The sequence below is a fragment of the Mycobacterium shimoidei genome, assembly GCF_900417275.1.
GTDB lineage: Bacteria > Actinomycetota > Actinomycetes > Mycobacteriales > Mycobacteriaceae > Mycobacterium > Mycobacterium shimoidei.
The window spans coordinates 455249-512223 of record NZ_UEGW01000001.1 but is presented as its reverse complement, the minus strand read 5'-3'; the positions used below and the strand labels follow the sequence as shown (position 1 = coordinate 512223).

Here is a 56975-nt window from a genome sequence, read left to right as displayed (position 1 = left end):
CTTCGGAGCTGCTCGGCGGCTCCGGCCAACTGGAGTCCACCGTCAGCGACGAGGCGGTGCTCGCCGCGGCCCGGCGGTTGCGGCTGGTGCCCGCGAATCGAACCGGCGCCGGCATCGGCGACCTGCTCAAGGCGGCCCGCGGCGGCAACCAGCAGGCCAAGGAGCTGCTGGCCGAGCGGGCGCGGGTGCTCGGCGAAGCGGTCGCGCTGCTGCGCGACATGCTCAACCCCGACGACCTGGTGGTCGGCGGGCAAGCGTTCACCGAGTACCCCGACGGCATGGCCGACGTGGAAGCCGCGTTCGCCGCACGCTCGGTGCTGGCACCGCGGGAGATCCGGGTCACCGCTTTCGGTAACCGGGTCCAGGAAGCCGGGGCCGGCATCGTGTCGCTGGGCGGGCTCTACGCCGACCCGCTCGGAGCCATGCGGCGCGCCGCGCCGTCGGGGGTGGGCCGGCGCGTTGTCGGCGACGAGTCGTCGGCCTGACGTAGCCGAGCCGACGCTCCTGCAAAGATGGCGGTGTGCAACCCAACGCGCTTTCCCGGCCGGACGCCTCGGAACTGACCGATCCCCGCCGGGTGGCGGTGTTGTCGGTGCATACCTCGCCGCTGGCTCAGCCCGGTACCGGCGATGCCGGCGGGATGAACGTCTACGTGCTGCAAAGCGCCCTGCATATGGCGCGCCGGGGCGTGCAGGTGGAGATCTTCACTCGCGCGACGGCGTCCACCGATCCGCCGATCGTGCCGGTGGCGCCCGGCGTCCTGGTGCGCAATGTGGTGGCCGGGCCGTTCGAGGGTCTGGACAAATACGACCTGCCGACCCAGCTGTGCGCGTTCGCCGCCGGAGTGCTGCGCGCCGAGGCGGCCCATGAGCCGGGCTACTACGACATCGTGCACTCGCACTACTGGCTGTCCGGTCAGGTCGGCTGGCTGGCGCGGGACCGCTGGGCAGTGCCGCTGGTGCACACCGCGCACACGCTGGCCGCGGTGAAGAACGCCGCACTCGCCGACGGCGACGCACCCGAGCCGCCGCTGCGCACGGTCGGCGAGCAACAGGTGGTCGACGAGGCCGACCGGCTCATCGTCAACACCGAAGATGAAGCCGCACAACTGGTTTCGCTGCACCAGGCCGATCCGGCCCGCATCGACGTCGCCCACCCTGGTGTCGACCTTGACGTGTTTAGGCCCGGTGATCGCCGCGCGGCGCGCGCTGCGCTGAATCTGCCGCTCGACGAACACGTGGTGGCGTTCGTGGGGCGGATCCAGCCACTGAAGGCGCCCGACATCCTGCTGCGTGCCGCAGCCAAGCTGCAGCGGGTGCGCATCGTGGTGGCCGGCGGGCCGTCGGGCAGCGGTCTGGCGGCCCCGGACGGGCTGGTTCGCCTCGCCGAGGAACTGGGTATCACTGGCCGGGTGACGTTCTTGCCGCCGCAGTCCCGTACGGATCTGGCTCGGCTGTTCCAGGCCGCCGACGTGGTGGCGGTGCCCAGCTATTCGGAGTCGTTCGGCCTGGTCGCGGTGGAAGCTCAGGCCTGCGGGACGCCCGTGGTGGCGGCCGCGGTGGGCGGGCTGCCGGTCGCGGTGCGCGACGGGGTCAGCGGCACCCTGGTGGCCGGCCATGACGTCGACCGGTGGGCGGATGCCATCGACGACGTGCTGCGGCAAGACGGTGCGATGAGCCGCTCGGCGGTCAAGAATGCCGCGACGTTCTCGTGGGACAACACCGTCGATGCGTTGCTGGCCAGTTATCGCCGCGCGATCGGCGAGTTCGCCCTGCGCCATCCACTGCGTGAGCTGGTGCGCGCATGACAGAGTCGGTACAGCAGGTCATCGAGGACGCGCTGAACGCGAGCAAGCTGACGTACTCGCGGCACGAGGGTGCGCACGGCGGCCTGCCGGGGCTGATCGTCGAGCTGCCCGGGGAGCGCAAGCTCAAGACGAACACCATGCTGACCATCGGTGAGCATGGCGTGCGCGTCGAGGCGTTCGTGTGCCGCAAACCCGACGAGAACCATGAGGGCGTCTACCGGTTTCTGCTCAAGCGCAACCGTCGCTTGTACGGGGTGGCCTACACGCTCGACAACGTCGGCGACATCTACCTGGTGGGCCGGATGTCGTTGGCGTCGGTGAGTGCTGCCGAGATCGACCGGGTACTCGGGCAGGTGCTCGAAGCGGTCGATTCGGACTTTAATACGTTGCTGGAGTTAGGTTTTCGCTCGTCGATTCAGAAAGAGTGGGAGTGGCGGGTGTCTCGCGGGGAGTCGCTGAAGAACCTGCAGGCGTTCGCCCATCTGATCGACGACGAGGACGGCGACGATGCAGAGCGCGAAGCGCGATGAGGAGGAGTCGTCCAATTTGGTCAGCGATAAGCGCGGCGGAGCGCGCGTGAGAGACTTGCCGGCATGGCAGAGACTTCCAAGCTGGTATTACTCCGCCACGGCGAGAGCGAATGGAACGCGCTCAACCTGTTCACCGGTTGGGTCGACGTCGACCTGACCGACAAGGGCCGCGCCGAGGCGATTCGCGGCGGTGAGTTGTTGGTCGAACACGACCTGCTGCCCGACGTGCTCTACACCTCGCTGCTGCGGCGAGCGATCACCACCGCGAATCTGGCACTGGACGTCGCAGACCGGCACTGGATCCCGGTGCGACGCAGTTGGCGGCTCAACGAGCGCCACTACGGCGCGCTGCAAGGGCTGGACAAGGCCGAGACCAAGCAGCGCTACGGCGAGGAACAATTCATGGCCTGGCGGCGCAGCTACGACACCCCGCCCCCGCCGATCGAGCGGGGCAGCGAATTCAGCCAGGACGCCGACCCGCGTTACGCCAATATCGGCGGCGGCCCGCTGACCGAATGCCTTGCCGACGTGGTGGCGCGGTTTTTGCCGTATTTCACCGATGTCATCGTGCCCGACCTGCGGGCCGGCAAGACGGTGCTGCTCGCCGCGCACGGCAACTCGCTGCGTGCGCTGGTCAAGTACCTCGACGGCATGTCCGACGAGGAGGTCGTCGGGCTGAACATCCCGACCGGCATCCCGTTGTGCTACGACCTGGATGCCGACCTGCGGCCCACGGTCGCCGGCGGCACCTATCTGGACCCCGAAGCTGCCGCGGCCGGGGCGGCCGCGGTGGCCAGCCAAGGCGCCCGCTGACCGGCCCGGTCATCTGGGCAAACACCGCGTGAACAGCAGCCGAACACATCGGCCGCAACGTGTGACATGTACGATTTTGGCCTCGCGCTGGTGGGGCGAAGTTCACCAGTATTTGTAGGATTTTTATGTGACTGTGTTCTCGGCGCTGTCGCTCGCCGGGGTGTCGGTTCTGTTAGCACTCGCCGTCGGGATCAGCATCGGCACCCGATTGGCGCCGATGGTCGTCGAGCGACGCCAGCGGGCGGCCGCCGAATGGGGCGGCATCACCGTCGCGCAGATGCTGCAACGCATCGCCGAGCTCTCTCCGCTGGGTATCGCGGTGGTGGACGCCCACCGCGACGTGGTGTACCTCAACGACCGAGCTACGCATCTCGGTCTGGTGCGGGACCGCCAGCTCGACGAGAACGCATGGACGGCGGCGCAAACGGCGCTGGGGGGCGGTTCAGCTATCGAATTCGATCTGACGCCGCGTAAACCCACGGTGGTTGACGGGTCGGAACTGGTGGTGCGCGGCCAGGCCAGCCTGCTCAGCGAAGAAGATCGCCGGTTTGCGGTCGTCTTCGTCTATGACCAGTCCGAGTACGCCCGGATGGAGGCGACCCGCCGCGACTTCGTGGCCAACGTCAGCCACGAGCTCAAAACCCCGGTCGGTGCGATGGCCGTGCTCGCCGAGGCACTGCTGTCCTCGGCGGACGACCCGGAAACGGTACGCCGGTTCGGGGAGAAGGTGCTCGTCGAGGCCAACAGGCTGGGAGACATGATCGGAGAGCTGATCGAGCTATCTCGTCTACAGGGAGCAGAACGACTGCCCGACCTCTCCGAGGTTGACGTGGACACCGTTGTGGCCGAAGCGATTTCACGCCACAAGGTGGCCGCTGACAGTGCCGATATTCAGATACGCACCGACACGCCGTGCGGCCTGCGGGTATTGGGTGAGCAGACGCTGCTCATCACCGCGCTGGCCAATCTGGTGTCCAATGCGATCGCGTATTCGCCGCGCGGTTCGCTGGTGTCGATCAGTTGTCGCCGCCGCGGTGACTTCGCCGAGATTGCGGTCACCGACCGGGGTATCGGTATCGCGCGCAAGGACCAGGAACGCGTTTTCGAGCGGTTCTTCCGGGGCGACAAGGCGCGGTCGCGATCCACCGGCGGGAGCGGTCTGGGACTGGCGATCGTCAAGCACATCGCGGCCAACCACAACGGCAGCATCAAGCTGTGGAGCCAACCGGGAACCGGCTCCACGTTCACGTTGTCGATCCCGATCTACCAGAACAACAACGACGAGCCCCGCCAATCGGAGGAGCCTTCGCTTCGTCCCATGAAGCCGCAACGGCTCCGAGGAAAGGAAGAGCTACGCAGATGACTCGCACTGTGCGAGGAGAAGGAGTGTGGCGCCATGACTAGCGTGCTGATCGTGGAAGACGAGGAGTCGCTGGCCGATCCGCTGGCGTTCCTCTTACGCAAAGAAGGATTCGAGGCCACCGTGGTGACCGACGGCGCTTCGGCGCTGGCCGAATTCGACCGGGCCGGAGCCGATATCGTGCTCCTGGACTTGATGCTGCCGGGCATGTCCGGCACCGATGTGTGCAAGCAGCTGCGGGCCCGCTCGAGTGTGCCGGTCATCATGGTCACCGCCCGCGACAGTGAGATCGACAAGGTGGTCGGTCTGGAGCTGGGTGCCGACGACTATGTGACCAAGCCGTATTCCGCGCGGGAGTTGATCGCCCGGATCCGGGCGGTGCTGCGCCGCGGAGGCGACGACGACTCCGAGGCCGCCGACGGAGTGCTGGAGGCCGGGCCGGTACGGATGGACGTCCAGCGCCACATCGTTTCGGTCAACGGCGAACAGATCACGTTGCCGCTCAAGGAATTTGATCTGCTCGAGTATTTGATGCGCAATACCGGCCGGGTGTTGACCCGCGGCCAGCTGATCGACCGGGTGTGGGGCTCCGATTACGTCGGCGACACCAAGACCCTCGATGTGCATGTCAAGCGGCTGCGGTCGAAGATCGAGGAAGACCCGGCCAATCCGGTGCACCTGGTGACGGTGCGCGGGCTGGGCTACAAGCTGGAGGGCTGAGTTCGCGCCCTGCCGGCGAAACTGCGCTGCGCGCGGCCCGTTGACAGCGCTTGTTGTCAACAGTATCTTCAGCTCATCCGATCAGTTCGCACGAGGCCCGGCGCGATGATGCATGGGCGAAAAGATTCCCAAGTCGACGGCCGGGTAAATCTTGGACCCGACTCGCTGATCTGGCGCTGGGCCGGGGATATGCGCATCGCGTTCGAGGGCGGCACCGCAGGCCTGTTGCAGACCATGCACCCTGCGATCGGGTACGCGCTGATCGAGCACTCCAACTTCTTCGATGATCCAGTTGATCGTGTATTCCGTTCGCTACCAGGTATTCTCGGCACCGTCTATGACGGACAGGGTGAAAGCACCGGCAGGCGGGTCCGTGACTACCACCGGGATATCAAGGGCACCCAGCCGGATGGAACGCGCTATCACGCGCTGAACCCAGAGACCTATTGGTGGGCGCATGCCACCTTCCAGCGGATGGTGGAGCGCGTCGCCGAGCATTGGGATACCCACCGGCTCAGCGATGCCGAGCGGGATCGGCTCTACAGCGAAGGGTGTGAGTGGTATCGCCGTTACGGGATGACCAAATCCGTGCTGCCGGCCGATCGTGGCGAGTTCGACGCGCAGTGGAATCGTTACTGCGCCGAGGTTCTCGAGCCGAATCCGGCGGCTGATTACCTGATCGACTTCATCAACCGCAGCACGATTCCCGACATGAGCACCTCGCCGTTCTTTCCCGCGCCGCCCGCGTTGAAGCCGATCGCCAACCGATTGCTGCCGACCTGGCCGGTGCGGGCCGCCCTAGCGCCGCCGATGCGACTGGTCATCTTCGGTGGATTACCTGCCCAGGTGCGGAAACGTTTCGCGATCTACTGGACGGAATATGACCAACGTGCTTACAGCGCCGTGCGCGCCGCCATTCGCACGGCGTGGCCGTATGTTCCCGCGTCGCTGAAGTGGCACTACACCGCGCGGAAGGGCTGGCTGCGTGAAATCGGGAAGCTGCCGCGCCGGTTCTAGCGCGGGCCGTCAAACGCGAGCGATGTTACCGCGAAACGCGCCGCAGTGCCCTCAGTGCGCTGGTAATCCGCGCCGTCAGAACACGAATTGAAGGCGAGCTTTCACTTGCGTCATGCTGACAGCGTCCTCAGACGAAAGGCCAAAGTCATGGCGATTCTGCAAACCCCGATAGCGGCACTTTTCGACAGGATTTTCGCGCAAGCGGTGCGCAGCCGCTTCTTTCATGGTCTCGACTTCGCCGAACCAAAGGGAGATCAAGGATGGTTCGGTCCCGACAGCGCGGTGTGGTACGTGCACTCACATCTGCCACTGGTCACGCTGGGTTTGGTCTCCTCGGTGACCATGGAACAGCTTGACCCGTCCACGGTTTCGGGCGGTTACCACCACTCACGCGCGCTCAAACGTGACAGTGAGGGCAATCCGACCTTGGGCATCGACCCGGAGGGAGCTGCGGTTCGGTTCGGCCACTCGCTGGCCTTCTTTCTCGGTGTCGCCTACGGTCCGACGGAGACCGCGGAAAAGTGCGCGCGGATCGTACGCGCCATGCACGGGACGGTGCACGGGGTGAGCGCGCTGACAGGTATGCGCTACGACGCACGCGATCCCGATCTGCTGCGGTGGAACTACGCCAATGTGGTGTGGGGGTTGGCCACGGCGCACGAGCGCTACCACTACGCGCCGCTGCGTGGCGCCGATCTGGACCGCTACTACCGCGAGTTCACCCGGGTGGGTTACGCCCTCGGCGGGAGCGATCTACCCGCCAGCAAGGCCGAGGTGCTCGAGGTCCTCGACAGTTGGGTACCGCAGCTGGCGATGTTGCCGGCGGTATCGGAAACGCTGTGGCCCAACAACCGCCACGCGATCCCGATCTGGCTCTGGCCGCCTCAGGCGCTGTTGAACTGGATCGTTCGCGACATGCAACCCCGGTGGGCGCGCAACCTGTATATGCACACCCGGCCTGATCCGCTGACCCTGTGGTCGATCCGGCAATGGTTGAAGGTGACGCTGAACAGCGCGCACCTGTTGCCGGGGCCGCTACCCGAATTCCGGCAAGCCCAAGAGCGAGTCCGCGGCGTGCCACTGCAACCGATTCGCTTCGATCCCGACAAGATCGCCGCCACATCCAAGTTGAGTCGCGATGCCGTCGAGCGTCTGGCAGACGACAGCGTCGCCGTGCTCAGCTGACGATCCCGTCGGCCACCGCCAACGCCAGTGCCATGATCGACACCTGCGGGTTGACCTCCGGGCAGCTCGGCAGGATCGACGCGTCGGTGACCCACAACCGGTCCACCCCACGCAGCCGGCCGGTTTCGTCCACCGGGCAGCGCTGCTCGTCGACGCCCGCCGCCGCGGTGCCGGTCGGATGAAATGCCGCCAGGTGCAAGCTTCTCGGATTGGTCCGGGCCAGTACCTCCTGCAGCTCAGGCAGCGACGCAACCGTGTTCGCGCCAGGCAGGCCGGTCAGCAGCTCGACCGCGCCTGCGGCGAACAGCAGCCGCCCCATGGCTTCTAGCGCCGTCATCAGCTTCGTCGCGTCGGCACGGGCGAGGTCGTAGCGCATCAGCGTCTGGCCACCCACCGAAAACACCCGGCCCACACCGCTATCGGCCACCATCGCTCCGAACGTCGCGACATGGGTCGCCCGGTCCAGCCAACTAAGCAGCTCGGTGCCGAACCCGGGGTACAACATCGAGCCCATGCCGGGCGGGGTCGACGTCGCCTCGATCAACACGCCGTGTGAGGCGTGCAACTCGTCGACCGCCGCGCTCTGCAGTACGCCGTGCCAGGCAACGATGTCTTCCTCGAAGCGACCGGCCAGCATCGCCGCCGGATGCAGCGCGAGATTGCGGCCGAGCCGCGGGTGCCTGCCAAGACCGCTGCGCCGCAACAGCCCCGGCGTCTCGGTGGCGCCGGCGGCGATCACCACGGTGTCGGCCAGCACGTCGACGGCGGTGCCGTCGGGCCGTCGTGCCCGCACCCCGTATGCGCGACCACCGGTGTGCAGCACCCGTTCGACGCGGGCGTTTGAAATGATTCGCGCGCCGGCCGCACATGCCTGCGGCAGCGCGTTGAGGTGCACGCCGAACTTGGCGTTGCGCGGACAGCCGAGCGCGCATTGGCAGCACCCCTCACAGCCGGGTGCATTGCGGGGGATGGGCGCGGCCTGCCAGCCCAACGCGGCCGCGCCCTCGAGCAGCAGCCGCCCGTTGCGGCCCATGATGTCCAGCGGCACCGGCGCCACCTGCAGCGTCTCTGCGACGTCGTCGAGATGACCGACCAGCCGGTCCGGATCGGCCAGCGCCAAACCGAATTCGTCGCGCCAGCGCTGCTGCACGGCCAACGGTGGTCGATAACAGGTGCCGGAGTTGACGACCGTGGTGCCGCCGACGGCCCGGCCGATCGGCAGCACCACCGCGGGGCGGCCGAGCGCCACGGTGGCTCCCGCGCCGCGGTACAGCCCGGCGTAGCGCTCCAGCGGATGCCTGCTGCGGAACTCCTCGACGGTCCAGCGTCGGCCCTCCTCGAGCACGACGGTGTCCATCCCGGCTCGGGCCAGGGTGCGGGCCGCCATCGCGCCGCCGGCGCCCGAGCCGACCACCACCGCATCGGCGCGGACCACCGACGGGCTGTCCACCGAGGAGGTGAGGTTCAATTCGGCGTCGGGGCGGGCCGGCTCATGTTTTTGGGCGCGCTCGAGCAGCTCGGCCGCATAGGTCTCGGCGCCGTTGGCCAGCAGCACAACGGCTTTGAGCCCCTCCATCGCCGCGCCGGCTTCGGGGCTGAGTCCGGCGATGCGGCGCAGCACCGCTTCGCGTTCCTGTGGGGTCAACCGCGACATCGACCGCCCGGTGGTGAGATAGCTTGCCGCCGCGAGCGATAGCAGGCCGGCGCGCGTCGCCAGTCGCGACGGTGTCGGAAGCCGGCGCAGGTAGCGGTCGACGCGTTGGGCCACTTGGTCCGGCGACGGTCCGCCGCACTCCTCGGGAAGCAGTGCCGCACCGAACGAGGCGGCGGCGCGGTCGCCGAGCGTCACAGCAGACGCCCGAGCCGGCGACCGAGCTTGAGGAAGAACGGATAGGTCGCGAAAATCGCGCCTGCCAAGGCATGCATCCGCACACCGACGTCGTCGGTCTTCAGTCCGAAAACACCACTGTTCCACATGAAGTCGCGTCCGTTGCGCGCACGGAACGGGCGCCACAGCAGCCCGAGGCCGGGCACGTTGTTGTACAGGCCGAACGAGCCGCCGAAGAACACGCCGAGCGTGGCGGCCTCGGCGACATCACGCTGCTCAGCGGGCAGACCACGTTCGATGAGCACGCCAGAAGCAACCAGCATTGGAGGGTCGAACAGAAAGCTCACGACGAAATCCCTTCTCTGACAACAGGTGCCTCAGATCCACGCAAGCCGACTTCGGCATGCCCAGTGCCCAGCACCGACCAGCGCCGCTCGCCAAGCTCGACGTAGACGTCGGCCCGCTCGGTGTTGGTGCATACCGCGGTGGCGCCGTCGGGGTCGGTGTACTGGAGGCTAACGCAGCGCTCGGCGGGCATGTCAACCCGGATGAGCGTGTCGCGGCGCCCGATACGGCCCTCCAGCTGCCAGTGCCGCAGACCGAGTGTGGTGCGCATCCGCAACGACGGCAAAACCCCTGTCGACCAATCGGCTCCGTCGATACGGAACCGAATGAACGCCATCGGCGGGAGCCGACGCAAGCCCGGGGTGTGAGACACCGCGGTGACCACCTCGAGCACGTCCGAATCGCCGAGGTCGGCGTGAATCCACCCCCACCGCTTGGCGTTGCCGCGCCCGTAGATGTGGGCCACCCCGCCGCGCCATCCGTCGAGTTGGTGCACCGTGTCGCCGAGCGTGATCGACCCGGTGAAGACCGCGGTGGGCGCCAGCACCACCTGCGCCCCGGGCAACAGCTGGCGCTCCCACGCCGCCCGCGGAAACGTCCACAATGGTCTGCCGGTGTCCTTCCAGCGCAGGTCCCAGCCCAGCGACCCGGCCCGCCCGCAAAATTCCCCCGGGCCGACACGGGCGTCGCCGACCCGCAGCCAATCCGGTCCGGCACCGGGCGCGACCGGTTCGGGACCGAAGCGCTGGGTCTGCGGCGGACCGTCGGTGGGAAACCAGCTCACCCAGCCGTGCCCGTAAGCGGCGCCGACCGTCGGCGCCACCGTTTCGTAATGGACCCACAGGCCGGCACCGGTTGCCGGATCGGACAGCGTGGCGTACCAGACCTCCAGGCGCCCGGCGTCACCGCGCCAGCGCGGCATCGCTGCCGATCGCATCTCGGTGTCCATCAAGCTCCTCCGCCCGCGACGCGCTGCCCGTGGGTAGCACACTAGATTGACATGTCAATCAATAGCAACCTACGGTGCGATCATGCCGGATGACAGGGTGGCGCGGGCATTGGTCTTGGAAGCGCCGCGTCGGCTGGTTGAGCGGCAGCTGCCGGTCCCCGAAGTGGGCGAGGATGACGGCCTGGTGCGCGTCGAGGCCTGTGGGCTGTGCGGCACCGATCACGAGCAGTACACCGGTGCGCTGTCGGGCGGGTTCGCGTTCGTTCCCGGTCACGAAACCGTCGGGACGGTCGAGGCGATCGGGTCGCGGGCAGCGCAGCGCTGGGGTGTGGCCGTCGGCGATCGGGTGGCCGTCGAGGTGTTCCAGTCCTGCCGGGACTGCTCGGCTTGCCGGGCGGGGGAGTATCGGCGGTGCGAAAAGCACGGCCTGGCCGATATGTACGGCTTCATCCCGGTCGATCGCGAACCCGGCCTGTGGGGCGGCTACGCCGAATACCAATATTTGTCCCCCGATTCGATGGTGTTACCGGTGCCGGAACACCTAGAACCCGTAGTCGCGACACTGTTCAACCCGTTGGGTGCTGGAATTCGTTGGGGCACAACAGTTCCCGATATCAAGTCCGGCGACGTCTTGGCTGTGTTGGGGCCGGGAGTCCGCGGGCTGTGCGCCGCTGCGGCCGCCAAAGAAGCCGGTGCGGGGTTCGTGATGGTGACCGGTTTAGGCGCTCGTGACGCCAACCGGCTGGCGCTGGCGCCGCAATTCGGCGCCGACCTGGCCGTCGACGTCGGCGTCGACGACCCGGTCGCCGCGCTCAAGAAGGCCACCGGTGGGTTGGCCGACGTCGTGCTGGACGTCACCGCCGGAGCGCCGGCGGCCTTTGCGCAGGCGATCGCGCTGGCCCGGCCCAACGGCACCGTCGTCGTCGCCGGTACCCGGGGCTTCGACAGCGGTGCGCCGGGCTTTTCGCCGGACATGGTGGTGTTCAAGGAGCTGCGGGTGCTCGGCGCGCTGGGCGTCGACGTCACCGCCTACCGCGCGGCGCTGGACCTGTTGGGCTCCGGCCGCTACCCGTTTGCCGGCCTGCCGCGCCGCTGCGTCGGTCTGGACGGGGCCGACGAGCTGCTGGCCACCATGGCGGGCGAACGTGACGGCACCCCACCGGTACACGGGGTGCTGACACCGTGACCGGCGCGGTGGCGTCCGTCGACGACGTGCTCGGGTGCCGCACCGACGGTGAGGGCCTGTCGTTCGAGCTGGGCCGCAACATGCACGGTGCCTTCGGCGGGGCGTTCGGTGGCGCGGTCGCGGCGTGCGCGCTGCGTGCCGCGCGCCGGGTGGCTCCCGGCCGCACGCCCGCCTCGCTGGACGTGCGGTTTTTGCGCGGCTTGCCGGCGGGCACCGCCCACGCCGCGGCGACCGTGCTGCACGCGGGCCGGTCGCTCACCACCGTCAGCGTCGACATCGCCGACAGCACCGGACGGGCGGCCGCGCGGGCGACTGTCGGGCTGGCCGATCCCGCCGCGCTGCACCCCTCGGACACACCCAGCGCCGAAAAGGCTGGGCTCACCGGATATTCCGGCGGCAGTGACTGGACCACTCCCGACGGCGTGGAGATCCCGATCGTGGCGACGCTGCGCCCGCGGGTGCTGGGCGCCGGGCCGTCGTGGGTCGCCACCGGGCTGCGGGCGCCCTGGGACGTGGCGGCCGGCGCCGAGGCCGCATGCCTGGCCGCCGACATGTGCGTCGGCCCACCGGTGGCGGCCGCGTGCGCCGGCAAGTGGATACCGCATCCCAATCCTGATTTGTCGCTGCGCTTCGTCGGCGAGGTGGCCGAGCCCGACCTGGTCGGGGTGGGCCGGCTGCAGCGGATCAGCGGCGGATTGGCCGCGGTCGGCATCACCGTGTGGTCCGGCGACGACGTCGTCGCGGTGGGGGTCTGTTCGTCGATGCTGCTGGCGCGGCGATGACGGCATACAGCGGGCCGCCGCTGATCGGCGTGCGGGTGCTCGACCTTGCCAGCGGCGAGGCCGACGCGATCAGCCGGCTGATCGCCGACCTCGGCGCTGACGTCCTCAAGATCGAGCCGCCGGGCGGTAGCCCGGGACGCGCGGCGCTGCCCGCGGTCGCCGGGCGCAGCATCCGGTTCGCCCTGCACAACGCGAACAAGCGCAGCGCGGTACTCGACCCCGACGCCGATGCGGACCGGCAGCGGTTCCTCGAGCTGGTCGCCGGCGCGGACATCCTGATCGACAGCGGAATCCCCGGCCTGGCAACAGCATTCGGTAACTCCTGCGCACAGCTGGCCGACCGCTTCCAGCGACTGGTCGCGATGCACGTCACCGATTTCGGTGCCGACGGGCCGCACGCATCCTGGCAGGCCACCGATCCGGTGATGTATGCGCTCTCGACCGCGCTGTCGCGGTCGGGCCTGCCGACCGGCACACCGGTCCTGCCGCCGGAGGGCATCGCGTCGGCGACCGCCGCCGTGCAGGCGGCATGGGCGGTGCTGGTAGCGTATTTTCACCGGCTACGTTGCGGCATAGGCGATTACATCGACTTCTCGCGATTCGAAGCCGTCGTCCAGGCGCTCGATCCGCCGTTCGGCGCAATGGGGCAGGGCGCGTTGGCCCAGCGCGATGCCGGCGCCTGGCGCGGGCGCCCGCGATATCAGGACGTCTACCCGATATTCGCCTGCAAGGACGGCTACGTGCGGACCTGCGTGATGGCGCCGCGGCAGTGGCACGGCATGCGCGCATGGTTGGGGGAGCCCGAGGAGTTCCAAGATCCCAAGTACGACACGGTCGGAGCCCGGTTCTTGGCCATCCGCGAGATCGGTGCGCTGACCGCCGCGCTGTTCGCCGACCAGACAATGGCCGAGCTGGTCGCGACCGGAAAAACGCACGGGGTTCCGATCGCCCCGGTATTGAGCTGTGCCGAAGTGCTGACGTCGGATCACTTCCGCGCGGTCGGTGCCTTCACCGCAGTGCAGTTGACCTCCGCTGACCACGTCGCCGCCCCGGTCGGGCCGTTCGTGATCGACGGGCGCCGTGCGGGTCTGCGCCATCTCGCACCGTCGGCCGGCCGGCACCATCCCCGCTGGCTTGACCGGGAGCCGGCGTCGCACCCGGCGGGGCACCACGACTGCGGGCACCGGCCCTTCGACGGGATACGCGTCGTCGACCTGGGCATCATCGTGGCCGGCGGCGAGCTCGGCCGGTTGTTCGCCGACATGGGCGCCGAGGTCATTAAGGTGGAAAGTGCGCAGTTTCCCGACGGACTGCGCCAGACCCGCGCCGGTCAACCGATGAGCCAAGCCATCGCCTGGACCAACCGCAACAAGTACGGGCTCGGCCTGGATATGCGTAATCCAGAAGGCGCGGACCTGTTTGCTCGCCTGGTGGCCGACGCCGACATCATCTCCGCCAACTTCAAGCCGGGAACGCTTGCCGCGCTGGGCTTTCCATACGAGAAATTGCGGTCGCTCAACCCGGGCATCATCCTGGCGGAAAGCAGCGCGTTCGGCGACCGGGGCCCGTGGAGTGTCCAGCTAGGGTACGGCCCGCTGGTGCGCGCGGCCACCGGAATCACCCGGCTGTGGACCGGCCCCGCCAGCGACGACGGTCGGCCGCCGTTCCTGGATGCGGTCACGGTCTTCCCCGATCACATCGCGGCGCGGGTCACCGCCATTGCCGCGTTGGCGGCCCTGATCGGCAGGCACCGCACCGGACGTGGTGCGCACGTGCACATCTCGCAGGCCGAGGTGGCCATCAACCAACTCGACACGACGTACGTCACCCAAGCGGCTCGCGCCGCAACTCTGCCGGTCGTTGACGACCCGAGCTGCCACGGCGTCTATCCCTGCGCCGGAGACGACGAGTGGTGCGTCATCTCGCTGCGCGACGAACGTGACTGGTGCGCGCTCGCCGGGGTGATCGGCTGTCGCGACCTTGATCGCAACCGCAGCGACGCCACCGCCGAGATAGCGCGATGGACGCGGAATCTCGACAAGCAGACGGTGACCGAACTGTTGCAGCAGGCCGGTGTGCCGGCCGGCCCGATGAACCGGCCCGCCGACGTTCTTGCTGATCCGCAAGTGTCGCATCGAAAGATGTTGTCCGACATGGTGCATCCGTTATTCGAGGCGCCGCTGCCCGCCGAGTCGGGGGTGGCGCCGTACCGCAACATTCCGCCTGCCGAGCTGCGGCCCGCGCCGACGCTCGGCGAACACACCCGCGAGGTCTGCGGAAAGCTGCTCGGCCTTGCCGACGCCGAGATCGACCGCCTGATCAACGCCGGTGTGCTATTCACCGACGGGAGGACGCCCTGATGCCAATCGATCCACGGACTCCGGTGCTCGTCGGCGCCGGACAGATCAACCAGTACGACGGTGATGTCGACCCGGTCGGGTTGATGGCGCTGGCCGCCCGGCGGGCCGCCGACCAGCGCACGCTGGAGGCGGTTGATTCGATTCGCGTGGTGAACTTGCTGTCGTGGCGGTATCGCGACCCGGGGCTGCTGCTCGGTCAGCAGATCGGCGCCAAGAACTTCTCGACCCGCTACAGCGGCGTGGGCGGCAACGTCCCGCAGTCCCTGGTGAACCAGGCCTGCATCGATATCCAGCAGGGAAGAGCCGATGTGGTAATGATCGCCGGCGCCGAATGCTGGCGCACCCGATCACGGTTGCGCGCTGAAGGCGCCAAGCCGTCATGGCCGCAGCAGGACGACTCAGTGCCGATGGCCCAGGACGACGGCGACAGCGTTCCGATGGCCGGTCCGGCCGAATTGCGCATCGAGCTCATCCAGCCGGCGCACGTGTATCCGCTGTTCGAGCAGGCGTTGCGGATCGCCGCCGGCGAGTCAGTGGACACACACCGCCGGCGGATCGGTGAGTTGTGGTCGCAGTTCAGTGCGGTCGCGGCCGGCAATCCGAACGCCTGGAGCCCCAAAGCCCTGTCTGCTGAGCAGATTTGGCAGCCCGGCCCGGACAACCGGATGATCAGTTGGCCCTACACCAAGTTGATGAACTCCAACAACATGGTCGACCAGGGCGCGGTCGTTGTCCTCGCCTCCGCCGAAACGGCCGAGCGGCTGCAGATCTCGTCGGATCGCTGGGTTTTTCCGTATGCCGGAACCGATTCGCACGACACCTACGGACTCGGCGAGCGCCTGGACTATCACCGGTCCCCGGCGATCCGGATCGCGGGCAAGCGCGCGCTCGAGCTTGCCGGGCGCGGCATCGACGACGTCCAGTTCGTCGACATCTACTCGTGTTTTCCGTCCGCGGTTCAAGTCGCCGCGAATGAACTGAACCTTCCCGTCGGCGATCCGCAGCGTCCGCTGACGGTGACCGGCGGCCTGACGTTCGCCGGGGGACCGTGGAACAACTACGTCACGCATTCCATCGGCACCATGGCCGGCTTGCTGATCGAGAACCCCGGCAGCGTCGGGCTGATCACCGCTAACGGCGGCTATCTGACCAAACACGCCATCGCCGTCTACGGCACCGAGCCGCCCGCCACCGAATTCCGTTGGGAGGACGTCCAACCCGAGGTCGACCGAGAGCCGACCAGCACGTCCGTCGACCAGTGGGAAGGGATCGGCACGATCGAAACGTGGACCACCCCATTCGACCGTGACGGGAATCCGGAGAAAACCTACATCGCCGTGCGCACGCCCGATGACGCGCGCACGCTGGCGGTGCTCACCGCCCCGGCCGATGTGCAGGCAAGCGTGCACGACGACATCGCCGGCGCCAAGGTCTCCGTTCACGACGACGGCACCGCGACGTTGGGGTAGTGCCCGACAGCGTCAGGAAGGCTTCACGAGTGAGCTGACGCCGACAGGCCCAACGTGTCGGCGAGGACCCGCCGATGATAGACGGCGTCACCGAACATCGACTGTGCGCACTTGGCGCGCTTGAGATACAGGTGCGCGGGGTGCTCCCAGGTGAAGCCCATGCCGCCATGGATCTGAATGTTCTCGGCGGCCGCTCGCGCATAGACGTCGCCGACGTAGGCTTTGGCCATCGCCGCTTCCACGCCGAAGTCGTCGGGATTCTCGTCGACGGTCGCCGCGGCGTGGTAGGCCACCGACTTGGCCTGTTCGAGGGCCACCAACATGTCGGCGCACTTGTGTTTGATCGCCTGGAACGAGCCGATGGGGCGGCCGAACTGGTAGCGCGCCTTGGCATGATTCACGGATTGGTTGAGCACCGCCTGCGCGCCGCCGACGCTCTCGTTGGCCAAGGCAACACACGCGAGATTGGCCACGTCCGAGCGGATTTGCGCAGCGCCACGCTCGGTGCGAATGATCCGTGCCGCAGCGTTGTCGAAGCTGACGGTGGCGTGTTTTCGTGTCGCATCCATGCTCGGCGCTCCGGTGATCTGCACACCGACGGCGTCGGTGTTGACCGCGAAGAGCCCGAGTTCACCTGCGCGGGCGAACACGAAAATGACGTCGGCACTCAGGGCATCGAGGACGAATCCGGCCGTGCCGGAGACGACATAGCCGTCGGCGGTGGATGTCGCCGTCAACCGGGTGTCTGTGGATGGGTCGTCACCGCTGGGGAAGGCGACGGTCGCGATGGTTTCGCCGGTGGCGATCTTCGGCAGGAAATCGGCCATCGCCGCGCTATCGTTCGATCGCAGCACGACTTCGGCTGCCAATACCGCCGAGGCCAAGAATGGCCCGCCGAACAGGTGCCCGCCCATTTCTTCGAGCGCGATGCACACCTCGACGTAGCCCAATCCCGCTCCGCCGAACTCCTCTGGGATGTGGATGCCGGGCAGTCCGATCTGCGCTGCCATCTGTTGCCAGACGGCGGCGTCGAAACCGGTCGGGGTTTCGATCAGGCGGCGCACCTCGGATTCGGGCGACTTCTTGTCGAGGAATTCGCGCACAGTGCGCCGCAACTCATGTTGTTCGGTGGAGAAGGCCACAGTCGTCACGCCTTTCCTCTAGCGCGGGACATCGCGCCAGGCGATGTTCTTGTCGACGCGGGGCTCGGCGGGAAGACCCAGGACCCGTTCCCCGAGGATGTTGCGCATGATCTCCGAGGTGCCGCCCTCGATGGTGTTGGCGCGCGCCCGCAGATAGCCATGAACCGTCTCGGCGGAGCTGCCCAGGCTCTCGAGGTCGAGCAGATACTCGGTGACCCGTTGGTTGTGTTCGGCGGCAGCAAGTTTGAGCGCCGAGCCCAGTGGGCCGGGCTGTCGGGCTTCGGCCGCCATCCGCTTGCCGGTGAGCGCGACGGCGTTGGCTTCGATCCACAGCTGCACCGCCCGATCTCCTCGCACCGGGTCGGGGCGCCCAGCCGCGCGGTAGGCGTCGAGAATCCGTGTCCCCGGACGCTCGCCGCCCGCCGAGAACGCGCCCCCGAGTGCGACCCGCTCGTTCATCAGCATGGTGGTCGCCACCTGCCAACCCTGGCCGACTTCGCCGATCCGGTCATGGTCGGGGATCCGCACGTCGGTGAGGTAAACCTCGTTGAACTCGGCGTCGCCGGTGATCTGCCGCAGCGGACGTGCCTCGACGCCCGGCGTGCTCATGTCGACCACGAACGCGGTCAGTCCAGCGTGCTTGGGGACGTCAGGATCGGTGCGCGCGATGAGCAGTCCGCGACGGGCTATGTGCGCGACGGATGTCCAGACCTTCTGGCCGTTGACGATCCAGCTGTCACCGTCGGATCGAGCGCGGGTGGACAACCCGGCGACGTCCGAGCCGGCCGATGGTTCGCTGAACAGCTGACACCAGATCTCCTCGCCGGTGAACAGCGCACGCAGGTACCTGCTGCGCTGCTTGGGTTCGCCGTGGGCGAACAGTGCCGGCGCCACCATACCCAGTCCAATGGGGTTGTACCGGAACGGAACTGGCGCACCAGCGGCAGCGAGTCGCCGCTCCACTCGTGACTGCAGCGATCGGTCGGCCTGCACGCCGCCGTCCTCCGGCGCGGCCCATACCCACGCCAGACCGGCGTCGAAGCGGGCGCCGAGAAACGTCTGATGGTCGCAATCGGTGGGAGGGCAGCGGCGCACCAGGGCGTCGACCCGCGCGTCGAGCTCGGCGGCGTCGGGCTGGGCCGGTTGTTCTGGCATGTGCACCCGCTCCTAGGAGTCAGACGATGCGGTACGTCTGCACCGCGTGCGCGACCACGTTGCCGTCGTTGTCGGTGGCCGTGATCTCGGTAAAGGTGAGTTCTTTGCGCCGCCGCACGGTGCGCGCATGGCAGAGCAGGTCCGAGCGCTTGGCGGCGCCGGTGTACTGGATGCTCATCGCCACCGTGGAGGCACGCGTGCCCTTTTCAAAGTCGTGATTCGACCAGGCCGCGGCGGCCCCGGCGGTGTCCACCACCGACGCGATGACGCCGCCGTGGAAGTAGACGCCGTCGTTGGTCAGGTCCTCGCGGTAGGGCAGCCGGATGGTGACCTGGTCGGGTTCGTAGCGCTCGAAGACGATGCCGAGGCCGGCCAGAAACGGTGTGGTCGGCATGAAGTCGCGCACCGCCTGCCGGTGCTTGTGCTGCTGTTCGTCGGTCAACGGTTCGGCCATAGCGGGCACATTACCCCACTAGATTGACACGTCAATCAATAACTCGTAGCGTCGTGAAAATGCGAACCAGAGTCGCCGAAATGCTCGGTGTGGAATTCCCGATCTGCGCGTTCAGTCACTGCCGCGACGTGGTGGCGGCCGTGTCGAAAGCCGGCGGGCTGGGGATCCTTGGCGCGGTGGCGCACAGCCCGGCCCGGCTGGAGTCCGAGCTGACTTGGATCGAGGAACAGACCGGCGGCCTTCCCTACGGGGTGGACCTGCTGTTGCCGCCCAAATATGTGGGCGCCGAATCGGGCGGGATCGACGCCGACCAGATCCGAGACCTGCTGCCCGAAGAGCATCGTGCGTTCCTCGACGACCTGCTGGCCCGCTACGGAGTTCCGGTGCCGGACAACGGACAACGGCTGTCCCTCGGCGCCGGGCTCAACGTGTCGCCGAAGGGCTACGAGCCACTGCTCGACGTCGCCTTCGCCCACAACATCAAGTTGATCGCCAGCGCCCTCGGCCCGCCGCCGGCCGACCTGGTCGCCCGGGCTCACGCCAACGACGTCGTCGTCGCGGCGCTCGCCGGTACCACCGAGCACGCGAAACGGCACGCCGCCGCGGGTGTCGACCTGATCGTCGCGCAGGGCACCGAGGCCGGTGGGCACACCGGGGAGGTGTCAACGATGGTGTTGGTCCCCGAGGTGGTGGACGCGGTCGCGCCGGTCCCGGTGCTCGCCGCCGGCGGCATCGCCCGCGGCCGGCAGGTCGCCGCCGCGCTGGCGCTCGGCGCCGAGGGCGTCTGGTGCGGGTCGGTGTGGCTCACCACCGAGGAGGCCGAGACACCGCCGGTGGTCAAGGACAAGTTCCTGGCCGCCACGTCGTCGGACACGGTGCGGTCGCGGTCGATGACCGGCAAGCCGGCCCGCATGCTGCGCACTGCCTGGACCGACGAGTGGGCCCGGCCCGACACCCCCGAGCCGCTGGGCATGCCGCTGCAGAGCGCGCTGATCGGCGATCCGCAGCTGCGGATCCATCAGGCGTCCAGCAAGCCGGACTCGCGGGCGCGCGATCTGGCGACTTACTTCGTCGGGCAGGTCGTCGGCTCCCTGAACAAGGTGCGGCCGACGCGCTCGGTGGTGCTCGAGATGGTCGACGAATTCATCGACACGGTGCAACGCCTCGACGAGCTAGTAGAGCGATGACTGCCACCACGCGCCGACGACGCGCGGTCAGCGATGAGGACAAGTCCCTGCGCCGCGACCAGATTCTGGCCGCGGCTAAGAAAGTGTTCGCCCGCAAAGGTTTTCATGCCACCACCATCGCCGACGTCGCCAAGGAATCCCGTCTGGCGTATGGGTCCATCTACTGGTACTTCGACTCCAAGGAAAAGCTGTTCCACGAGTTGATGGCCGCCGAGGAGCAGGCTTTACGCGCGCACCTGTCCGCGGCCGTCGCCGGGCGCGGCGACGACGGCGAGGAGGCGTTTCGCGACGCCGTGCAAGTGACGCTGGAGTTTTTCGAGGCCGACAAGGCCACCGTCCGATTGCTGTTCCGCGACGCCCCTGCGCTCGGTGGCCGGTTCGAAAAACACCTCGGCAGCATCTATGAGCGGTTCATCGACGACATCGAAACCTTCATCGTCGCCGGCCAGAAGCGCGGCGAAGTGGTGGCCGCACCGCCCCGGATGGTCGCCTACACGCTGGCGGCGCTGATCGGCCAGCTGGCGCACCGGCGCCTGTCCACCGACGACGGCGTCACCGCGGCCGAGGTCGCCGACTTCGTCGTATCGCTCGTGCTGCACGGGCTGCGACCCAGGGATGGCTGACGATGCGAGTGGTCGTTGTCGGTGCCGGAATGGCAGGGGTGCTGGCCGCCATCAAGCTGCGCGACGCCGGATTTACCGATGTCACGGTGTATGAGAAGGCCGACCGGCTCGGCGGAACGTGGCGAGAAAACACCTACCCCGGCATCGCATGCGATGTGCCGGCCCACTTATACAGCTACACGTTTGCGCCTAACCCGGAGTGGAGCCACATGTTTGCGCCGGGCGCGGAGATTCTTGCCTACTTCGAGAATGTCGCGCGCCGCTACGGCGTCGCCGGGCTGATTCGTTACGGACACGAAGTGCGTCGCCTGCAATACGACGGAAATCGTTGGTGCATCCAGACTTCCACTAGCGAACGCGACGAAGCCGACGTTGTGATCGCCGCCACCGGTGTGTTGCACCACCCCCGCTACCCGGACATTGATGGACTCAAGGAGTTTGCTGGCCGGGTATTCCACAGCGCCCGTTGGGATCATGGTGCGGCGCTGGCAGGTGCCCGCCTTGGGGTAGTGGGTACCGGATCGTCGGCGGTCCAGATCGTCGGCGCCGTTGTCGACACGGTCGCCGAGCTAGACCTCTTCCAGCGCACCCCGCAGTGGATCCTGCCCGTAGACAACCCGCCAATCTCCGAGGAGGACCGAGCTCGCTACCGCGAAAATACCTCGATGCTAAAGGCTTTGCGGAACGCGCTAAATACCAACTTCGTGCAGAACTTCGCCGATGTCGTCGTCGACGCTGACTCGCCGCAACTAAAAGTGCTGCAGAAGATGTGCCGTGCCAACCTCGAAGACAATGTGAAAGACCCGCTGCTACGCGAGAAGCTGCGGCCCGACTACCGGGTCGGCTGTAAGCGGCTGGTCGTCTCTCCCAACTTCTATACCGCCATCCAGCGGCCCAACGCACACCTGATCGCTGAGCACATCGATCGTGTCGAGGCCGCAGGGGTACGTACCAAAGACGGTGTGCTGCACCGGCTTGACGTGCTGGTGCTGGCCACCGGCTTCCGGGTGGACCGCTTCCTGCGCCCGATCGAGGTGGTCGGCCGTGGAGGCGTGCGGCTCGACGATGCTTGGGCGGAGCGGCCAGTAGCTTATCTGTCGGTGTCGGTGCCGGACTTTCCTAACCTGTTCATGCTCAACGGGCCCAACGGGCCGGTGGGAAATTTCTCGCTGATCGACGCCGCCGAGGCCCAGATCGGCTATCTCATCCAACTCATCGAGCTGCTGCGCGACGGTACGCGGCGCCAGATCAGCGCCAGCCACCAGGCCACGGCCCGCTTCGAAGCCGAGCGGGTGCAGGCCGCCAAGCAGACGGTGTGGATGTCCGGCTGCCGCAGCTGGTACCTCGACGACCGGGGCATACCCGCCGCTTGGCCGTGGAGATTTAGTCGTTTCCGAGAAGTGATGCAGCGGCCTGTCCTAGCCGACTACGAACTGATCTAGTACCAGGACACTGATCGATTCGGTCAAGCCATTGGCCGAGCGGATCATGGAATTTGATGCCCGCGATTCATACCGTCGAGCCATGTCAGTACCACCGGAGACGGGCCGCCGCCGAGATCCCAGGATAGTTGTGATCGGTGCCGGGATGTCGGGCATCTGCATGGCCGCCAAGCTGAAGTTAGCCGGAATTCACAGCTTTACGGTGCTAGAGAAAGCCACCGAAGTCGGTGGCACCTGGCGTGACAACCGCTACCCCGGCCTGCATTGCGATGTTCCGTCAGTGTTCTATCAATACTCCTTTCACCACAAACCAGACTGGTCATACTGGTTAGCGCCGGGCAGGGAGATCCAGGATTACTTCGACGCCGCGGTGGATCACTACGGCCTGCGGCAACACATTGAATTCGGCACCGAAGCGACCCGCGCCGAGTTCGTCAATGGAGCCTGGCGAGTGCACGATTCGACCGGAACCGTTCGCGAGGCTGATTTTTTGATCGCCGCGACCGGGGTGCTGCATCATCCGGTCCGGCCGAACATCCCAGGCCTGGATGATTTCGCGGGCAACATGTTTCACTCCGCGCGATGGGACGATGCGGTGTCGCTGGCCGATAAGCGGGTCACGGTTATCGGCACCGGCTCCACCGGCGCGCAGATTGTCGTAGCGCTGGCCGGTCGGGTGGCCCACCTCGATCTGTTCCAGCGCACTGCACAGTGGGTGCTGCCGTTGCCTAACTGGCCAACGGACCCGTTCACCAAGTTGCTGCGAGCCAAGGTGCCGGGCTGGATGACGGCTGAATACGCGCTGATCAAGGCGGCATTCGCGATGTTCGCCAAGGCGTTGATCGCGCCCGGCTGGCAGCGCCGACTCGTCGACACACTGTGCCGATTGCACTTGCGTACTGTGCGCAACTGCGAACTGCGCCGCAAACTGACCCCGGACTATCAGGTGGGCTGCAAGCGCCTGGTGATGTCCGGCGGGTTCTACCGTGCGGTGCAGCACCCAACCGTCGACGTTGTCACCACGCCGATCGACCATGTCGAAGCCCGCGGAATCGTTACCGCCGACGGTCAACTCCACGAGACCGACGTCCTGATACTCGCTACCGGGTTCGACGCGCACGCCTATATGCGCCCGATCGAGCTGATCGGCCCCGACGGTCACACGCTGAGCGAGGCATGGACCAATGGCCCGCACGCATACCGCACCATCGCACTACCGGGGTTCCCCAACTTCTTCATGCTCATGGGTCCACACAGCCCGATCGGTAACTTTTCCCTGGTTGCAGTCGCCGAAACTCAGTCCGACCACATCCTGCGGTGGATCTCCGCATGGCAGCACGGGTGTTTCACCACCGCGGCACCGACCGCGGAGGCCACTGCCGTCTACAACGCCGCGCTGCGTCAGGCGCTGCCGGGCACGGTATGGGCATCGGGCTGCTCCAGCTGGTACCTGGGCAAAGACGGTACGCCGGAGGTGTGGCCATGGACCCCCAAACACCACGCACGGATGCTATCGGCTCTGCACTTCGATGAGTTCTGCCTCGACGGCGACCCCGTTGGCGCAGCAGCAGCGGATCGAAAGGAATAGCAATGCAGCTGAACGGCAAACGTATCCTGATCACCGGCGCCGGCCGCGGGATCGGCGCTGCCACGGCCCGCCGGCTTGCCGAGGCTGGTGCGAGCGTGGCTTTAGTGGACATCGAGCAGGATCGGGTCGCGCGCACCGCTGCGGCACTCGGGCCCGGTCACCTCGGGCTTGCTGCCGATGTGACCGACACCTCGTCACTGGATGCAGCCGTACGGGCCACGGTCGATGCATTCGGCGGGCTCGACGTGGTCGTCGCCAACGCGGGTATCGCCAGTTGGCAAACGGTGCCCACTACCGACATCGATGCTTGGGTGCGTACCGTCGACGTCAACTTGACCGGGGTGTTTCGTACGGTCCGCGCGGCGATCCCATATGTGATCGACAGCAAGGGATACATACTCGTGGTGTCGTCGCTGGCATCTATCGTGCCGATACCGGGCGGAAGCGCATACGGCGCCAGCAAGTCTGGTGTGGAGGGTTTTGCCAACGCACTACGCCTGGAGATGCATCCGCACGGTGTAACCGTCGGATCCGCCCATATGAGCGTGATTAACACCGACCTCGTCAGTGACCTCACCAAGGACTCCGCCGCGCTGAAGTCGCTCAAGACAATCATCGCTCGCGCAGGCGCCACACGGACGGCCGACGAGTGCGCCGCGTTGTTCGTACGTGGCATCGAAAAGCGCAGTCGCCGGATCTATGTGCCTCGCGGTACGGCGGTGTTGCAGTGGCTGCGGCCGCTGATGTACTCATCGCCGCTGGATCGACTCATCGCCAGGGTCGGTCGGTCCCGCCTCAGCCGCGGGATGTCGGTCATCGACGGACTCGGTACATCGGCGCCCGAGCGCGCATTTGCCCGCACCACAACGCCACTTATGGTGCCGGCGATCCGGCCAGAACCTGCTGGCGAAGCAGCTTTGGATGGCTGAACCATCCGATCACCCGTCCGCCGTTGCCTTTTCGTCGTTCATCCCGCCCCAGCCGATCAAACATCGTTGAAATGCCCAACTATCCGCGGACACAGCCCAAGACGCAGGTACGGCGCCATCGTCATAGATTTCGCCGACTAGGGGTCAATGGAGAAATCACATTGGGGCGGTCGTCGATCGTCGCGGATTTGGATGTGTGCGGCGCGCCTTGGCGGCTTGTCGGTGCCGTCAGCCGGCAATACCCCTCGATCGCGCCAAAACTGGCGGCGTCGGAGAGCGGTGAGATGCGACCGAAGCAGTTACCGCACTGGCGGATTGCCGGGTTCCAGATGAGGCAGGCTATCGGCTTGCCGGGTCAGTGCCTCGGCTGGTTCCCGCGACGCCGCGCGGGAGGTACGAACTCGGGTTGGAGCCGGTCCATCGCCGAAACGCCCGGGTGAACGCACTTGGCTCGGAGAAACCCAGTCGTCTCGCGAGCGCGGTCACGGTTTCTTCACCGCGCACCAGGCTAGCGATTGCCGTATCGCGCAAGATCGACTCGCGGATCTGCCGGATCGAAGTGTGCTCATCGCGAAGTCTGCGACGCAGCGTTTGGGTACTGATCGAAAGCCGAGCAGCGACCTGGTCGGCGGTTGCCCAGTCTCCCTTGAGGCCTGCTTCGGCGAGGATCCGTCGGACCTGGTCGCTCGTTGAGGAACTGTAGTCGCGCCGGAGCAAGAGTCCTGCGGGTGCGCGACGCAGGAAGTCGTCGAGATCGGCTTCCGTGCGGATGCACGGCGCAGAGAGCACGTCCGGATCGAACACCAGCGCCGCAGCAGGCGCTGAGAACACCACCGGCGCACCGAAAATCAAGTCGTAGTCATCGACCTCGTCGGGTTGCGGATAGGGCATCTCGACCCGCCGAAGGGGTAGCTCTCTTCCGATCGCCCACGACGCGAACCGGTGACCGGCGGCCAACAGCGCATCGATAACGAGCGTGTCGGCCTGCTCGGTTGTGGTCAACTCCGTCGATACCCTGACCTCTTTGCGGCCGGCGGTGACGACGATCGACGGGAAGCCGGGGACGGCCTTGGCGAGCTCGACGTAGCGCTGTAAGACCGATCCGAAATCTGGTGTCCCGACAAGGGCGTAGGAAATGAGCCGCATCGTGCCGCGCGGCACCGGCGCGGTTCCGAGCCCCATGAGTTCGTCGTCGGTCATGCGCCACAGCCCGCGCACCAGTTCGCCGAACTGCTCTGTGGAGATGCGAGCTCGCCCCTGCGCAACGAGCACAGGCGAGATCCCTGCTTCTTCAAGGACTTTCTCGATGTCCCACTTTTGGCGCATGGCCAACGCGATGCAGGCCTGCGCTCGACGCATCGAAATCGTGTATTCGGTCACTGGCAATTAGGCTCCTCGAGGCCGTCGACCCGAGACTTACCGTAGCCACGTGAGCGGTTCGGTCAAGCGATCGAAACGTTTGGTCAGCGGAATCGGCGGTCTGCTGTTCTAGCGTGTGAGCTCACTACTCAGAACACGCGAGGAGCATGCATGACCGTCAGCCACCGGTTCAACCTTTCCCGCCTCGGGGTGTGGGGCGATGAGCGGGAGTTCAAGGTCGAAGCCGAACGCACCATCGCCTATGCCGAGGCCACTAACGACCCGATAAGCGTGCATCTCGACGGAACCTTCGCGCCTCCGGTCTTCGCGGTGGTACCGGTTTTCGAGATCATTGGCGAGGCGACGATGTCGGTCGTGCCGGACAGGTTGATGGCCAGGCTCTTGCACGGGGAGCACGACTTTCGGCTGTTCCGGCCGATTGAACCCAATGAGGTGCTGACTGTTCGCGCCAAACCGCTCGGCGTATCCGGCAAGCGCTCCGGCGTCGTCGTGACCATCTTCGCCGAAACTCGCGGTAGCCGGGGCGATCTGGTCAACGAGCAATATTTCACCGGATTCCTCCGCGGCGGGGTGTTCAACGGCACCTTGGGTGTTGAAAGCCCCCGGCATGGGTTCGATGAGTCGCTGCGCGACACCGAGCCGAAATTCACGGTGGTGCAGCGCTTTGACGAGGACCAAACCTTCCGCTATTCAGGCCCGGCGGGTGACCGCATGCCGATCCACCTCGATGAGGATTTCGCCAAGTCTGTAGGCTTACCCGGCATCATCATCCACGGACTGTGCACCATTGCTTTCGTGTCGCATGCACTGATCACGAACGTCAGCGCGGACGACCCCGCGCGGTTGAAGCGGCTGGCGGTGCGTCTCAGCAAGCCGGCCCGGCCCGCCGAAACGATCACGACACGGGTGTGGCCCACCGGCCGCGGAAGATACGCTTTCGAAACCGCGGGCGAGGAACCTGGCAAGGTCGTGATCAGTGACGGGTTCGCCATGTTTTCGCAATAGCTGACTCAAACATGCTCGGGTGGTTTCGCGCGAACCCGGTAAGGAATAGTAATTACATGGATGCTGGATATCCGTTTACCCCGCGATCTCTAGTCGGGTACTGCTGACATGACCCAGACGGTGGCGGACCGCCGGCGACCCATCGACCGAGCGCGGCTGGTCGCCGCGGCCCGCGCCGGCAACATGCCGACGCTGATCATGGTGCTCTATCAGCTGACCGGCGACGAACGCTGGTTGCGCCCGCCGTACGCGCCGTCGCGCAACTACGGCCTGGACCCCAACGACACCGGCGGCCTACCCGAGGAGGTGCGCGAGGAGATCGCCGAAGCCGTCGCGGATGCGGTCACCGCGTGGGCCCAGGGAGCTCCGGCGAAGATCGACTGCCCGTCGCCGCAGCAGGCGGCCCGGATGTTGAGCGTCGCGATGGGCGAGGACGTTCCGCTGGAGTACGGTCAGCTGGCCGCCGCAGAACTCGGCGCGCAACAGCCGCAGCCGCAACCCAACCCGCCGGCCGACGCGCGACCGTCGGTGATCATCGTCGGCGCCGGGGTGTCCGGGCTGGCGCTGGCCATAGCGCTGCAACAGGCCGGCATCGCGCACGTCATCGTCGAGCGCAACCAGGATGTGGGCGGAACCTGGCTGCGCAACGCGTATCCCGGCTGCGGGGTGGACATCCCCAGTTACCTGTACTCCTTCTCGTTTTTCCCGCGGACCTGGTCGGCACACTTCGGCAAACGCGATGAGCTGGTGGAGTATCTGCGCGACGTCGCCGACCACTTCGGGCTGCGGAAGAACATCCGGTTCGGCACCGAGGCGCTCGGCGCCGACTACGACGAGCGCGCGCACCGCTGGACGGTGCGGGTGCGCGACCCCGACGGCGACGAGCAGCAGATCGTAGGCGACGTGCTGGTCACCGCCGTCGGGCTGTTCGGCCTGCAGGCTGTGGACATTGCGGGTCAGGACAAGTTCGGCGGCACCGTCGTGCATTCGGCGTCCTGGCCTGCCGACCTCGACGTGCGTGACCGACGTGTCGCGGTGGTCGGCTCCGGGGCCAGCGCGATGCAAATCGTGCCGGCCATCGTCGACAAGGTCGCCGCCTTGACGGTCTTTCAGCGCTCCCCGGGTTGGGTCGCCCCCGCCGAAAATTACTTCGAGCCAATGCATTCCGATGCTAAGTGGCTGTTCGATCACCTGCCGTACTACCGGCAGTGGTATCGATTGCGGCTGGCCTGGACGTGGAACGACCGGGTGCACCCGTCGCTTCAAGTCGACCCCGACTGGAAACATCCGGAACGCTCGGTCAACGCGGTGAACGATGCCCACCGCGCGTATTTCACTCACTACATCCGTTCCGAACTGGACGGGCGGCCGGATTTGCAGGAGGCGCTGATCCCGGCGTATCCGCCGTACGGCAAACGCATACTGCTGGACAACGGCTGGTACCGGGCGCTGACCCGACCGCACGTTGCTCTGGTGAACGAGCCCGTCGCCTGCTTCACCGAAACCGGGCTGCGGGCTGCCTCCGGCGCCGAGTACGACGCCGATATCGCCGTGCTGTGCACCGGGTTTGCCGTGCGCCGGTTCCTGGCGCCGATGCAGATCCGCGGCCGCGACGCCCAGGAGCTGCACGCGCGCTGGGGCGACGACGATGCCACCGCCTATTTGGGCATCACCGTGCCGGGGTTCCCCAACTTGTTTTTGATGTACGGCCCCAACGTCAACCCCGGCGGCGGCAGCTACATGTTCGTCGCCGAGTGCCAGGCGCACTACATCGCCGACGCGGTGCGCCAGATGCGCGACTTGGGTGTCGAGGCGCTGGAATGCCGGTCCGACGTGCACGACGAGTACGTGCGCCGCGTCGACGCGGCCCACAACGCGATGGTGTGGACACATCCGGGGATGACGAACTACTTCCGCAACGCGGCGGGGCGGGTCGTCACCAACTCACCGTGGCGCATCGTCGACTACTGGGGCATGACCCGGCATGCCGACCTCGCCGACTTTCACACCGAGCCGGCTTAGCGGCGATCGGCCGGCGCAAGCATGTCCTTCCAGCCGGCGTCGCCGAGCGCGGTCGAGTTCTGCACTGAGTACGTGCGACCGTCGGGCCCGGCGACCACGCCGCTCTGCACGTCGTAGATCGCGGTGGGACCGGTGGTGGGCGTGTAGACGCACGGGTTGGGCTGCTGGCCGTTGCATTGGACCGTGCCCGAACCCGGCCGGGACAGCGGATCGCTCACCGGCGGCGGCGTGCCGGCCACCTGGTCTGCGGGCGCCGGGTTCAACCCGCTGTTGACCGACGGCGCCGGGATCACCTGACCGGGTGTCACCGGCTGGTCGCAACGCGCGCCCGGGGCAGGGCAGTTGAGGATCTGATTCGGGTCGCCGTACCAGGGATTGGTGCCCAGCGGGACATACGGCTCGCTGCTGCGGCATTCCCGTGGGGTCGCCGCCCGCTTGCCGGGCACATCGACGCACGGATAGTTGCGGGCACCGCGCACCACGTTGGCGGGGGTGTCCTGCGGGATCTTGCAGTAGGTGCCGCTGGGCAGCGGCGCGGTGCTGGTGTCCGCCGGTGAACGCCATTCGGAGGCCGGCAAAAAGCCGGTCAGGCACGGTGGTGGCTGGTTGATCGACAGGGCCAAGTTCAGCGACGCGTGGTCGGGGTAGGCGGCCAGCGCAGACTGGCCGGTCGCCGCTGACTGCGGCAGGTACACCAGCGCCTGCTCCACGCCGTTGTGGTAGCGCTTGAGCATGTCGAGCACGACCGCGAGATTGGCCAGGGCCTGCGGCAAGGCGTCGCGTACCTCGCTGAACGTTGCGTTGACCTGATCGACCGTGGGCGCCACGTTGGTCAGGATGCTGCGCACTTCCTGGTCGTGCCGGGCGGTCTGCGCCGCCAGGGTGTTGAGGTTGGCGGCCCAGCGCCCGATCGCCCCGCCGGAGTCGACCTGGCTGTCGATGATGGGCGCGGACCGATCGATGATGTCGTTGATGTCGTCGATGCTGCCCTTGAAATCGTGGGCCAGCGCACCGGTGGCCTCGACCAGGCGCTGCAGGGCCGGCCCCAGTCCGCCCACCGCCCGGGACGTCTCGGTCAGCAAGGACGCGATCTTGTCTCTGGGCAGCAACTCCAACCCACGGTTGGCGGCATCGAGCGCAGGCCCGATCGAGTTCGGCACCTTGGTGCGGGTGATCGTCTGCCCGTCGCGCAAATACGGGCCGCGGTTGCTGGTCGAGACCAGATCGACGTACTGCTCGCCGACCGGCGACACCGAGTGCACGTTGGCCGAGGCGTCGGCCGGGATCTGGTAGCCGTTGTCGATGCTCATCGCCGCTCGCGCGCCGCGCTCGGTGGGTTGGACGTCGGTGACCTTGCCGATCGTGATGCCGCGATAGGTGACGTTGGCTGTTCGATACAGGCCGCCGGAGCGGGGTAACTCGGCGTAGAGCGTGTATCGCCCGATGCCGACCAGGCTGGGTATCCGCAGGAAATACCAGCCCAGCACCACCACTGCGAACGTCCCGAACACCGCCAGCAGCAGCAGCTGGATTTTGATCAGGCGAGGCAGCATCGCTTACTCGCCTCGCTCCACCAGCGGGCCGCCCGGCACGTTGCTCGGGTTCGGCGTGAAGCGCACGTCGGGGATCATCGTTGCCGGATCCCGCCCCCACGACTGCTCGAGCGCGCGCAGCATCCCCGACACCCCGGTCCCGCTCAACAGCGCGTTGTCGAGGGTGCTCAGCGTCAGGTCGGCGGTCGCCGAGACGTTGATGTAGTCGCCGCGGATCACCTTCGGCACGTTGTCGATGTGGTACGGCGAGGTGAGGGCCAGCTTCAGCGCCTCGGGCAGATAAGGCGCGGCCCGGGCGAGCTGTTTGAGCGGTCGCTGCAGCGCCTGCAGATCCTGGTGCAGGTTGGGCTGGGTCTGCGTCAGCGCCCGGTTGGCCAGCTCGCTGAACTGCCCCAGCGACTGCGTGGCATCGGCGAACAACTCCCGCGTGTCGGCGAAATGCTCGACCAGCGGCGGGATTTCCTGCAGCGCCCGATCCAGCGTGTCGTTGCGGCCGGCGATGATGCGCAGCAGCTCGTTGCTGGAGTCGATCGCACGGGTGAAGATGTCCCGCTGGCGGTTTAGCTCGCCGGTGAAAGTGTCTATGCGCCTGAGGAATTCCCGGATCTGGTCGACGCGGCCGTCCAGGATGTTGAGGATCTCGGTTTGGATCACGTCGAGGTTGGCGATGCCCCCGCCGTTGAGGATCATCGCGATGCTGGCCAACGTCCGTTCGACGGTCGGGTAGGCCGAGGAGTTCTTCAGCGCGATGGTGTCGCCGTTTCGCAACGGTCGCGGCGACGGGTTGGCCGGCGCGGCCAGCTCGACGTGCTGGGTGCCCAGCAGGCTGGTCTGGCCGACCCTCGCGGTCGCGTTTGCCGGTAGCCGCACGGTTGGGTCAAGGTCCAGCGTCAGGGTCGCGATCCAGTTCTTGAGCCTGATGTCGCGCACCGTGCCCACCCAGACGTCGGCCACCCGTACCCGGCTGTTGTTGTTCAGCGCCAGCGTGTCGGGCATCTGCAAATAGATCGTCAAGCGGTTCGGGCCGGCGCCGTGCCCGAACGGCAACGGCACGTTGGCGATGCCGCGCCATCCGCACGAGCTCAACAGCACCGCCGACAGCGCGACGGCCACGATGCGACGAGCTAGCCGCTTCACTGTTCCGGTCCTGTTGCGGCGGAAGCACTTTCGGCTGGCAGGGCCGACTGGGCCGGTGGTGGCCCGGGAATCACTCCCGGCGCCGGACCCGGCGGCGGCCCCGGCTGGGGATACCACGGCGGCGGCAGCGGGCTGTGCTCGTCGTAGGCATCCGGCGACCCGGGCAGATTGGTGCCCGGCGGTGGGGGCACGATGTCCGGACCGCCCATCAACTCGGCCAGCGACTCCGGGGTGAGCAGGTTCGCGGTGAACGGCTGCACCTGGGTGCCCTGCATCCCGGGCGCGACGATCCAGCCGGGTTCGGAGTTGCGGTGCGAGAACGGGGTGTCCGGCGAGAAGATCCCCGGGACGGTGGTGTCTTTGTATCCGGGCGGCGGGCGCAGCCGCTCCTCGGAGTACGACACCTCTTTGGGCAGGGTGGACGCCGAGCTCCACAAGTTGATGCCGAACGGCAGGAAATTGAACTTGACCGCGTCCAGCACCGGCGCCAGATACTGCGCGCACAGCTCGGCCGACTCTTGATAGCCCAGCCGGCTGCCGGCCTGAATCGCGCTGCAGATGGCCTGCAGCGGGTTTGCGAAGTTGGGAAACACGCCCATGGCCACCAGCGCGCCGTGCACCGGGTGATAGATGTTGTTGAAATTGCCGGCGTAGGTGGGCAACACGTGCAGCGCGGTCTCCAAGCCGTCCCGCGGCTCCGGTTGCAGCAGCGTGGTAGTGGCGTCGGCGAGGTTGCCCACGTCATGTGCCAGCACAGATCCGTTGTCGTCGAGGAACTTTCGTGCCGCGCCGAGCACATCGTCGATCCGCTGTACCGCGTCGGTCACGTCGTGGTCTGATTTGGTGAACCAGTCGGTGAACTGCGCCAGGTTGTTGTTGACGGCGACGAACTGTTCATCGTGCTGGTAGAGGGCGCTGACGAACTTCGCCAGGCTGGCGGTGATCGCGAAGAAGTCGCCGCGCCCCTCGTTCAGCGCGGTCAACGCTTTCGACAGACTCGTCAGGGTCTCGTTGATTTGGTTGCCCTTGCCGGCCAGGTTGTCTGCGGCCGACTCGATCAGCTCACCGAACGGCCCCGTCGGTTGCTGCTCGCTGGGGCCCAGTTGCCGCAGGATGTTGCTGAGGGAGTCGCGGAGCTCGTCCCACTCGACGGGCACCTGGGTGCGTTCGATCGGTATCACCGCGCCGTCGGCCAACACCGGCCCGCCGTCGTAGGGCGGCGACAACTGGATGGTGCGGGACGCCACCAGGCTGGGGTTGAGCACCGATGCGGTGGCGTTGGCGGGCACCTTGTATTTGTTGTTGTAGTGCAAGGTGATTCGCATTTTGTCGCCGACCGGCTCGATCTTGTCGATCGAACCGACCCGCACACCCATGATCTGGACCTTGTCGCCCGGGTACAAGGCGAGGGCCTGCGAAAAATACGCCACGACGGTGGTGGTGGTCAGCTTGTGGTAGACCTGCGCGCCGGCGACGGCTGCGGCGACGGCGAACAGCACCGCCAGTGCGCCGGCCAACACCGCCCTGCCGGACAGTTTCGGCAGCCGAATGCTGCGGACGTCGAACACGGTGCTCATCGACTGCTGCCTCCCGTTCCGTCGGGCGTGATGAACGGGGCCGGCAGCTGCGGACCGGGGCCGCCTGGCGCCGGCGGCCCGGGCGGCAGCTGCGGCGCGAACGTCGACGGGGGTGGAGTCGGGCCGGCTGGGCCCAGCGGCTCGCTGCGGCCGCCGAACGGTCCCGGCGCGATCGGCGCCGGCGTGCCCGGGACATCCGGCGCCGGCTCACCTGGCCGCCCTGCGATGGGGATCCCGGGCGTGGGTGGCAGGCCGTTGGCGTTGGGCGGCAACGGATGCACGTCGGGCGGTGCCGGCCGGGCACCCGCCAGCGGACCGAACGGTCCCTGGCCTTGGTCCAGGCCCGCGCACGGCAGCGGGTTGGCCGGTCGTGGCAAGCCGTCGAGCGGCGCCACAAACGAACACGGCGTTCCCGGTGGGACGGCGGGGCCCGGATGATCCGGGGTGCCCTCGGCCACCGGTGGCGCCGGCGGCGGCGCACCGTTGGGGAACCGGGTGCCGTTGGGGTCGGGCCATCGGAACGCCGGCAGACCGGCGCTGCGCCAGAATTCCTCCGGGTCGATTCCACGCTTCTTGAACGCGGCATCCACCCACGGCTGCAGAATCTGGTAGGGCAGCAGGTTCACCGCGATTGCCTTGTAATACGGCCCGGAAGCGACGGCCTCGGTCAGCGATGCGGCGTATCTGCTGAGCAGCACCAGCACATCGGCCAATTCGCTTTTGCGCTTGACCAATTCGTCGCTGACCGTGCCCAACTGCTCAAGCACGTGGTTCACGTTCGGGTTGTCCTTGATCAGTCCTGACACCTGGTGCGATACCTCCGACACGTTGGTCAGCAGGATGCTCAGCGCCTGGCTGCGTTGCGTGAACGCCGCCAGCAGCGTGTTGGCGTTGACCAGCAACCCGTTGATCTGGCTGCTGCGATCGCCGAGGACGCCCGCGATCTTGTTGGCGTTGGCCAGCAGCTGTTTGATCTGTCCGTCACGTTCACCGATGGTGTCGGCGAATCCCTTGACGCCGGCCAGCGCGCCGCTCAGGTGCGGCGCGGTCTGATCGAGAGTTTGCGACAACACGTTCAGCGAGCGCTTCACCATGTCGATGTCCCACCCCGTCGCCGCCTTCGTGACGTCGACGAACGCGTCGTTGATTTGATATGGCGTGGTTGTCTGGTCCACTGGAAGGACACCGTTGGCCCGCAGCGGATCTGAACCGCGGGGCTCGATCGCCATATTCCGTCGACCAAGGATGGTGTCGGTGCGGATAGCGGCGCGGCTTGCCGTCCCGATGGTCTTGCCGGGTAGCGAGAATCCGATCACGACGTGCTTGCCGTGGATGGACAACGAGCGCACCAGACCGACGTTGACTCCCGCGATCTGCACCTTGTCTCCGGGGGACAGGCCGCCGGTATCGGTGAATTGGGCGTAGTAGGTCGGCGTCGCGAACAGCACCGGCACGCTGGTGAAACTTTGTCCCACGGCGATGACGAGCAGCGTGACCACCACGCCCATCAGCCCTACCCGGGTGCGGTTGAATTCGGTCAAGCTTCTCATTGCGGGGTGCACCTTCCCGTCGGCTGTTGGAAGAGCTTGACTGTGCGTACAGGTCCCCCGGGCTGTAATCCATTGAGGATCAGGGAAATATCGCAGAGGTAGTAGTTGAAGAAGTCGCCGTACAGGCCGCCGGTGCGGCCGATTATCCGGTAGGCGTTCGGCAGCTTGCCCAGCACGTCGTCGACGGTCGGCATTTCGTCGATAACCGGCTGCTGGATGCCGTCGAGGTGTTCGAGCGTGCTGTGCAGCAATGGCCGATCGGCACCCAGCAAGTCGGCCAGGGTTCCGGCCGCGCCGCTGATATGCGCTGCCGCGGCGGCCAGCGGATCGGCACGGTTCTTCAGTCCGGTGATCAGTGCCTCGACTTTGTCGACGGTTTGGTCGAACTGGTGGTGATGCTTGACGACGGTGGCCAACACGGTGTTCAGGTTGTTGACCACTTCGCCGATGGTGTGGTCACGCTCGGCCAACGTTGCGGTCAGCGAGGCGGTTTGGTCGAGGATGTCGTTGATGGTGCCGCCCTGCCCCTGGAACACGGTGATGATCGCCGAGGCGATGCTGTTGACCTTGTCCGGGTCGAGCGCCTTGAACAGCGGACGGAATCCGCCGATCAACGCGTCGAGGTCTAGAGCCGGTTGAGTGTGCTCGAGCGGGATGGTGCTGCCCGGGGCCAGCCGCTTGCCGCTGTCGCCGCGCTTGAGCTCCAGATAGCGGTCGCCGATCAGGTTGAGGTAACGAACCGACGCGGTTGTCGCCGCATCGAGGTCCAGCTCGTGATCGATCTTGAAGTCGACCAGTACCCGAGTGTCGTTGTCGATCAGCGTCACTTTCGTCACTTTGCCGATCTCCACCCCTGAAGCGCGGACGAACTGTCCGGCCCGGAGCCCGCTGACGTCGGTGAACAGCGCCGAGTAGCCGGTGGTGCGATCGAAGCGCAGCTGGCCGAACACTACGACGATCATCGCGGTGAACACCAAGAGCACCAACCAATAGCAGGCGAGTTTGACTGCGGTGCCGGTGATTTTCATGGATTGATCGTGTTCTCCCCGTACTGACGTCCCCAGACGTACTCGGTGAACATCGGCTGGCCGAGCTCGAAGTGGTTGTAGGGCGCCAGACTGGCGCCGGTGTCCATCACCAGATACGGCGCCGGCCACAAATCCCGGGTGATGGTCTGCCAGCAGCCGGGCTTTCCGCCCGGGCCACCGTGGGCGTTCACCCGCGGCAGGTTGTCCGGATAGACATAGGGATTGGGCGCCGCCAGGATCGTTCCCACGCCTGCCAGCGAATAGCCATTGCCGCCAACTGCTTTCGCTACCTTGGGCGCAAGGTCGCGGATGTTGCGGATAAGGCAGAACAGTTCGGGACTGTAGGTGTCGAGCAGCTCGGCGCTGGGCACCAAATCGGCAGCCCCACGCACCAGGAACGGTTCGCTTCGCCGCAGGATGTCCTCGCCGGTGTTGCCCGCCCCCACCGCTGCCAACAGCGCCGCATCCAGATCTTTGCGCTGCTTGTTCAGCGTCCCCGCGGTGGTCAGTGCGTTCTGCAGAAAGTCCCACAGATCCGGGGAGGCCTTGGTGTAGATGTCGGCCAGATCGGCGAACCGCTCCACGTCGTGGCGGATCTGCGGCATCCGCGGATTCAGCTGCGCCAGAATGTCATTGCCGTTGGTGATCGAATCACCCAGCTTGGCGCCCAAACCGTCCAGCGCCTGGGCTACCGCCGACAACGTCGCATTGAGCTCGATCGGGTCCACCTTCTCGGCGATCGAGGTGATCGTCTCGAACAGCGTGTTGAACTCGGTGGTCACCGACTGCACGTCGATCACATCGTGCGGCGAGATATGCCGCGGCTGCGGGTTTTCCGGTGCGCTGAACGCCACATACTTGTTGCCGAAGACCGTGGCCGCCTCGATGTTGGCCACCACATTGGCCGGAATCAGCTTGATGTAGCGCGGATCCACGTCCAGCAGCAGCTTGGCGGCCGGTCTGCCGTGACGCTCGATCTCGGAGATGCTGTCGACTCGACCGATTGCCACCCCGTTGTAGGTGACCTTCGACCCGGGTTCCATCACCAGGCCCGCCCGCGAGGCGAGCATCGTCAATTCGGCTTTCGGGGTGAAGTCACCCCGAAACTGCTTGTACACCAACGTCAGAACCACTGCGCAGACCACCAGCAGAACCAGGCCCTCCAGGTAGAGCATGGCGCGTGCCTGCTTGGGCCTTTTCTGCGTCGTCATGGCGGTTAGACGGTGAGATTGAAATTCGGGTTGACACCGTAAAGGGCCAGCTCGGCCAGCAGGACCACGATCACCACCGACACCAGCGAGAAGCGCATCGATCGGCCGACCGCCTGGCCCACCCCGACCGGCCCGCCGCTGGCGGTGTACCCGTAGTAGCAGTGCGTGATCATCACGATCACCGCCATCACGACCACCTGAACCACCGACCACCCCACATCCTCGGGGCGCAAGAACGTGCGGAAGTAGTGCTCGTAGGTGCCGCTGGACTGGCCGTAGAACACCGTGGTGACGACCTGGCCGGAGGTGAACGCCATGTCGAGCGCCAGCGCGTACAGCGGCACGATCACCACCAGCCCTCCCAGGATGCGGGTGGACACCAAGAACGAAATCGATTTGATGCCCATGACTTCCAGCGCGTCGATCTCTTCGCTGATCCGCATGGAACCGAGCTGGGCGGTGGCACCGGCGCCGACCGTGGCGGCCAGCGCGACGCCGGCGACGATGGGCGCAGCGACGCGGGTGTTGGCCAGTGCGGCGAAGAAACCGGTGAACGCCTCGGCGCCGATGTTGCTCAGCGACGCAAAGCCTTGAATGGCGATCAGCGAGCCGCCGGACAGCGTCACCAACCCGATGATCCCGACGGTGCCGCCGACGACCGCCATCGCGCCGGTGCCCATGCCGATCTCGGCGATCAGCCGCAGCGTCTCCCTACGATAGCGGCGCAGCGCCCAGCCGATCTGCACGACGCTGGTCCGGGTGAACCGCGCGAAGGTACCCATCCTTTCCAGCGCTCGGCCCGTCGCGCCACCATAGCGGGAGAGGTTGGCGGCTGTCCTCGGGTAGCGCGCGCGCAGTACGGCCGAGGTCATGTCAACGTCCCGTCCCGAACCGCACGCCGATCGTGGTCAGGACTACGTTGACCGCCAACAGCGCGATCACGCACAACACCAGCGTTTCGTTGACCGCGGTGCCCACTCCTTTGGGTCCGCCCTTGGTGGTCAGCCCGCGGAAACAGCCGACCAGCCCGGCGATCAATCCGAAGGTGGCCGATTTCACCACCGAGATGACCACCTCGGGCAGGCCGGTGATCAGGGTGAGCGTGCTGACGTAGGCGCCGGCCGAAAGATGTTGGATGAAAACACCGAAGAGAAATCCACCGACCAGGCCGATGGTGATCACGGCGCCGTTGAGCAGGGTGGCGACGATCATCGCGGCGACGACCCGCGGCACGACCAGACGTTGGATGGGGTCGATGCCGAGCACCTCCATCGCGTCGATCTCTTCGCGGATGGTGCGCGCTCCGAGGTCGGCGCAGATAGCCGTCGCCCCGGCGCCGGCGACCACCAGCACCGTGACCAGCGGGCCGAGCTGGGTGACCGCGCCCAATGCCGCACCTGCCCCCGAGATATCGGCGGCGCCGAATTCGGCCAGCAAGATGTTGAGCGTGAACACGATCAGCACGGTCAGCGGAATTGCCACCGCCAGTGTGGGTAGCAACGAAACACTGGTGATGAACCAGCCCTGCTCGATGGCCTCGCGCCACTGAAAACGGGGTCGGAACAACGCTTTTCCAGTTAACACGCACATTCGATAAAAACCGCCGACCGCTTCGACACCCGGCTGGATCTGCTCGCGGACGTAAGTAGTGACCATGGTTTGGGTGGTCATCGCTTCGGACACACCATCATTGCTGGGCCCCAATCTTGTCGAGCACGGCAGTCACCGTCGCGTTCGCGTCTTCGATCAACTCGTGAGCGCGCTTGTGCGCCCCGGCGGAATCACCGGCGCAGATCGCGTCGGCCAGCTTGCGGTACAGGGTTGGCCGCTTGATGTCGGGCTTCATGGCTGCGGCCAGCGCGGGTAGCGCAGGTTCGTAAGCAACTCGAAATGCGTTGTACATCAAGCGAAATACGATGGAGTCGGCACCCTCGGCCACGTGATCCCAGAAGGTGAGCGCCTGGCGTTGCCACTCGGTCGGATCGACTTCGCTCTCCAATATGCGCACCGATTCGTCGAGCATCTCGGCCAACTCGGGCCCGTGCCGTTCGGCAGCCAGCTCGGCGACCTTGGGGCCGGTACGCAGCCGGGCCTCCAGAATGCTGTGGGCAACCGAGACGTCGAGCTTGCCGTCGCGAAACAGTAGCTGCGGCAACAGATCCAGACCGGCGGTCCGCCGGAAGTCCCTCACGGTGGTGACGCCACCTTGGCGCACCTCGACCAGCCCGGCTGCCGAAAGCCGTTTGAGCGCTTCGCGAACTGCGGGACGAGATACCCCGAGCATTTCGGCCAGTCGACGCTCGCTGGGCAGCGCCTCGCCAGGCTTGCGCTCCCCGCTGAGCACGTCCGCAGCGATCTGCTCGAAAACCTCCTCCGGAACCGATCGGCGGGTCACCGGCTGCAGCGCCATGGCGGTCAGTGTTGCAGGGACGTGGTAAGAGGTCAAGTGGCCAGACCAATTAGCCACGCGTGCAACGAGCGCGGTTCGGTTCGAAGAATTTCTACTCGGCCGCGCGGGTCGCCGGATGGACCGCGATGAGGCCTAATTGGTTGCGCCGCTTGCACATAGCCGCCAGCTCGGCGTAAGCCTTCTCGCCGAGGAGCTCGGTCAGCTCGGCGGCCATGCTCTGCCACACCTGCTGGGCGCCGACGTGGGCGGCGGGATCACCGGTGCAATACCAATGCAGGTCGGCACCGCCGGCGCCCCAGCCGCGACGGTCGTATTCGGTGATTGTGGTCTTGAGGATCTCGGTGCCGTCCGGGCGGGTCACCCATTCCTGGCTGCGGCGGATCGGCAGTTGCCAGCAGACGTCGGGCTTCATGGTCAGCGGATGCACGCCGAGCCGAAGGGCCGCGGTGTGCAGCGCGCAGCCGGGTCCCCGCTCGAAGCCGGGCCGGTTCAAAAAGATGCAGGCGCCCTTGTATTTGCGGGTGCGCCATGCGCGCTCGCCGTCGTGCTCGTCGCGCTCCAGATACCCCTTGCGGCCCAGCCCCTTCTCGCGGAACTGCCAGTCCTCGTCGGTCAGTTTGGACACGGCGTCGTCGAGGCGGGCGCGGTCGTCGGCGTCGCACAAAAACGCCCCGTGCGAACAACATCCGTCGTCGGGTCGTCCCTCCACCGTCCCCTGACAAGCCGGGGTGCCGAACACGCAGGTCCAGCGTGACAGCAGCCACGTCAGGTCGGCCGCGATCAGATGCTCCGGGTTGTCCGGGTCGTAGAACTCCACCCATTCACGTGCGAAGTCCAACTCGACTTCGTGCGGGTGCTCTGGTTGCGAGGAACTCACGGTTTCCAACGTAGCGCTCATCGGCTGAAACTCTCGCGAACACAAGCAGTAGGTTGTGTCCGTGCGATTAGGTGTGCTTGACGTGGGCAGCAACACGGTGCATCTGCTCGTCGTGGATGCGCACCGCGGCGGGCATCCCATGCCGATGAGTTCGACCAAGTCAACGCTGCGGCTTGCCGAGGCGACCGATAACTCGGGCAAGATCACCCGCCGCGGTGCCGACAAGCTGATTTCGACGATCGGCGAGTTCAGCAAGATCGCCGCCAGCTCGGGCTGCGAGGAGCTGATGGCGTTCGCCACCTCGGCGGTCCGCGATGCACCGAACTCCGATGACGTGCTGGCCCGGGTCCGCAAGGAAACCGGCGTCGAGCTGCAGGTGCTGCGCGGGGTCGACGAGTCGCGGCTGACCTTCCTGGCGGTGCGCCGGTGGTACGGCTGGAGCGCCGGGCGCATCATCAATCTCGACATTGGCGGCGGTTCGCTGGAGTTGTCCAACGGCGTCGACGAGGAACCGGAGGTGGCGCTGTCGCTGCCGCTGGGTGCGGGGCGTCTGACCCGTGAATGGCTGCCCGAAGACCCGCCCGGCCGTCGACGCGTCGGGATGCTGCGTGATTGGCTGGACTCCGAGCTCGCCGAAGCCAGCGCCACCCTCCTGGAAGCCGGCAGCCCCGATCTCGCCGTAGCAACGTCGAAAACGTTTCGCTCGCTGGCCCGGTTGACCGGTGCGGCGCCGTCGGCGGCGGGGCCTCGGGTGAAGCGAACACTCACCGCAAGTGGCCTCAGACAACTCATATCTTTCATCTCTAGGATGACCACGGCTGACCGTGCCGAACTGGAAGGAGTCAGTGCCGAGCGGGCACCGCAAATCGTGGCGGGGGCTTTGGTGGCGGAGGCGACGATGCGAGCACTGTCGATAGAAACGGTGGACATTTGCCCGTGGGCGCTGCGGGAAGGTCTCATCTTGCGCAAACTCGATAGCGAAGCTGACGGAACTGCCCTCGTGGAGACGTCTGTGCGGGATGCTAAAAGCCGGCAAGTTGATCGGACTGCAGTTGGCCGATCGAGAGGCAACGCACCATGACTGGACCGAATGACAGCCCGGGCAGCCGGCCGATCTCGGTGGCCGAGTTGCTGGCCAAGAATGGCACCCTCGGCGCGCCGCCACCGGCCGGGCGGCGGCGCCGTCGGCGCGGCAACACCGAGGCGGTGACCGTCGCCGAACTGACCGGTGAGATCCCCGTCGTCAGTGAGGACGCCGAGCACGACCAGACCCGCCGGCCCGGCCCGGGGTCGCATGCCCGCCGGGCCAACGGCGCGGCCCGCGCCGACGACAAAGTCGAGACCCCGTACTGGTCGGAGGCCGAGCCGCGCTGGCCCGAGTCGTCGCCGCCGCGTCCGCACGAATCGGCCCAGCCGCGCAGTCCCTATCCGCTGCCGCTGCGCAGGAGCGTCCGCGTCGACGAGGAGCGCCCTGGCGCCGCGGCTGCGCAGTCCGGGGCCGAGGGGATGAACCCCGATCCGCTCGAGGACTACGCCGGAATACCCGTCGACGTGATGGACACCGACGTGCGCGAAGCCGAACCGCCGGTCGAGGATTCCGCCTACGTGCGCTCGTATCTCGGCTCGACGAGCGCACAGTTACCGGGGGACACGTTGGTGTCCGACGACCTCGACGAGGACTACCTCGAGCTCGACGAAGCCACTGAAACCGAAGCAACCGCTGCAACCGCTAAAAGCGATGCAACCGCCGAAACCGATGTCGCCGACGTCGACGATGTCGAGGATGCCTACGCCTGGTCGGATCGCACCGAGACCATAGTGCATGGCGGTCTTATTGTGCTGCAGTCGATCCTGGCAGTCGCTTTCGGAGCCGGCCTGTTCATTGCCTTCGACCAGCTGTGGCGGTGGAACAACATCGTGGCGTTGGTGCTCTCGGTGTTGGTGATCCTCGGCCTGGTGGTCGGGGTGCGAGTGGTCCGCAGGACCGAGGACATCGGCAGCACGTTGATCGCGGTCGCGGTGGGGGCGCTGGTCACATTGGGGCCGCTGGCCTTGTTGCAATCCGGCTAGCTGGTCAGTGCGCCCAGCAATCAAGGTCGGTCTGTCGACGGCCTCGGTCTACCCGATGAGGACCGAGGCTGCTTTCGAGTATGCGGCCAAGCTGGGCTATGACGGCGTCGAGCTGATGGTGTGGGGCGAGTCGGTCAGCCAGGACATCGGCGCCGTCAAGAAGCTTTCCCGGCGTTACCGAATGCCGGTGCTCTCGGTGCATGCGCCGTGCCTGCTGATCTCCCAACGGGTGTGGGGCGCCAACCCGATCCCCAAACTGGAACGCAGCGTGCGGGCCGCGGAGACGCTTGGCGCCCAAACCGTCGTCGTGCATCCGCCGTTCCGTTGGCAGCGCCGCTACGCCGAGGGATTTTCCGAACAAGTCGCCGCGTTGGAGGAATCCAGCGAGGTGGTGGTGGCCGTGGAAAACATGTTCCCGTTCCGGGCGGACCGGTTCTTTCGGCAGTCGGTGGAGCGGATGCGTAAACGGGGCGGCGGGCCCGGGCCCGCAATCTCGGCCTTTTCGCCGTCCTACGATCCGCTGGACGGCGACCACGCGCACTACACGCTGGATTTGTCGCACACCGCGACGGCGGGCACCGACGCGCTGCAGATGGCCCGGCGGATGGGTTCGGGCCTGGCCCACCTGCACCTGTGCGACGGCAGCGGACTGCCGACCGACGAGCATCTGATGCCTGGTCGCGGCAACCAACCGGTGATCGAGGTGTGCCAGCTCTTAGCCGGCGGCGACTTCGCCGGCCATGTCGTGTTGGAGGTGTCGACATCAAACGCGCGGTCAGCCCACGAACGCGAGGCCATGCTGGCCGAGTCGTTGCAATTCGCCCGAAAGCACCTGCTGCGATGAGCACCCCGTTGTTCACCGAAGCGATGGCACTGCGCGATCGATACCGACGTCTTTGAGGGCGAGCTCGACAAGAACTGGACGATTGGGCCGAAGGTGCACGGCGGGGCGATGGTGGCATTGTGCGCCAACGCCGCTCGGACGGCCCACGGTGACGGCGTCGAACCGGTCGCGGTGTCGGCCAGCTTCTTGTGGGCGCCCGACCCCGGGCCGATGCGGCTGGTCACGTCGGTTCGCAAGCGCGGCAGGCGGATCAGCGTGGTCGACGTCGAACTGTGCCAGGGCGAACGTACCGCCGTGCACGCGGTCGTTACCCTCGGCGAGCCCGAACACCTGGTGCCGCCGCTGTTTTCGGCCAACCCGGTGGTGGACCTGATGGCGCCGGAACCGCCCGCCGACGTTGCGCCGATCGGCCCCGGCCACCCGATGTCCGGGCTGGTGCACCTGGCCGAGGGCTGCGACGTGCGGCCGGTGATCGAGACGCTGCAGCCCACCGACGGCCGGCCGCCGCTCATCCAGATGTGGGTGCGCCCGCGCGGGGTGGCGCCCGATGTGCTTTTCGCGTTGATGTGCGGGGACGTGTCGGCGCCGGTGACCTTCGGGGTGGGCCGCACCGGATGGGCGCCGACCGTGCAGCTCACCGCGTATCTTCGGGGCATCCCGGCCGATGGCTGGTTGCGGGTGATCTGTTCCTGCGCGCAGATCGGCCAGGACTGGTTCGACGAAGACCACACCGTCGTCGACGCCGACGGCCGCATCGTCGTGCAGTCCCGCCAGCTGGCCATGGTGCCGGCTCCGTAACCGTCGTCTGCCATGCTGTGCGGCATGGCCAGAATCGCGATCATCGGCGGCGGCAGCATGGGCGAAGCGCTGCTGTCGGGTCTGCTGCGGGCTGGGCGGCAGGTCAAGGACCTCGTGGTGGCCGAGCGGCTGCCCGAACGCGCCCGCTACCTTTCCGACACGTATTCGGTGCTGGTGACATCGGCGACCGAGGCGGCGGAGAACGCGACGTTCGTCATCCTCGCGGTGAAGCCCACCGATGTGGAGGCCGTCGTCGCCGAGATCGCCCGTGCGGCCGCCGAAGCCGACGACAGCCCCGAGCAGGTGTTCATCACTGTCGCTGCGGGTGTCACCACCGGTTACCTGGAATCGAAACTGCCGGCCGGGACGCCGGTGGTCCGGGTGATGCCGAACGCGCCGGCGCTGGTCGGCGCCGGCATCAGCGCCCTGGCACAGGGCCGCTTCGTCTCGCCCGAGCAGGTCAAGGAAGTGAAGGCGCTGTTCGGCTCCGTCGGAGACGTGCTGACGGTCTCCGAGTCGCAACTGGACGCGGTGACCGCGGTGTCCGGTTCGGGACCGGCGTACTACTTCCTGATGGTCGAGGCGATGGTGGACGCCGGGGTGACCGCCGGGCTCAGCCGCCCGGTGGCCACCGAACTGGTGGTGCAAACCATGGCCGGGTCGGCTGCGATGTTGCTCGATCGGATGCAGCAAGACCGGGCGGCGCGGGCCGGGGCAGCGGCCGACCCGGCACTGGACACCACGGCCGCGCAGCTGCGCGCCGCCGTGACGTCTCCGGGCGGTACGACCGCCGCTGCGCTGCGGGAACTCGAGCGCCGGGGTTTTAGAACCGCGGTCGACGAGGCGATTCAAGCCGCGAAAACCCGCTCCGAGCAGCTAAGAATCACATCGGAGTAATTCACAAATTTTTCATTGAATTCCCCACACCCGTCGCAGTAACCCCATTAGTACCGCTATTCTCCTTGTTTGTATGCGCATGTTGGGTGCCAGCGGAGGGGAAGCCGCTGGGACTGCATGTGCCTGACTGATTGGGTTGCGATGACGTCTATGAACGGGCCATCGGCACGAGATTCAGCTGGCAGTAAGTCGGCGCGCGACACCGGCTCCGCCGACGGCCAGCAGCCCAGGACACAATTCCTCACAGTGGCCGAAGTGGCGGCGCTGATGCGCGTCAGCAAGATGACGGTGTACCGCTTGGTGCACAACGGCGAATTGCCTGCGGTCCGTGTCGGGCGATCTTTCCGGGTGCACGCCAAGGCGGTGCACGACATGCTGGAGAGCTCCTACTTCGACGCCGGCTAGCCGACCCATTCGACGGATTGGCTTTTGCGCTCGGGTGATGTCTTGGCGCCCCGGATCCACCGCCGACGTTTTTCGTTGTGTGTGGCCGCCCAGGTAGAGTGACCGGGTTATCGCACGACCACACAGATAGCGGAGTTATGGGCTCAGTAATCAAGAAGCGGCGCAAAAGGATGTCGAAGAAGAAGCACCGCAAACTGCTTCGCCGCACTCGGGTGCAACGCAGAAAGCTCGGTAAGTAACTCCGCTGTACACACCCGAGCCGCGGCCGTGATTGCACGGTAACGCCGCGGTAGCGTCGGGCGGCTAGGCTATCAAGGTGGACTCGTCGGACGGTACCGGTAACGAGGGTGTGCGTTACCCCAAAGTCGTTCTGGTGACCGGGGCATGCCGGTTTTTGGGTGGGTATCTCACGGCCCGGCTTGCTCAGAACCCGTTGATCAACCGCGTCATCGCCGTCGACGCGATCGTGCCCAGCAAGGACATGCTGCGCCGGATGGGGCGCGCCGAATTCGTCCGCGCCGACATCCGCAACCCCTTTATCGCCAAGGTGATTCGAAACGGCGACGTCGACACCGTGGTACACGCGGCCGCGGCGTCGTTCGCGCCGCGATCCGGGGGCGGCGCGGCGCTCAAGGAGATCAACGTGATGGGCGCGATGCAATTGTTCGCGGCCTGCCAGAAGGCGCCGTCGGTTCGTCGCGTGGTGTTGAAGTCGACGTCGGAGGTCTACGGATCCAGTCCGCGCGACCCGGTGATGTTCACCGAAGACTGCACCAGCCGCCGCCCGCTGCGGGAGGGCTTCCCCAAGGACAGCCTCGACATCGAGGGTTATGCCCGAGGCCTGGCCCGGCGCCGGCCCGATGTTGCCGTGACCATCCTGCGGTTGGCCAACATGATCGGACCGGCGATGGACACCACGCTGTCGCGATACCTGGCCGGCCCGCTTGTCCCCACCATCTTGGGTCGCGATGCCCGGCTGCAGCTGCTGCACGAGCAGGACGCGCTGGGCGCGCTGGAGCGTGCCGCGATGGCCGGTAAGGCGGGCACGTTCAATATCGGCGCGAGCGGGATCATCATGCTGTCGCAGGCGATTCGGCGGGCGGGCCGGATCCCGCTGCCGGTACCGGGATTCGGGCTGTGGGTGCTCGATTCGCTGAGACGGGCCAATCGCTATACCGAAATCAACCGCGAACAACTCGAGTACCTCAGCTATGGCCGAGTAATGGACACCACCCGCATGCGCGAAGAACTCGGTTATCAGCCGAAATGGACGACGGCCGAAGCATTCGATGACTATGTTCGCGGCCGAAGCTTGACTCCCATTGTCCGGCCAGAGTTGGTAGTCTCGCTGGAGAACCGTGCCGTAGCCGCAGCGCAGCGTATAAGTGGCCGGAAACCAATTCCATGGGGTGGGGGTAGGTAGAAATCGTGGCGGCTGACAACAGAGCGAAAGTCATTCCCCTACATACGAATCCGAATCGCCCCGCTGCGCAGCGACGTGCCGGTCAACGCGCTCAGGCGTCGCGTCGGCATCCGTCACTGCTATCGGAGCCCACCGGCCGGGCATCGGCCGAGCAGATTGCCGCCGTTGTTCGTGAGATCGATCAGCGTCGTCGCGCGGCGAGCGCCAAACCGGAAGACGACGGATCCGCCAGTGACCTGGTGCGGTGGGTCAGCGCGGTCGCCGAATTCGTTCGTCAACGGATCACCGGCGACTACAACGTTGACGAGTTCGGCTTCGACCCGCATTTCAACGATGCCATCGTGCGGCCTTTGCTGAGGTTCTTCTTCAAGTCGTGGTTCCGGGTCGAGGTCAGCGGAGTCGAGCATCTGCCCGACACGGGCGCTGCACTGGTGGTGGCCAACCACGCCGGGGTGTTGCCGTTCGACGGGCTCATGGCCTCGGTGGCGGTTCACGACGAGCATCCGGCTCATCGAGACTTGCGGCTGCTGGCCGCCGACATGGTGTTCGACCTGCCGGTGATCGGCGAAACCGCCCGCAAGGCGGGCCACACCATGGCCTGCACCGCCGACGCGCACCGTCTGCTGGCCTCGGGCGAGCTCACCGCGGTGTTCCCGGAGGGATACAAGGGCCTGGGGAAGCGATTCAAAGACCGCTACAAGCTGCAGCGGTTCGGCCGCGGCGGATTCGTGTCCGCGGCGCTGCGCACCAAGGCGCCGATCGTGCCCTGCTCGATCGTGGGGTCCGAGGAGATCTACCCGATGCTGGCCGACGTCAAGCTGCTGGCTCGGTTGTTGGGCGTGCCCTACTTCCCGATCACCCCGCTGTTCCCGCTCGCCGGCCCGGCCGGGATCATCCCGCTGCCGTCCAAATGGCACATCGCGTTCGGGGAGCCGATCCGCACCGACAGCTACGACGTCTCCGACGCCGAGGACCCGATGATCACCTTCGAGCTGACCGACCAGGTGCGCGAAACCATCCAGCAGACGCTGTATCGGTTGCTCGCCGGCCGTCGCAACGTGTTCTTCGGCTAGCTCGCGCTGTTACGGCTTGACCAAGGTGAACTGGCACACGTCGGTGTAGCCGTCCCGGAAAAGCTCGGCGCAGCCGGTCAGGTACTTCATGTAGCGCTGGTAAACCTCTTCGGACTGGATCGCAATGGCCTCGTCCTTGCGCGACTCCAGGGCGACCGCCCAGGTGTCCAGGGTGCGGGCGTAGTGCAACCTCAGCGGCTGTTTGTGGGTGAGCGTAAAGCCCGCCTTGGCCGCGTGCCTTTCGACCGCCGACGCCTGGGGAAGATCCCCGCCGGGAAAGATCTCGTCCATGATGAACTTGAAGAACCGCAAATGCCGCATGGTTAGCGGTAACCCGCGCTCGGCAAACTCGTCGTCCTCCGGCTTGACGATGGTGTGCAGCATCATCACTCCACCGGCCGGCAGCGCCTCGTAGGCCATCTTGAAGAACCCGTCGTAGCGGTCACGGCCGAAATGCTCGAACGCCCCGATCGACACGATCCGGTCCACCGGCTCGTGGAATTGCTCCCAGCCTTCGAGCCGCACTTGTTTGGAGCGTGGGCTGTCCAACGCCTCGAGTGCCTTCTGCACATGCGCGGCCTGGTTTTTCGACAACGTCAGCCCGATTACGTTGACGTCGTAGCGCTCGACCGCCCGGCACAACGTGGCGCCCCAACCGCAACCGATGTCGAGCAGGGTCATGCCGGGCTGCAGGCCCAGCTTGCCCAACGACAGATCGATCTTGGCCAGCTGCGCTTCCTCCAACGTCATGTCGTCACGCTCGAAATACGCGCAGCTGTAGGTCTGCGACGGGTCGAGGAACAGCCGATAGAAGTCGTCAGACAAGTCGTAGTGGGACTGGACGTCGCCGAAATGCGGTGTGAGATCGCCGCTCACTGGTCGGTTGCCCCCTGGTTGGTAGCGGCTGCCACTGCGGCCCCGCCACGGATGGATGCAATGGCGGCGATCGTCGCGGCGGCGTCGGCATCCGGATTGGACGATTCCCCCAGCATAGTGACGATGCTGGTGATCACCGGCTTTTCGTCGGCGTCGGTGACCTCGCTGCGGATCTCGGCGATCACCGTGCCGTGTGACTCGATGACCGAGTCCAGATAGGTGTCGAAGTACAGCCGGTCGCCGACGACGATCGGCCGGTGGTAGATGAACTTCTGGTCGCGGTGCAACACCCGCGCGAGGTTGATCGGGATGTCGAACCTGGTGAAGACGTCCAGTTGGACGCGCCGGCCCGCCACCGCCAGAAAGGTCAGCGACGCCACCAGGCCGGTGTAGCCGGCCTCGGCGGCGGCGGCCTCGTCGTAGTGCGCGGGGTGATCGTCTTTGACGGAGCGGGCGAACTCACGGATCTTCTCCCGCCCGACTTCGAAGTAGTCGGGGTACCGGTAATGCGTTCCGATGAGGTCTTGGGCGCCTTCGGGCACTGCCATGCGCTGTTCTCCGCTCCTATGGATGCTCAGCGGCGCAGCTTATCAGCGAGATTGCCGTCAAGAGCGCCACGCTTACGTGTCAACCGCGCTCGCGGCGACGCGACACCGTCGCGGCCAGCGCGCCGCCGGCCGCCCCCAGCGCCAGCGCTGAGGGCACCCCGATCCGGGCGGCCTTACGCGCGGTGCGAAAGTCGCGGATCTCCCAGCCCCGTTCGCGGGCCAGGGCGCGCAGCCGGGCGTCGGGGTTGATCGCGACCGCGGTGCCGACCAGCGACAGCATCGGCACGTCGTTGTAGCTGTCGGAATAGGCGGTGCAGCGTTTGAGCTTGAGGCCTTCCCGGATGGCCAGCGAGCGCACCGCGTGGGCTTTGGCGGTGCCGTGCAACAGGTCGCCGACCAGCCGGCCGGTGAAGACCCCGTCGACCGATTCGGCCACCGTTCCCAGCGCACCGGTCAAGCCGAGCCGGCGCGCGATGGTCACCGCGAGCTCGTAGGGCGTCGCGGTGACCAGCCACACCTGCTGGCCGGCGTCGAGGTGCATCTGCGCCAATTCGCGGGTGCCGGGCCAGATTTTGTCGGCGATGATCTCGTCGTAAATCTCCTCACCGAGGCCCATCAACTCGGCTGTGGGCCGGCCCTCGATGAACGCCAGCGCTTTACGCCGGCCTACCGCGACGTCGTTGCTGTTCTCCCGGCCGATGAGCTGAAACTTGGCCTGCGCGTAGATGAATCCCAGCACATCCCGGTAGGTGAAGTATTTGCGGGCGGCCAACCCACGGCCGAAGTGCAGCAGCGACGAACCCTGCACCATGGTGTTGTCCACATCGAAGAACGCGGCCGCGGTCAAGTCGACGGGCGGCCGTTCGGGAGCCTGGTCCGGGGCGGGCCGGTCGTCGAGCGCGCGTTCGGCGCTGGCGTTGGAGGCCAGCTTCTCGAGGTCGGCGCGGCCGGAGCTCTCCGACGCCATCGTCGACCTCCTTTCGTAGAGCTTTTCACGAGTAGCCACTGTCACTTCAACACTATCCGCCCACCCTGCAGACTGGGTGTGTGAGCGAAAGCCGCCGCCGAGTGCAGTTGCTGACCCGCGCCGGGTGCAGCATCTGCGAGCGCGCCTACGCCCAACTGGCCGGGCTGGCCGCCGAATTGGGTTTCGACCTGTCGGCCACCGACGTCGACGCCGCTGCGGCGGCCGGTGAGCCTCGGCTGCGGGCCGAGTTCGGCGATCGGCTGCCGGTGGTGCTGCTCGACGGCCGCGAGCACAGCTACTGGGAGGTCGACGAGCCCCGCCTGCGCGCCGACCTCGGCGCCGGTTGAGACGGCAGCCGGAATTTGGTGGGCTACCCTCGAACGACTACCGTAAATGTCAGTTCGTTCACTGGTGAAAGCAAGGGAGCAGGCCAGGTGATTCAGCCGTGAGCGTCCTGCTCTTCGGTGTCTCGCACCGCAGCGCACCGGTCTCCATTCTCGAGCAACTGTCCAGCGACGATGCGGACCAGATCAAGATCGTCGACCAGGTGCTGCAGTCACCGCTGGTGACCGAGGCCATGATGCTGTCCACCTGCAATCGCGTCGAGGTCTACGCCGTGGTCGACGCCTTCCACGGCGGTCTGTCGGTGATCGGGCAGGCGCTGTCTGACCATTCCGGAATGTCACTGGGCGACCTCACCAAATACGCCTACGTCCGCTACAGCGAAGCCGCCGTCGAGCATCTGTTCGCGGTGGCCAGCGGCCTGGATTCGGCGGTGATCGGCGAACAGCAGGTGCTCGGCCAGGTGCGCCGCGCCTACGCCACCGCCGAGGCCAACCGCACCGTCGGCCGGGTGCTGCACGAGCTGGCGCAGCGCGCGCTGGCGGTGGGCAAACGGGTTCATTCGGAGACCTCGATCGACGCGGCCGGTGCGTCGGTGGTGTCGGTGGCGCTCGGCATGGCTGACAGCCGGCTGCACGGCCTCAGCGACAAGACCGCCGCGGTGGTCGGAGCCGGCGCGATGGGCGCGCTGGCGGCGGCCCATCTGGCCAGGGCCGGTGTCGAGCAGGTCCACGTCATCAACCGGTCGCTGCCGCGCGCGCAGCGGCTGGCCCGCAAGGTCCGAGAAAAGGGCGCCCGCGCCGAGGCGTACGGGCTCGATCAGCTGGCCGGCGCGCTGACCGGCGTCGACATCCTGGTCAGCTGCACGGGCGCGGTGCGCCCGGTGGTTTCGCTGGCTGATGTGCATCACGCCCTGGCCGCCGCCCGCCGCGACGAAACCACTCAGCCCCTGGTGATCTGCGATCTGGGCATGCCGCGTGACGTCGACCCGACGGTGGCCGGACTGCCCGGCGTCTGGGTCGTCGACATGGAACGTGTGCAGCGCGAGCCCTCCGCGCGCGCGGCGGCCGCCGACGCCGACGCCGCGCGCCACATCGTCGCCGCCGAAGTGGCCAGCTACCTGGCCGGCCAGCGGATGTCCGAAGTCACCCCGACGGTGACCGCGCTGCGCCAGCGCGCCGCCGAGGTGGTAGAGGCCGAGCTGCTGCGGCTGGACAACCGATTGCCCGGCCTTGACACCGCTCAGCGCGACGAGGTGGCCCGCACCGTGCGCCGAGTGGTCGACAAGCTGCTGCACGCCCCCACTGTGCGGATCAAACAGTTGGCCAGCGCGCCCGGTGGGGACAGCTACGCCGAGGCGCTGCGTGAGCTGTTCGAACTCGACCAGACCGCGGTGGACGCCGTCGCCACTGCAGGCGAATTGCCTACGGTCACAAGCACTTCCGACGGTTCTGAGTAGCCGCTTGGTCGACGTGATCCGGATAGGGACCCGCGGTAGCCTACTGGCCACCACCCAGGCCGGCGGCGTCCGCGACCGCCTGATCGCCAACGGGCACGCCGCCGAGCTGGTCACCATCAGCACCGAGGGCGACCGATCGACCGAACCCATCGCCACCATCGGCGTCGGGGTATTCACCGCGGCGTTGCGGGAAGCAATCGAAGACGGCCGCGTCGACGCCGCGGTGCATTCGCACAAAGATTTGCCGACTGCCGACGATCCGCGGTTCACCGTGGCGGCGATACCGCCCCGTGAGGACCCGCGCGACGCCGTGGTGGCCCGCGACGGGCTGGTGTTGGCGGAGTTGCCGCCCGGCTCGGTGGTGGGCACCTCGTCCCCGCGGCGGGCCGCACAGCTTAGAGCATTGGGTCTCGGTTTGGAAATCCGCCCCCTACGAGGCAACCTAGATACCAGGTTGAACAGGGTAAGCAGCGGTGATCTCGACGCGATCGTGGTGGCCAGGGCCGGTTTGGCCCGGCTGGGCCGCCTCGACGACGTCACCGAGACGCTCGAGCCGGTGCAGATGTTGCCGGCGCCGGCTCAGGGTGCGCTCGCCGTGGAGTGCCGCGCTGAGGACCGGAGGTTGGCGGCACTGTTGGCAGCGCTCGACGACGCCGATACTCGCGCTTCCGTCACCGCGGAGCGTGCCCTGCTCGGCGAACTGGAGGCGGGTTGCTCCGCACCGGTGGGCGCGATCGCCGAGGTGGTCGAGTCCATCGATGAGGACGGCCGCGTCTTCGAGGAGCTGTCGCTGCGCGGTTGCGTGGCGGCGCTGGACGGATCCGACGTGATCCGCGCGTCCGGCATCGGCAGTCCGGGTCGGGCACGAGAGCTGGGGCTCTCCGTGGCCGCGGAGCTGTTCGAGTTGGGCGCACGGGAACTCATGTCGGGCGCGCGGTAGAACTCGCGCGCGAAATGAGTGGGAGTAGCAGATGACGACACGAGGGCGAAAGCCGAAGCCGGGCCGCATCATGTTCGTGGGCTCCGGCCCCGGAGACCCGGGCCTGCTCACGACACGCGCCGCGACCGTGCTGGCGAACGCGCCCCTGGTGTTCACTGACCCCGATGTGCCCGAGCCGGTACTGGCCTTGATCGGCACCGGCCTGCCACCGGTGTCCGGTCCGGCCGAAGCAGCGCCCCAGAGCGCAACCGAGGCGCCCGAGGGCGCGGCTGACGACGCCCCCGCCGCGGTGGTGTCGGCGGGTCCCGACATCCGGCCCGCCCTGGGCGAGCCGGCCGAGGTCGCCAAAACGCTGACGGCCGAGGCGCGTTCAGGACATGACGTTGTGCGGTTGGTGGCCGGTGATCCGCTGTCGGTGGACGCCGTCATCACCGAGGTGAACGCGGTGGCGCGCAGCCACCTGCAATTCGAGGTCGTGCCCGGCCTGGCCCCCACCTCGGCGGTACCGACGTACGCCGGGCTGCCGCTGGGCTCCTCGCACACGGTCGCCGACGTGCGCTCCGATGTGGACTGGGCGGCGCTGGCCGCCGCGCCCGGGCCGTTGATCCTGCAGGCCACCGCGTCGCATGTGGCCGACGCCGCGCGCACGCTGATCGAATACGGGCTGACCGAGACGACGCCGTGCGTGGTGACCGGCTCCGGGACCACCTGCGCGCAGCGCTCGGTCGAGTCCACGCTCAGCACGCTGGCCGAAGGCGCCCCGCTGGGCGCGAGCGATCCCGCCGGCCCGTTGACCGGCCCGGTGGTGGTGACCATCGGAAAGACAGTGGCCAACCGGGGCAAGCTGAATTGGTGGGAGAGCCGGGCGCTGTACGGCTGGACCGTGCTGGTGCCGCGGACCAAGGACCAGGCCGGCGAGATGAGCGAACGGCTGACCGCGCACGGCGCGCTGCCGGTCGAGGTGCCGACCATCGCCGTCGAGCCGCCGCGCAGCCCCGCCCAAATGGAGCGCGCGGTCAAGGGTTTGGTCGACGGCCGCTTCCAGTGGGTGGTGTTCACGTCCACCAACGCGGTGCGCGCAGTGTGGGAGAAGTTCGGCGAGTTCGGTCTGGACGCCCGCGCGTTCTCCGGCGTGAAGATCGCCTGCGTCGGCGAGGCGACGGCCGACCGGGTCCGCGCGTTCGGCGTCAGCCCGGAGCTGGTGCCGTCCGGCGAACAGTCCTCGCTGGGTCTGCTCGACGAATTCCCGCCCTACGACAGCGTTTTCGACCCGGTCAACCGGGTGCTGTTGCCGCGGGCGGACATTGCCACCGAGACCCTGGCCGAGGGACTGCGCGAGCGGGGCTGGGAGATCGAGGACGTCACCGCATACCGGACGGTGCGGGCCGCGCCGCCTCCCGCGGAAACCCGGGAGATGATCAAGACCGGTGGGTTCGACGCGGTGTGCTTCACGTCGTCGTCGACGGTGCGCAACCTGGTCGGCATCGCCGGCAAGCCGCACGCCCGCACCATCGTGGCCTGCATCGGGCCCAAGACCGCCGAGACGGCAGCCGAGTTCGGCCTGCGCGTCGACGTGCAACCCGAGACCGCCGCGATGGGCCCGCTGATCGAGGCGCTGGCCGAGCACGCCGCCCGGCTACGAGCCGAGGGCGCGCTGCCACCGCCGCGTAAGAAGAGCCGCAGGCGCTAGCCGTGGCGATCGTAAGCGCGGCGAAGCCGGGCGCAGCGGGCCGCCACCATAGGACGCGGCCGGGCGCAGCGGGTCGTCACGGGAGGCAGTAATGCCCTACCCCCGGCAGCGCCCGCGTCGGCTCCGCTCAAGCCCGGCGATGCGCCGCCTGGTCGCCCAAACATCGGTCGAGCCACGGCATTTGGTGTTGCCGATGTTCGTCGCCGACGGCATCGACGAGCCACGACCGATCGCCTCGATGCCCGGTGTCGTCCAGCACACCCGCGATTCGCTGCGCAGCGCGGCCGCCGACGCGGTGGCGGCCGGGGTGGGCGGGCTGATGCTGTTCGGGGTGCCTCGCGAGCAAGACAAAGACGCCGTCGGGTCGGCCGGCACCGACCCCGAGGGCATCCTCAACCTGGCGCTACGTGATCTGGCCAAAGACCTCGGCGAGGCTACCGTGCTGATGGCCGACACCTGCCTCGACGAGTTCACCGACCACGGGCATTGCGGGGTCCTCGACGCTCGCGGCCGGGTCGACAACGACGCTACCCTGGCCAGATATGTGGAAATGGCTGTGGCGCAAGCAGATTCCGGCGCCCACGTGGTGGGGCCGAGCGGGATGATGGATGGGCAGGTCGCCGCGATCCGGGACGGGCTGGACGCCGCCGGGCACACCGACGTGGTGATCATGGCCTATGCCGCCAAGTTCGCGTCGGCGTTCTACGGGCCGTTCCGGGAGGCGGTGAGCTCCAGCCTGTCCGGTGACCGCCGCACCTATCAGCAGGAGCCGGGCAACGCCCGCGAGGCGCAGCGTGAGGTGCAGCTGGATCTCGACGAGGGGGCCGACATCGTGCTGGTCAAACCGGCGATGGGCTACCTGGACATCGTCTCGGCCGCGGCGTCGATATCTCCCGTACCGGTTGGCGCCTACCAGGTGTCGGGGGAGTACGCGATGATCTCCGCAGCCGCGGCCAACGGCTGGATCGACCGTCGCGCCGCGGTGCTGGAGTCGCTGACCGGCATCCGCCGCGCCGGTGCTGACATCGTGCTGACCTACTGGGCCGCCGAGGCGGCGGGCTGGCTGTCATGAGCGGCCCGGCGAATTGGCCGGGTTACCCGCCCGGGCCGCCGGGACCGCCGGTACCGCCGGTGCCTCCGGGCTTACCGGCACCGCCAACGCCGCCCACCCGGCCGGTGGACGTCGATACCGGCTTCTGGTTGTGGTTGGCGGCCGTGCCGCTGATGGTGACCGGCTACGCGGTTGACCTGGTCGCCTCGCCGCGCCATCACGCATCGGGGTTGGTCTACGTCGCCTCCGGGCTGTTCGCGCTGGTGGTGTGCGCCATGGTCGTGACGTTTTTGATCCTGATGCGCGCCGGATATCGCTGGGCGCGCACGGTGTTGACCGGCGGCGGCGTGGCCGCCATCGTCTACGTCGGTACCCGGCTGTTCCGCGCGGACTGGCCGCCGCTGGCCGCGGTGATCTGTGCGGTCACCGGCATCGTCGGCTGCGTGCTGATCGCCGGCGGCATGTATCTACTGCACCGTCCCGACGCCCACGCCTACTTCACCAGGTAGCCGATTAGGCTGATCCACGGCCATGTGTCGCCGGGCGAGATCAGAGATGGAAGTGCAGTGACCACAGACACGGACACCAAACAGGCTCCGTTGTTCCGCGAGGTAGGCGCCAGCTGGTACTGGGTGCTGACCGGTCCACTGTCGGCGGCGGCGATGCTGCTGATCGAGCATTCCGGCGGCTACGGGTGGCAGCCGTTGGTCCCGGGATTCTTCCTGGTGATCGTTTCCGCGTTCGTCGCCTTGCAGGTGAAGGCCGCGCGCATCCACACCTCGGTCGAATTGACCCCCCAGACGCTGCGCCAGGGCACCGAGACCATCAAAGTGGCCGACATCGTGCGGGTCTATCCCGAAGCCGATAATCCGCTGGCCACCGAGAAGGAGCTGGAGCGCTGGCAGTCGGCGCGCGCACTCGGTGAGCTGACCGGGGTGCCCAAAGGACGGGTGGGCATCGGACTGCGGCTC

53 protein-coding genes and 2 pseudogenes (2 of these 55 running past the window's edge) are annotated in these 56975 nt (G+C 67.0%); 35 read left to right on the top strand and 20 right to left on the bottom strand.

Annotated features, from left to right (window positions below; all coding sequences use genetic code 11):
* The 8 genes and pseudogenes from MSP7336_RS02580 to MSP7336_RS02545 form a co-directional block, all read left to right on the top strand.
* Positions 1–485, top strand: partial view of an ROK family protein gene (locus tag MSP7336_RS02580; protein ID WP_069397554.1) — the end only. 796 nt of this gene lie to the left of the window's left edge; the window shows 485 of its 1281 coding nt (coding positions 797–1281); its start codon lies off the left edge, out of view; its stop codon occupies positions 483–485.
* 35 nt (positions 486–520) lie between these two features.
* Positions 521–1807: a D-inositol-3-phosphate glycosyltransferase gene (mshA, locus tag MSP7336_RS02575; RefSeq protein WP_113962985.1), complete on the top strand. Its 1287-nt coding sequence runs from the start codon at positions 521–523 to the stop codon at positions 1805–1807.
* Positions 1804–2344: pseudogene (locus tag MSP7336_RS02570) on the top strand (type III secretion system chaperone family protein); the annotation flags it as partial. The gene mshA and the pseudogene MSP7336_RS02570, both read left to right, overlap by 4 nt.
* Positions 2345–2400: 56 nt before the next feature.
* Positions 2401–3150: a phosphoglyceromutase gene (locus MSP7336_RS02565; protein ID WP_069397552.1), complete on the top strand. Its 750-nt coding sequence runs from the start codon at positions 2401–2403 to the stop codon at positions 3148–3150.
* Between the two features lie 127 nt (positions 3151–3277).
* On the top strand, positions 3278–4513 hold the full coding sequence (locus MSP7336_RS02560) for a sensor histidine kinase (protein WP_113962984.1): 1236 nt from the start codon (positions 3278–3280) through the stop codon (positions 4511–4513).
* A gap of 33 nt (positions 4514–4546) precedes the next feature.
* On the top strand, positions 4547–5230 hold the full coding sequence (gene regX / locus MSP7336_RS02555; RefSeq protein ID WP_069397550.1) for a two-component sensory transduction protein RegX: 684 nt from the start codon (positions 4547–4549) through the stop codon (positions 5228–5230).
* Between the two features lie 105 nt (positions 5231–5335).
* Positions 5336–6247, top strand: coding sequence for an oxygenase MpaB family protein (locus MSP7336_RS02550; RefSeq protein ID WP_181786522.1), 912 nt, complete (start codon positions 5336–5338; stop codon positions 6245–6247).
* 147 nt (positions 6248–6394) lie between these two features.
* Positions 6395–7432 (top strand): oxygenase MpaB family protein, encoded by a 1038-nt coding sequence (locus MSP7336_RS02545; RefSeq protein ID WP_069397549.1) that lies wholly within the window; start codon positions 6395–6397, stop codon positions 7430–7432.
* Here the strand turns inward: MSP7336_RS02545 and MSP7336_RS02540 are convergent.
* The 3 genes from MSP7336_RS02540 to MSP7336_RS02530 are packed head-to-tail and all read right to left on the bottom strand — an operon-like array spanning position 7425 to position 10554.
* Complete coding sequence (locus MSP7336_RS02540; RefSeq protein ID WP_113962983.1) at positions 7425–9281, bottom strand: GMC family oxidoreductase; 1857 nt, start codon at positions 9279–9281, stop codon at positions 7425–7427. The two genes, MSP7336_RS02545 and MSP7336_RS02540, sit on opposite strands and share 8 nt — an antisense overlap.
* Complete coding sequence (locus tag MSP7336_RS02535; protein ID WP_113962982.1) at positions 9278–9607, bottom strand: hypothetical protein; 330 nt, start codon at positions 9605–9607, stop codon at positions 9278–9280. The genes MSP7336_RS02540 and MSP7336_RS02535 overlap by 4 nt, the downstream gene beginning before the upstream one ends.
* Positions 9604–10554 carry a hypothetical protein gene (locus MSP7336_RS02530; protein WP_113962981.1) on the bottom strand — a complete coding sequence of 317 codons (951 nt, stop codon included), beginning with the start codon at positions 10552–10554 and terminating at the stop codon, positions 9604–9606. The genes MSP7336_RS02535 and MSP7336_RS02530 overlap by 4 nt, the downstream gene beginning before the upstream one ends.
* A gap of 82 nt (positions 10555–10636) precedes the next feature.
* Here MSP7336_RS02530 and MSP7336_RS02525 point away from each other — a divergent pair, with 82 nt between their 5' ends.
* The 4 genes from MSP7336_RS02525 to MSP7336_RS02510 are packed head-to-tail and all read left to right on the top strand — an operon-like array spanning position 10637 to position 16351.
* Complete coding sequence (locus tag MSP7336_RS02525; protein ID WP_113962980.1) at positions 10637–11740, top strand: zinc-dependent alcohol dehydrogenase; 1104 nt, start codon at positions 10637–10639, stop codon at positions 11738–11740.
* Positions 11737–12522, top strand: a complete 786-nt coding sequence (locus MSP7336_RS02520) for an acyl-CoA thioesterase domain-containing protein (RefSeq protein WP_113962979.1) — start codon at positions 11737–11739, stop codon at positions 12520–12522. The genes MSP7336_RS02525 and MSP7336_RS02520 overlap by 4 nt, the downstream gene beginning before the upstream one ends.
* Positions 12519–14882, top strand: coding sequence for a CaiB/BaiF CoA-transferase family protein (locus tag MSP7336_RS02515; protein ID WP_113962978.1), 2364 nt, complete (start codon positions 12519–12521; stop codon positions 14880–14882). The genes MSP7336_RS02520 and MSP7336_RS02515 overlap by 4 nt, the downstream gene beginning before the upstream one ends.
* On the top strand, positions 14882–16351 hold the full coding sequence (locus tag MSP7336_RS02510) for an acetyl-CoA acetyltransferase (protein WP_069397542.1): 1470 nt from the start codon (positions 14882–14884) through the stop codon (positions 16349–16351). The genes MSP7336_RS02515 and MSP7336_RS02510 overlap by 1 nt, the downstream gene beginning before the upstream one ends.
* Before the next feature lie 23 nt (positions 16352–16374).
* Here the strand turns inward: MSP7336_RS02510 and MSP7336_RS02505 are convergent, their stop codons facing one another.
* Genes MSP7336_RS02505 through MSP7336_RS02495 form a run of 3 tightly spaced genes read right to left on the bottom strand, consistent with a single transcriptional unit; the run spans position 16375 to position 19102 of the window.
* Positions 16375–17502: an acyl-CoA dehydrogenase family protein gene (locus tag MSP7336_RS02505; protein ID WP_069397541.1), complete on the bottom strand. Its 1128-nt coding sequence runs from the start codon at positions 17500–17502 to the stop codon at positions 16375–16377.
* A 9-nt stretch (positions 17503–17511) separates the two neighbouring features.
* Complete coding sequence (locus MSP7336_RS02500) at positions 17512–18648, bottom strand: acyl-CoA dehydrogenase family protein (protein WP_113962977.1); 1137 nt, start codon at positions 18646–18648, stop codon at positions 17512–17514.
* Between the two features lie 19 nt (positions 18649–18667).
* Positions 18668–19102, bottom strand: a complete 435-nt coding sequence (locus tag MSP7336_RS02495) for a PaaI family thioesterase (RefSeq protein WP_113962976.1) — start codon at positions 19100–19102, stop codon at positions 18668–18670.
* A 59-nt stretch (positions 19103–19161) separates the two neighbouring features.
* Here MSP7336_RS02495 and MSP7336_RS02490 point away from each other — a divergent pair, with 59 nt between their 5' ends.
* The 5 genes from MSP7336_RS02490 to MSP7336_RS02470 all read left to right on the top strand — a co-directional run bounded on the left by MSP7336_RS02490 (position 19162) and on the right by MSP7336_RS02470 (position 24871).
* The gene (locus tag MSP7336_RS02490; RefSeq protein WP_113962975.1) at positions 19162–20289 is read left to right on the top strand and encodes an NAD(P)H-dependent flavin oxidoreductase; all 1128 of its coding nucleotides are present in this window, start codon (positions 19162–19164) and stop codon (positions 20287–20289) included.
* Positions 20286–20912 carry a TetR/AcrR family transcriptional regulator gene (locus MSP7336_RS02485; RefSeq protein WP_069397537.1) on the top strand — a complete coding sequence of 209 codons (627 nt, stop codon included), beginning with the start codon at positions 20286–20288 and terminating at the stop codon, positions 20910–20912. Before MSP7336_RS02490 ends, MSP7336_RS02485 begins: the two co-directional genes overlap by 4 nt.
* Positions 20913–20914: 2 nt before the next feature.
* Positions 20915–22354 carry a flavin-containing monooxygenase gene (locus MSP7336_RS02480; RefSeq protein WP_113962974.1) on the top strand — a complete coding sequence of 480 codons (1440 nt, stop codon included), beginning with the start codon at positions 20915–20917 and terminating at the stop codon, positions 22352–22354.
* Between the two features lie 82 nt (positions 22355–22436).
* The gene (locus MSP7336_RS02475; protein WP_069397574.1) at positions 22437–23942 is read left to right on the top strand and encodes a flavin-containing monooxygenase; all 1506 of its coding nucleotides are present in this window, start codon (positions 22437–22439) and stop codon (positions 23940–23942) included.
* A 2-nt stretch (positions 23943–23944) separates the two neighbouring features.
* Positions 23945–24871: an SDR family oxidoreductase gene (locus MSP7336_RS02470; protein WP_069397535.1), complete on the top strand. Its 927-nt coding sequence runs from the start codon at positions 23945–23947 to the stop codon at positions 24869–24871.
* Between the two features lie 339 nt (positions 24872–25210).
* On the opposite strand, the gene MSP7336_RS02465 is transcribed toward MSP7336_RS02470, so the two are convergent.
* Positions 25211–26251: an AraC family transcriptional regulator gene (locus MSP7336_RS02465; protein WP_084226585.1), complete on the bottom strand. Its 1041-nt coding sequence runs from the start codon at positions 26249–26251 to the stop codon at positions 25211–25213.
* A 150-nt stretch (positions 26252–26401) separates the two neighbouring features.
* Between MSP7336_RS02465 and MSP7336_RS02460 the strand changes: the two genes are divergently transcribed.
* Together MSP7336_RS02460 and MSP7336_RS02455 are read left to right on the top strand one after the other, a co-directional pair.
* Positions 26402–27256, top strand: a complete 855-nt coding sequence (locus MSP7336_RS02460; RefSeq protein ID WP_069397534.1) for a MaoC/PaaZ C-terminal domain-containing protein — start codon at positions 26402–26404, stop codon at positions 27254–27256.
* Between the two features lie 108 nt (positions 27257–27364).
* Positions 27365–29278 carry a flavin-containing monooxygenase gene (locus MSP7336_RS02455; protein ID WP_113962973.1) on the top strand — a complete coding sequence of 638 codons (1914 nt, stop codon included), beginning with the start codon at positions 27365–27367 and terminating at the stop codon, positions 29276–29278.
* On the opposite strand, the gene MSP7336_RS02450 is transcribed toward MSP7336_RS02455, so the two are convergent.
* From MSP7336_RS02450 to MSP7336_RS02405, 10 genes are all read right to left on the bottom strand, one after another.
* On the bottom strand, positions 29275–30831 hold the full coding sequence (locus MSP7336_RS02450; RefSeq protein WP_113962972.1) for an MCE family protein: 1557 nt from the start codon (positions 30829–30831) through the stop codon (positions 29275–29277). The two genes, MSP7336_RS02455 and MSP7336_RS02450, sit on opposite strands and share 4 nt — an antisense overlap.
* Positions 30832–30834: 3 nt before the next feature.
* Complete coding sequence (locus MSP7336_RS02445) at positions 30835–31968, bottom strand: virulence factor Mce family protein (protein WP_113962971.1); 1134 nt, start codon at positions 31966–31968, stop codon at positions 30835–30837.
* Positions 31965–33545: a virulence factor Mce family protein gene (locus tag MSP7336_RS02440; RefSeq protein ID WP_113962970.1), complete on the bottom strand. Its 1581-nt coding sequence runs from the start codon at positions 33543–33545 to the stop codon at positions 31965–31967. The genes MSP7336_RS02445 and MSP7336_RS02440 overlap by 4 nt, the downstream gene beginning before the upstream one ends.
* A complete protein-coding gene (locus tag MSP7336_RS02435; protein ID WP_113962969.1) occupies positions 33542–35095 on the bottom strand; it encodes a virulence factor Mce family protein in 1554 nt (517 codons plus the stop codon). The genes MSP7336_RS02440 and MSP7336_RS02435 overlap by 4 nt, the downstream gene beginning before the upstream one ends.
* The gene (locus MSP7336_RS02430) at positions 35092–36123 is read right to left on the bottom strand and encodes an MCE family protein (protein WP_069397528.1); all 1032 of its coding nucleotides are present in this window, start codon (positions 36121–36123) and stop codon (positions 35092–35094) included. Before MSP7336_RS02430 ends, MSP7336_RS02435 begins: the two co-directional genes overlap by 4 nt.
* The gene (locus tag MSP7336_RS02425) at positions 36120–37334 is read right to left on the bottom strand and encodes an MCE family protein (protein WP_069397527.1); all 1215 of its coding nucleotides are present in this window, start codon (positions 37332–37334) and stop codon (positions 36120–36122) included. Before MSP7336_RS02425 ends, MSP7336_RS02430 begins: the two co-directional genes overlap by 4 nt.
* A gap of 5 nt (positions 37335–37339) precedes the next feature.
* Complete coding sequence (locus tag MSP7336_RS02420; RefSeq protein WP_069397526.1) at positions 37340–38206, bottom strand: MlaE family ABC transporter permease; 867 nt, start codon at positions 38204–38206, stop codon at positions 37340–37342.
* Between the two features lies 1 nt (position 38207).
* The gene (locus MSP7336_RS02415; protein WP_113964740.1) at positions 38208–39005 is read right to left on the bottom strand and encodes an MlaE family ABC transporter permease; all 798 of its coding nucleotides are present in this window, start codon (positions 39003–39005) and stop codon (positions 38208–38210) included.
* A gap of 16 nt (positions 39006–39021) precedes the next feature.
* Positions 39022–39744 (bottom strand): FadR/GntR family transcriptional regulator, encoded by a 723-nt coding sequence (locus MSP7336_RS02410; RefSeq protein WP_069397525.1) that lies wholly within the window; start codon positions 39742–39744, stop codon positions 39022–39024.
* Between the two features lie 91 nt (positions 39745–39835).
* Positions 39836–40642, bottom strand: a complete 807-nt coding sequence (locus tag MSP7336_RS02405) for a DUF3109 family protein (RefSeq protein ID WP_372507676.1) — start codon at positions 40640–40642, stop codon at positions 39836–39838.
* 40 nt (positions 40643–40682) lie between these two features.
* Here MSP7336_RS02405 and MSP7336_RS02400 point away from each other — a divergent pair, with 40 nt between their 5' ends.
* From MSP7336_RS02400 to MSP7336_RS02360, 9 genes and pseudogenes are all read left to right on the top strand, one after another.
* The gene (locus MSP7336_RS02400; protein ID WP_069397570.1) at positions 40683–41702 is read left to right on the top strand and encodes a Ppx/GppA family phosphatase; all 1020 of its coding nucleotides are present in this window, start codon (positions 40683–40685) and stop codon (positions 41700–41702) included.
* On the top strand, positions 41699–42691 hold the full coding sequence (locus tag MSP7336_RS02395; RefSeq protein ID WP_069397524.1) for a hypothetical protein: 993 nt from the start codon (positions 41699–41701) through the stop codon (positions 42689–42691). The genes MSP7336_RS02400 and MSP7336_RS02395 overlap by 4 nt, the downstream gene beginning before the upstream one ends.
* A 7-nt stretch (positions 42692–42698) precedes the next feature.
* A complete protein-coding gene (locus tag MSP7336_RS02390; protein WP_069397523.1) occupies positions 42699–43535 on the top strand; it encodes a sugar phosphate isomerase/epimerase family protein in 837 nt (278 codons plus the stop codon).
* Positions 43532–44333, top strand: a pseudogene (locus MSP7336_RS02385) (thioesterase family protein). Before MSP7336_RS02390 ends, MSP7336_RS02385 begins: the two are co-directional and overlap by 4 nt.
* A gap of 24 nt (positions 44334–44357) precedes the next feature.
* Entirely contained in the window at positions 44358–45230 is an 873-nt protein-coding gene (gene proC, locus MSP7336_RS02380) for a pyrroline-5-carboxylate reductase (protein ID WP_181786520.1), read from the top strand.
* Positions 45231–45371: 141 nt separating this feature from the next.
* Positions 45372–45635, top strand: coding sequence for a helix-turn-helix domain-containing protein (locus MSP7336_RS02375; protein WP_069397520.1), 264 nt, complete (start codon positions 45372–45374; stop codon positions 45633–45635).
* A gap of 137 nt (positions 45636–45772) precedes the next feature.
* Positions 45773–45874 carry a 30S ribosomal protein bS22 gene (locus tag MSP7336_RS02370; RefSeq protein ID WP_003402602.1) on the top strand — a complete coding sequence of 34 codons (102 nt, stop codon included), beginning with the start codon at positions 45773–45775 and terminating at the stop codon, positions 45872–45874.
* Positions 45875–45951: 77 nt separating this feature from the next.
* Complete coding sequence (locus MSP7336_RS02365) at positions 45952–47058, top strand: SDR family oxidoreductase (protein ID WP_244917401.1); 1107 nt, start codon at positions 45952–45954, stop codon at positions 47056–47058.
* Positions 47059–47063: 5 nt separating this feature from the next.
* Entirely contained in the window at positions 47064–48131 is a 1068-nt protein-coding gene (locus MSP7336_RS02360; RefSeq protein ID WP_113962967.1) for a lysophospholipid acyltransferase family protein, read from the top strand.
* Between the two features lie 9 nt (positions 48132–48140).
* On the opposite strand, the gene MSP7336_RS02355 is transcribed toward MSP7336_RS02360, so the two are convergent.
* The 3 genes from MSP7336_RS02355 to MSP7336_RS02345 all read right to left on the bottom strand — a co-directional run bounded on the left by MSP7336_RS02355 (position 48141) and on the right by MSP7336_RS02345 (position 50522).
* Positions 48141–49007 (bottom strand): cyclopropane mycolic acid synthase family methyltransferase, encoded by an 867-nt coding sequence (locus MSP7336_RS02355; protein ID WP_113962966.1) that lies wholly within the window; start codon positions 49005–49007, stop codon positions 48141–48143.
* Complete coding sequence (locus MSP7336_RS02350) at positions 49004–49555, bottom strand: FAS1-like dehydratase domain-containing protein (protein ID WP_069396939.1); 552 nt, start codon at positions 49553–49555, stop codon at positions 49004–49006. Before MSP7336_RS02350 ends, MSP7336_RS02355 begins: the two co-directional genes overlap by 4 nt.
* 79 nt (positions 49556–49634) lie before the next feature.
* On the bottom strand, positions 49635–50522 hold the full coding sequence (locus MSP7336_RS02345) for an HAD family hydrolase (RefSeq protein WP_069396938.1): 888 nt from the start codon (positions 50520–50522) through the stop codon (positions 49635–49637).
* Positions 50523–50602: 80 nt separating this feature from the next.
* Here MSP7336_RS02345 and MSP7336_RS02340 point away from each other — a divergent pair, with 80 nt between their 5' ends.
* From MSP7336_RS02340 to MSP7336_RS02310, 7 genes are all read left to right on the top strand, one after another.
* The gene (locus MSP7336_RS02340; protein WP_244917400.1) at positions 50603–50869 is read left to right on the top strand and encodes a glutaredoxin family protein; all 267 of its coding nucleotides are present in this window, start codon (positions 50603–50605) and stop codon (positions 50867–50869) included.
* 98 nt (positions 50870–50967) lie between these two features.
* Complete coding sequence (locus MSP7336_RS02335) at positions 50968–52323, top strand: glutamyl-tRNA reductase (RefSeq protein ID WP_069396936.1); 1356 nt, start codon at positions 50968–50970, stop codon at positions 52321–52323.
* A 13-nt stretch (positions 52324–52336) separates the two neighbouring features.
* Positions 52337–53263, top strand: a complete 927-nt coding sequence (gene hemC / locus MSP7336_RS02330) for a hydroxymethylbilane synthase (protein WP_069396935.1) — start codon at positions 52337–52339, stop codon at positions 53261–53263.
* 31 nt (positions 53264–53294) lie between these two features.
* Complete coding sequence (locus tag MSP7336_RS02325) at positions 53295–54953, top strand: bifunctional uroporphyrinogen-III C-methyltransferase/uroporphyrinogen-III synthase (RefSeq protein WP_113962964.1); 1659 nt, start codon at positions 53295–53297, stop codon at positions 54951–54953.
* A gap of 91 nt (positions 54954–55044) precedes the next feature.
* Positions 55045–56025, top strand: coding sequence for a porphobilinogen synthase (gene hemB, locus MSP7336_RS02320; protein WP_113962963.1), 981 nt, complete (start codon positions 55045–55047; stop codon positions 56023–56025).
* Positions 56022–56513 (top strand): hypothetical protein, encoded by a 492-nt coding sequence (locus tag MSP7336_RS02315; RefSeq protein ID WP_232321067.1) that lies wholly within the window; start codon positions 56022–56024, stop codon positions 56511–56513. Before hemB ends, MSP7336_RS02315 begins: the two co-directional genes overlap by 4 nt.
* Before the next feature lie 57 nt (positions 56514–56570).
* Positions 56571–56975, top strand: partial view of a DUF3093 domain-containing protein gene (locus MSP7336_RS02310; protein ID WP_069396932.1) — the 5' portion only. 141 nt of this gene lie beyond the right edge of the window; 405 of the gene's 546 nt are visible here — the first part of the coding sequence; the start codon lies at positions 56571–56573; its stop codon lies off the right edge, out of view.

Excerpts from the sequence above, each read along its gene's own strand:
- MSP7336_RS02565 (WP_069397552.1), top strand. The coding sequence starts at position 2,401 with ATGGCAGAGACTTCCAAGCTGGTATTACTCCGCCACGGCGAGAGCGAA.
- regX (WP_069397550.1), top strand. The coding sequence starts at position 4,547 with ATGACTAGCGTGCTGATCGTGGAAGACGAGGAGTCGCTGGCCGATCCG.
- MSP7336_RS02550 (WP_181786522.1), top strand. The coding sequence starts at position 5,336 with ATGATGCATGGGCGAAAAGATTCCCAAGTCGACGGCCGGGTAAATCTT.
- MSP7336_RS02545 (WP_069397549.1), top strand. The coding sequence starts at position 6,395 with ATGGCGATTCTGCAAACCCCGATAGCGGCACTTTTCGACAGGATTTTC.
- MSP7336_RS02530 (WP_113962981.1), bottom strand. The coding sequence starts at position 10,554 with ATGGACACCGAGATGCGATCGGCAGCGATGCCGCGCTGGCGCGGTGAC.
- MSP7336_RS02525 (WP_113962980.1), top strand. The coding sequence starts at position 10,637 with ATGCCGGATGACAGGGTGGCGCGGGCATTGGTCTTGGAAGCGCCGCGT.
- MSP7336_RS02515 (WP_113962978.1), top strand. The coding sequence starts at position 12,519 with ATGACGGCATACAGCGGGCCGCCGCTGATCGGCGTGCGGGTGCTCGAC.
- MSP7336_RS02510 (WP_069397542.1), top strand. The coding sequence starts at position 14,882 with ATGCCAATCGATCCACGGACTCCGGTGCTCGTCGGCGCCGGACAGATC.
- MSP7336_RS02500 (WP_113962977.1), bottom strand. The coding sequence starts at position 18,648 with ATGCCAGAACAACCGGCCCAGCCCGACGCCGCCGAGCTCGACGCGCGG.
- MSP7336_RS02495 (WP_113962976.1), bottom strand. The coding sequence starts at position 19,102 with ATGGCCGAACCGTTGACCGACGAACAGCAGCACAAGCACCGGCAGGCG.
- MSP7336_RS02490 (WP_113962975.1), top strand. The coding sequence starts at position 19,162 with ATGCGAACCAGAGTCGCCGAAATGCTCGGTGTGGAATTCCCGATCTGC.
- MSP7336_RS02485 (WP_069397537.1), top strand. The coding sequence starts at position 20,286 with ATGACTGCCACCACGCGCCGACGACGCGCGGTCAGCGATGAGGACAAG.
- MSP7336_RS02480 (WP_113962974.1), top strand. The coding sequence starts at position 20,915 with ATGCGAGTGGTCGTTGTCGGTGCCGGAATGGCAGGGGTGCTGGCCGCC.
- MSP7336_RS02475 (WP_069397574.1), top strand. The coding sequence starts at position 22,437 with ATGTCAGTACCACCGGAGACGGGCCGCCGCCGAGATCCCAGGATAGTT.
- MSP7336_RS02470 (WP_069397535.1), top strand. The coding sequence starts at position 23,945 with ATGCAGCTGAACGGCAAACGTATCCTGATCACCGGCGCCGGCCGCGGG.
- MSP7336_RS02460 (WP_069397534.1), top strand. The coding sequence starts at position 26,402 with ATGACCGTCAGCCACCGGTTCAACCTTTCCCGCCTCGGGGTGTGGGGC.
- MSP7336_RS02455 (WP_113962973.1), top strand. The coding sequence starts at position 27,365 with ATGACCCAGACGGTGGCGGACCGCCGGCGACCCATCGACCGAGCGCGG.
- MSP7336_RS02450 (WP_113962972.1), bottom strand. The coding sequence starts at position 30,831 with ATGCTGCCTCGCCTGATCAAAATCCAGCTGCTGCTGCTGGCGGTGTTC.
- MSP7336_RS02440 (WP_113962970.1), bottom strand. The coding sequence starts at position 33,545 with ATGAGCACCGTGTTCGACGTCCGCAGCATTCGGCTGCCGAAACTGTCC.
- MSP7336_RS02435 (WP_113962969.1), bottom strand. The coding sequence starts at position 35,095 with ATGAGAAGCTTGACCGAATTCAACCGCACCCGGGTAGGGCTGATGGGC.
- MSP7336_RS02430 (WP_069397528.1), bottom strand. The coding sequence starts at position 36,123 with ATGAAAATCACCGGCACCGCAGTCAAACTCGCCTGCTATTGGTTGGTG.
- MSP7336_RS02425 (WP_069397527.1), bottom strand. The coding sequence starts at position 37,334 with ATGACGACGCAGAAAAGGCCCAAGCAGGCACGCGCCATGCTCTACCTG.
- MSP7336_RS02420 (WP_069397526.1), bottom strand. The coding sequence starts at position 38,206 with ATGACCTCGGCCGTACTGCGCGCGCGCTACCCGAGGACAGCCGCCAAC.
- MSP7336_RS02415 (WP_113964740.1), bottom strand. The coding sequence starts at position 39,005 with ATGACCACCCAAACCATGGTCACTACTTACGTCCGCGAGCAGATCCAG.
- MSP7336_RS02410 (WP_069397525.1), bottom strand. The coding sequence starts at position 39,744 with ATGGCGCTGCAGCCGGTGACCCGCCGATCGGTTCCGGAGGAGGTTTTC.
- MSP7336_RS02405 (WP_372507676.1), bottom strand. The coding sequence starts at position 40,642 with ATGAGCGCTACGTTGGAAACCGTGAGTTCCTCGCAACCAGAGCACCCG.
- MSP7336_RS02395 (WP_069397524.1), top strand. The coding sequence starts at position 41,699 with ATGACTGGACCGAATGACAGCCCGGGCAGCCGGCCGATCTCGGTGGCC.
- proC (WP_181786520.1), top strand. The coding sequence starts at position 44,358 with ATGGCCAGAATCGCGATCATCGGCGGCGGCAGCATGGGCGAAGCGCTG.
- MSP7336_RS02375 (WP_069397520.1), top strand. The coding sequence starts at position 45,372 with ATGACGTCTATGAACGGGCCATCGGCACGAGATTCAGCTGGCAGTAAG.
- MSP7336_RS02370 (WP_003402602.1), top strand. The coding sequence starts at position 45,773 with ATGGGCTCAGTAATCAAGAAGCGGCGCAAAAGGATGTCGAAGAAGAAG.
- MSP7336_RS02350 (WP_069396939.1), bottom strand. The coding sequence starts at position 49,555 with ATGGCAGTGCCCGAAGGCGCCCAAGACCTCATCGGAACGCATTACCGG.
- MSP7336_RS02345 (WP_069396938.1), bottom strand. The coding sequence starts at position 50,522 with ATGGCGTCGGAGAGCTCCGGCCGCGCCGACCTCGAGAAGCTGGCCTCC.
- MSP7336_RS02325 (WP_113962964.1), top strand. The coding sequence starts at position 53,295 with ATGACGACACGAGGGCGAAAGCCGAAGCCGGGCCGCATCATGTTCGTG.
- hemB (WP_113962963.1), top strand. The coding sequence starts at position 55,045 with ATGCCCTACCCCCGGCAGCGCCCGCGTCGGCTCCGCTCAAGCCCGGCG.
- MSP7336_RS02315 (WP_232321067.1), top strand. The coding sequence starts at position 56,022 with ATGAGCGGCCCGGCGAATTGGCCGGGTTACCCGCCCGGGCCGCCGGGA.